Below are 56,348 nucleotides of genomic sequence, written 5' to 3' on the forward strand. Positions count from 1 at the left end.
GAAGCCCTTTCCGGGGCATCACGCGCGCGTGGTGCATTCGGGGGACTCTTCCCGTGACCTCGGTCACCGGGATAACGTGCCCTTGTTCCGGCCCCCTGCAAGGCTGTGACCAGGAAGAGTTCCCGATTTTGCGAATTTACTTGGAAATCCAAGCAAAAACGCAGGTCAGGAGGGGTTTCACAGAAATGTGGGCTACTGGGTAACGTGCCTGTTGCAGGGCGCTCGCCGGGGCACCTGTCACATCTGTGCCCGTTTTGCCGCACCCACCCTGTGCGGATGCGAAGGCACAGGTGAGCCGCACTGGCACCCGGCGAACCCGGGTAGCCGGACCGACGGAGGAGCACACGTGACCGTGGAGAGCACTGCCGCGCGCAAACCGCGACGCAGCGCCGGAACCAAGAGCACGGCCGGCAAGCGCACGACCGCAAGGAACGCGCCAGGCGCCGAGCCCCAGCTCGTACAGCTGCTGACGCCCGAGGGCGAGCGCGTCAAGAACGCCGACTACGACAAGTACGTCGCGGGCATCACCCCCGAAGAGCTCCGCGGTCTCTACCGCGACATGGTGCTAACCCGCCGCTTCGACGCCGAGGCCACCTCCCTGCAGCGCCAGGGCGAGCTGGGCCTGTGGGCGTCGCTGCTCGGCCAGGAGGCCGCCCAGATCGGCTCCGGCCGGGCGCTGCGCGACGACGACTACGTCTTCCCGACCTACCGCGAGCACGGCGTCGCCTGGTGCCGCGGGGTCGACCCGACCAACCTGCTCGGCATGTTCCGCGGGGTGAACAACGGCGGCTGGGACCCCAACGGCAACAACTTCCACCTCTACACGATCGTCATCGGCTCCCAGACGCTGCACGCGACCGGGTACGCGATGGGCATCGCCAAGGACGGCGCGGACAGCGCGGTGATCGCCTACTTCGGCGACGGCGCGAGCAGCCAGGGCGACGTCGCCGAGTCCTTCACCTTCTCCGCCGTCTACAACGCGCCGGTGGTGTTCTTCTGCCAGAACAACCAGTGGGCGATCTCCGAGCCGACCGAGAAGCAGACCCGCGTCCCGCTCTACCAGCGCGCCCAGGGCTTCGGCTTCCCCGGCGTCCGCGTCGACGGCAACGACGTGCTGGCCTGCCTCGCGGTCACCCGCTGGGCCCTGGAGCGGGCCCGCAACGGCGAGGGCCCCACCCTCGTCGAGGCGTACACGTACCGCATGGGCGCCCACACCACCTCCGACGACCCGACGAAGTACCGGGCCGACGAGGAGCGCGAGGCATGGGAGGCGAAGGACCCGATCCTGCGCCTTCGCCGCCACCTGGCGGCCGCAAACCACACGGACGAGGGATTCTTCGCGGAACTCGAGGCCGAGAGCGAGGCGTTGGGCAGGCGAGTGCGCGAAGCGGTCCGTGCCATGCCGGACCCGGACCACTTCGCCATCTTCGAGAACGTGTACGCGGACGGGCACGCGCTCGTCGACGAGGAGCGGGCCCAGTTCGCCGCCTACCAGGCGTCGTTCGCGGACGAGGGGGGTAACTGAGATGGCTGAGAAGATGGCACTGGCCAAGGCGATCAACGAGTCGCTGCGCCGCGCCCTGGAAGCGGACCCCAAGGTCCTCGTCATGGGCGAGGACGTCGGCAAGCTCGGCGGCGTCTTCCGGGTGACGGACGGCCTGCAGAAGGACTTCGGCGAGAGCCGCGTCATCGACACCCCGCTGGCCGAGTCCGGCATCGTCGGCACCGCGATCGGCCTGGCCCTGCGCGGCTACCGCCCGGTCGTGGAGATCCAGTTCGACGGCTTCGTCTTCCCGGCCTACGACCAGATCGTCACGCAGCTCGCCAAGATGCACGCCCGCTCCCTGGGCAAGGTCAAGATGCCGGTCGTCGTCCGCATCCCCTACGGCGGCGGCATCGGCGCGGTCGAGCACCACTCCGAGTCCCCGGAAGCGCTCTTCGCGCACGTCGCCGGACTGAAGGTCGTCTCCCCGTCGAACGCCTCGGATGCGTTCTGGATGATGCAGCAGGCCATCGAGTGCGACGACCCGGTGATCTTCTTCGAGCCCAAGCGGCGCTACTGGGACAAGGGCGAGGTCACGTGGTCCACCAGCGGCTCCGCCGCGGGGGAGGCCATCCCGGGCCCGCTGCACAAGGCCCAGGTGGTCCGCGAGGGCACCGACCTGACGCTCGCCGCCTACGGCCCGATGGTCAAGCTCTGCCTGGAGGCCGCCGCCGCGGCAGCCGAGGAGGGCAGGAACCTGGAGGTCCTGGACCTGCGCTCGGTCTCCCCGCTGGACTTCGACTCCATCCAGACGTCGGTCGAGAAGACCCGCCGCCTGGTCGTGGTCCACGAGGCGCCGGTGTTCTTCGGCTCCGGCGCGGAGATCGCCGCCCGGATCACGGAGCGCTGCTTCTACCACCTGGAGGCCCCGGTGCTCCGGGTCGGCGGCTACCACGCCCCGTACCCGCCGGCCCGCCTGGAGGAGGAGTACCTGCCGGGTCTGGACCGGGTGCTCGACGCCGTCGACCGTGCCCTGGCGTACTGAGGAGAGGGTCGTGACGACGATGACGGAAGCGTCCGTACGCGAGTTCAAGATGCCGGACGTCGGTGAGGGCCTCACCGAGGCCGAGATCCTCAAGTGGTACGTCCAGCCCGGCGACACGGTCACCGACGGCCAGGTGGTGTGCGAGGTCGAGACGGCCAAGGCCGCCGTCGAACTCCCCATCCCCTACGACGGTGTGGTCCGCTCACTGCACTTCCCCGAGGGCACCACGGTGGACGTGGGCACGTCGATCATCGCGGTCGACGTGACGGGCGGCGCGGCTCCGGCTCCCGCCGAGGCACCGGCTGCCGCCGCGGCGCCCGCCCCGGCTCCCGCGGTGCGGCCTGCAGAGGAGAAGAAGCCGGAGGGATCCGGCCGCCAGCCGGTGCTCGTCGGCTACGGCGTGGCCGCCTCCTCCACCAAGCGCCGCCCCCGCAAGAGCCCCGCGATCCCGGCCCAGGAGCCCGCGACCGCCGCCCCCCAGTCCGAGCTGAACGGCCACGGCAGCGCCCCGGCCGTGAAGGAGCGCCCGCTGGCCAAACCGCCGGTGCGCAAGCTCGCCAAGGACCTGGGCGTGGACCTGACGACCGTGGTCCCGACCGGCCCGGACGGCATCATCACGCGGGAGGACGTGCACGCGGCCGCGGCCCCGGCACAGGCGCCCGCACCGGTGACGCAGGCTCCGGCCCCGGTCACGACCCCCGCGGCGGCGCCCGTACCGTCGTACGACTCGGCACGCGAGACCCGTGTGCCGGTCAAGGGTGTCCGCAAGGCGACGGCGGCGGCGATGGTCGGCTCGGCGTTCACCGCGCCGCATGTCACCGAGTTCATCACGGTCGATGTCACGCGCACGCTCAAGCTGGTCGAGGAGCTGAAGCAGGACAAGGAGATGCAGGGGCTGCGGGTCAACCCGCTGCTGCTGATCGCCAAGGCCCTGCTGGTCGCGATCCGGCGCCACCCGGAGATCAACGCCTCCTGGGACGAGGCCGCACAGGAGATCGTGGTCAAGCACTACGTGAACCTGGGCATCGCGGCGGCCACCCCGCGCGGTCTGCTCGTGCCGAACATCAAGGACGCGCAGGCCAAGACGCTGCCGCAGCTGGCCGAGTCCCTGAGCGAGCTGGTCTCGACGGCGCGCGAGGGCAAGACGTCCCCCGCCGCCATGCAGGGCGGCACGGTGACCATCACCAACGTCGGCGTCTTCGGCGTCGACACCGGCACCCCGATCCTCAACCCCGGTGAGTCCGCGATCCTCGCGGTCGGCGCGATCAAGCTCCAGCCGTGGGTCCACAAGGGCAAGGTGAAGCCCCGCCAGGTGACGACCCTGGCACTCTCCTTCGACCACCGGCTGGTGGACGGGGAGCTGGGCTCGAAGGTGCTGGCGGACGTGGCGGCGATCCTGGAGCAGCCGAAGCGGCTGATCACCTGGGCGTGAACAGGGGGAGCCACGCCCTCGGGGCGTGGCTCCCCCTGTACTCCCTCTCTACCCCCTGGCTGTCGGATCCGCTGCCAGCCAGTGCCGTTCGGTCGTCCAGCCCTGCAGCCGTCGGCCGCGGCCTTCGGTCGCCGTTCCGCCCTCCGCGACCTGCCGCAGCCCGGTCAGTGCCGGTGCGAGGCGGGCGGCGACATGGCCGGGGTGGCGGGAGACCTCCTCGGACAGCCAGGTCAGCGTCCGGGCCTGCTCCCGCTCGCCGCACAGGGACAGATGGAACACCATCTGCCGCCACGCGTAGGCCGCGTCCTTGATCGTGGCCAGCGGGCGCGGATTGCCGTGGACACGGGCGGTCAGCCGGCACACCGTGACGAAGCAGCGGCGGGCCAGGTCCTCCCAGCCCGGGGCGGGCGCGATGCCGACCCGGTGGACCAGGGTGGCCAGGTTGTGCGTGGTGAGGATCTGCGCCTGCTCGATCACCTTGCCGTTCCCGGCCACCGACCAGGAGGACGGCTTCCGCGCGCTTTCCGAACTCGCCTCGGCCCGCGCCATGCACAGCTCGGCGAACCCCGGAGAGGTCCGCGGCCGGGACGGCCGGGTCCGCGCCCCGCCGGATGTCCGCGCCTCGGCGGCCTCCGCGATCGCCAGGTTGCGCACGGCCCGGTAGTCGACGGCGTAGTAGCGCTCGTAGAGCGAGCCGCCGCCGAGCAGTTCCGCCGCGACCCGCGCCGCGGCGAGGAACTTCGGGGTGAACGTGCCCATGAAGATGTCGGCGGCCAGCTCCTCGACCAGGGGCGCGCCCAGGTCGGCCTGACGGGCGAGTACGGACAGTTCGCGGACCAGCGGGTTCGGCAGGATCGTCCCGGGGAACGCCTGCACGGCCAGCTCGCCCAGCTGCCGCAGCGCGACGGCCGCCACCTCGCCCGCGGCGCCCTCGGCACGCTGTACGGCGACGGCCCGCACCCACGGCAGCTCCTCCATCCGCACCTGCTGCTGGAGGTTGAGCAGCAGCAGCGAACGCCGGCCCGCGAACGCGCGGTGGTTCGCGGCGGCCAGGGTGCGCAGGGCGCGGTCCGGGTAGGCCTGGGCGGTGGCCGCGGCGACGAGCTGCGGCACGAGCTCGGCCAGGACCTCCGCCGACGGCACGACACCGCGCTCCACCAGCGTGCCCAGGGGAGCGCTCAGCGCGGACTCGACGGGCCGGCGGACGGCGGCCGGGACCGTCGCGCCCACGGGCAGCCCGGTCTCCCGCGCCTCGGGCCCGGTCACCGGGACGAGCAGCGGCTCGGGCTCGGTCACGCCCGCCGCCTGGTCCAGTCCGGCCAGCCGGCTCAGCACCAGCTGGGCCAGGGCGTGGTGGGAGGGCAGCGCCGCCTGTGCGGCCTGCTCTCGGCGCAGGGCCGTGTGCGGTGCGGAACCGGGCAGTCCGCGCCGCCGCACCATCGCGGTGACGGCGTGCCGCAGCAGCCCGAGCCGGCGCGCGTCGGGACCCCGTCCGACGACGGTCTCCTCCAGCGCGCCCCGCAGAATCGCCAGGTTCCGCTTGGGGTTGAGGTGCTTCGTGCCGTACGTGTGCCGACGTGCGAGCTCGCGGTAGCGGCTCAGCAGCTCCGCCCCGCGCTCGTACCAGCCGGGGTGGGCATCACGCGCCGGGACATGGACGGTTCCGTCGTCGTCGGCCGTCTCCAGCCAGTGCGCGAGGAGTTCGTCGCCGAAGGGCTGCCACACGGTCAGCGCCTCCCGCTGCGTCTCCACGGCGTGGCTGGGCCGGCGCCGGGCCAGGGTCTTGCCGGCGTCGGCGACGGTCTGCCGGTGGACGGCACCGGCCTCGGGCGCGGGCCGATCGGACGGCCGCGGGGTGAAGCGCAGGCGCCCGGCGAAGGGGGCGAGTTCCCCGACGAGCGCGAGCGCCGCGTCGGTCTCCCCGGCCCGGGCCAGCCAGGCCACGGTGAGCAGGGCGGCCTCCTCGGGCACGGTCACCTCGTACCGGCCGCTGTCCAGCAGGTCGAAGAGCCGGCCCAGACCGTCCTCGGACAGGCAGTAGGCGAACAGCGCCTGCCGCTCCGCCGGCACCCCCGCGAGGCGCGCCGTCTCGGTCTCGTACTCCGTCAGAGGGCCCGAGGCGCTGGGCCGGCCGGTGGCGAAGCCGCCGCGCAGGACCTCGGGCGTCACCCATGCCGGAAGTCCCGCGACGGGTGTGCGGGAGCCGATCGCCAGACGGCCGTTCGCCAGTCCGGCGAGGACGGCCCGCCAGGAGCGGCCCCGTTCATCGGCCCGGCGGCGTGTGTCGGGGTCGTGGTGGGTGAGCGCGGTGGTGAGCGCCTTGGCCAGCTGTCCGGAGGCGTAGCCCGGGTTGGCGTGTGCGAGGTGCTGCTGGTCAGCGTCGCTGTTCATAGCCGACGTGGCGGGTGCCGCCCCCGCGCCCTCCGGGTCCGGAGCCCGGTGCTCTGCTGCTGAGCTACACGTCGATGGCACAGAAGCTAGGCGCCGAACGGATGTGCGGACAACCGGATTTCCCCGGAGGGCCTCCGCCGGTCCGGGGTCCCCGAACGTCTACGCCGGTACGTGCACCGTCTCCACCCGGCTCGCCACCAGCCGCTCCCGTTCCCGCCGGGCCGCCCGCCCGCGCAGGCGCAGGATCTGGCTCACGCCCAGTGCCTGGAGGACGAACACCACCGAGAAGGCGATCGTGTAGTCGCCGCCGGTCGCGTCCAGCAGCACACCGACCGCGAACAGGGTCGTCATCGAGGCGACGAAACCACCCATGTTCGTGATGCCGGAGGCCGTGCCCTGACGCTCCGGCGGGTTCGCGGGACGGGCGAAGTCGAAGCCGAGCATGGAGGCGGGACCACAGGAGCCCAGGACCACGCAGAGGACGACGAGCAGCCACATCGGCGCGTGGTCGGCGGGGTACGCCAGGGTCACCGCCCACATGAACGCCGTCGCGCCCACCGTGCCCAGCGCCAGCGGGAGCCGCGCGCCGTGGTGGCGGGCGACGATCTGGCCGTAGACCAGGCCCACGACCATGTTGGACAGGACCACCAGGGTCAGCAGTTCGCCCGCCGTCGCCCGGGACAGCCCCTGGGCCTCCACGAGGAACGGCAGGCCCCACAGCAGCAGGAACACCATCGCGGGGAACTGGGTCGTGAAGTGCACCCACAGGCCCAGCCGCGTCCCCGGCTCCCGCCAGGACGCGGCGATCTGACGGCGTACGTATGCGGCGCCCCGGTGCGGGAAGGGCTCGGGCTCGTGGCCCTCGGGGTGGTCCTTCAGGAAGAGGACGAGGAGGACCAGCACCACCACGCCCGCCAGCGCGCTGCCCGCGAAGGCCGCCGTCCAGCCGATGCCGTGCAGCAGGCGGGCCAGGACGAGGGTGGAGACCAGGTTGCCCGCCATGCCCGCGAGGCCGGCGAGCTGGGCCACCAGGGGGCCGCGGCGGGCCGGGAACCAGCGGGTGCCCAGGCGCAGCACGCTGATGAACGTCATCGCGTCCCCGCAGCCGAGCAGCGCGCGGGAGGCCAGCGCCGTGCCGTACGACGGGGAGAACGCGAAGCCCAGCTGGCCGGCGGTGAAGAGGACGACGCCGATCGTCAGCACCCTCTTCGTGCCGAGGCGGTCCACCAGCAGGCCGACCGGTATCTGCATGCCCGCGTAGACCAGGAGCTGGAGGATCGAGAAGGTCGACAGGGCCGAGGCGTTCACCTGGAAGCGGTCGGCCGCGTCGAGGCCGGCGACCCCCAGCGACGTACGGAAGATGACGGCGACGAAGTAGACGGAGACGCCGATCCCCCAGACGGCCACCGCGCGTCGCCCGCCCGGGGGATCACCCGGAAGGATGGAATGGGATCCGCTGCGGGTGACGCTCATCGGACCTCACCCCGCGCCAGGTGCGAGAACCAGCTGACGTGCCGGTGGACGATGCCCACGGCCGCTTCCGCGTCGCCCGCGCGCAACGCCTCCAGGATCTCCTCGTGCTCCGTCAGGGTCTTCGCGATGCGGTCGGGGTGGGAGTGCAGGACGGCGACGCCCATGCGCAGCTGGCGGTCGCGGAGCTGGTCGTAGAGCCGGGAGAGGATCTCGTTGCCCCCGCTGCGGACGATCTCCGCGTGGAAGCAGCGGTCCGTGACCGCGGCCGCCGCCAGGTCGCCCGCCGCGGCCTGCTCCTTCTGCCGTGCGAGCAGCTCCTCCAGACGGTCGATCAGCCCGGCCGGCGCGGGGACCGCCTTGCGCGCCGCGTGCTCCTCGACCAGCAGCCGGGTCTCCACCACGTCCGCGATCTCCTGCGCGGAGACCGGCAGGACCAGCGCGCCCTTCTTCGGATACAGCTTGATCAGGCCCTCCACCTCGAGGCGGAGGAGTGCCTCGCGCACCGGGGTGCGGGAGACGCCGACGGCTTCGGCCAGTTCGCCCTCGGTGAGGAGGATGCCGCCCTCGTAGCGACGGTCCAGGACGCCCTGCTTGACGTGGGCGTAGACGCGGTCGGCGGCGGGCGGTTGCTTGAGGGAGGTGGGGTTGGGGGCGGGGGTCGGCGGGGCGGAGGACGGCATGACCACAGGATAGATACAACACGTACGCATCGCGCGGCTCGTCCAGCATGCGGAACGGAACCACAGGTCATCAGAAATTCGTCCCAGCAAGCGCACAACCTTCTGTGCTACTTACGTGTCACACACATGCGGCCCCACCAACTTTCCCCATGTCAACTCGGCCGCACTCCAGGGGCATTCAACACAATCGGGGTATTTCAGTTGATAACCGCCACAAAGGGCATCCGGGCTCGAGCCGCCGCCGTCGTCGTCACGGCCAGTGCAGTGCTCGCCGGAGGAGTCCTCACCGCGGCACCCGCGCAGGCTGTCACGACGCCCACCCTCACGGCCAAGGGCGCGTACCTGATGAACAGCGCGACGGGCAAGACGCTCTACAGCAAGTCCGCCGACGTCAAGAGGCTCACCGCCTCCACCACGAAGACCATGACCGCGAAGGTCGTGCTCTCGCAGGCGAACCTGAACCTGGACGCCAAGGTCACGATCAAGAAGGCGTACAGCGACTACATCGTGGCGAACGGCGCTTCGTCCGCCCGTCTGATCGTGGGCGACAAGGTCACCGTCCGTCAGCTCCTCTACGGGATGATGCTGCAGTCCGGCTGTGACGCGGCGATGGCCCTCGCCGACAAGTTCGGCTCCGGCACGACCGTCGCGGCCCGCACCAAGAACTTCATCGCCAAGATGAACACCATGGCGAAGAGCCTGGGCATGACGAACACGAAGTTCGACTCGTTCGACGGCATCAGCAAGGGCGCCAACGCCTCGACGCCGCGCGACCTGACGCTGCTCGCCCGCAGCGTGATGAAGAACTCCACGTTCAAGACCGTCGTGAAGACCAAGTCCTACACGGCGAAGACGATCACCAAGACCGGTTCCACCCGCACCATGGGTGCCTGGACCAACACCAACACGCTGCTCGGCTGGAACGGCACGCTCGGTGTGAAGACCGGTTCCGGTACGGAGGCCAAGTACTGCCTCATCTTCGCCGCCACGCTCAACGGCGAGTCGGTCATGGGTACCGTCCTCACGGCTCCCGACGCGGCGAGCCGCACGGCGGACGTGAAGAAGCTCATCAACTACGGCTACGCGAAGATCAGCTGACCTGCGCACGCCACCCGTGAACGGGCCCGCCGTGATCCCACGGCGGGCCCGTTCCGTTGCACCCGCCCGCGGCGACTACTGGGTCACCGCGAAGTTCCGCAGGATCGCCGCCGTCAGTTCCGGCTCGCCCTCCGCCTTCACCCGGTCCGCGACCGCCTCCGGCGTCACCCGGCCGCAGGCCAGCCGGACGAACGTCTCCCAGTCGAGGGCGAAGGAGGCGGCGGGGCCGAGCGCGGGGGCGGTCTCCAGGGTGCCGCGGCCCTGGATGTCGACGCGGATGGTGCGCAGGAACTCGATCGGGCCGTGCACGTCGAAGACGACCGCGGAGCTGCGCGGGGCATCGGCCTTCTCTGCGACGACGGCCGGCAGCTCGGCGAGGAGCACGTCACGGGCGATGTGGGCGCCGGGGGAGTCGAGGTTGCCGGGGTGACCGAGGGCGGCCCGCAGGTCCTGCTCGTGCACCCACACGTTGAACGCGTGGCTGCGCATCGACCGCTCCAGTGTCAGCTCCGTGCCGAGGGGGCCGCGGACGATCGTCCCGGGCTGGCGCGACTCGTTGCGCAGCTGGCGGTTGCGACGGATGATCATCAGCTCCAGCTCGGACGTCATCTCCGGCGCGGTGTGGTGGCGGCGGACGTCCACCTGCATCTCCATGTACCGCTGGAGGTCGGTGGTGACGTGGAAAAGATCGCGCGGGAGTGAGTGGATCGGGCGCGGGTCGCCGTACATCTCGCTGTCGAGGCCGATGACATGGGAGACCACATCGCGGACCGACCAGCCCGGGCACGGGGTCCGCCGGTTCCACTCGCCCTCGACGAGCGGCTGCACCAGCTCGGATATCGCTTCGATGGAGTGGGTCCAGGCGTCGGCGTAGGGCTGGAGGGTGGGATGCAGACTCACGAACGGGACCCCTCGGCGGTCGGTACACGGGCGGATGGTGACGGCTGATGACGGCGTTGGCGGGTGTCTTGGAACGTTAAGTTACGCTGCTGTGAGGCACCCCGGCAGTGCTTTCGTGTGACGATCGTAGGCCTGTGTGGACGACTCGAATGCCAGGACGGTGGTAGTGTGCGCGCCTCTCTGATCCAGATCGCCGTAGAAGAGGGCGAATCGGTCGAATCGCGGCGGGCGCGGGTCGCTTCGTTGGTACGGGAACAAGCCGGTGCCGCGGATCTCGTGGTGCTGCCGGAGCTGTGGACGACCGGGGCGTTCGCCTACGAGGAGTTCGGCAGCGAGGCCGAGCCGCTTCAGGGGCCCACCTACGAGGCGATGGCCAAGGCCGCGAGCGACGCGGGCGTGTGGCTGCACGCGGGCTCGATCCCCGAACGAGACCCTGAGGGTCCTCTTTTCAACACGTCTCTCGTCTTCTCCCCCTCCGGTGAGCTCGCCGCCGCCTACCGCAAGATCCACCGCTTCGGCTTCGACAAGGGCGAGGCCGTGCTGATGGGCGCGGGGCGGGAACTGGTGACGGTTCGTCTCCCGGAGACGACCCTCGGGCTGGCCACCTGCTACGACCTCCGTTTCCCCGAACTCTTCCGCGGTCTCGTCGACGCCGGCGCCGAGACCCTGGTCCTCCCCGCGGGCTGGCCCGAGCGCCGCCGGGCGCACTGGACGCTGCTGGTCCAGGCGCGGGCGGTCGAGAACCAGGCGTTCGTGCTCGCGTGTGGAACGGCCGGGACGCACGCCGGAGTTCCGCAGGCGGGTCACTCGATCGTGGTGGATCCGTGGGGCGAGGTGCTGGGCGAGGCCGGTCCCGGCGAGCAGGTCCTCACCGTCGACTTCGACCCGGCGAAGGTCACCGCGACCCGCGAGCAGTTCCCGGCCCTGAAGGACCGGGTACTGGGCCTCGCCCGGCCCGAGCACCGCGACACGCACCAGGGCACCCCCTAGCCCCGGTACCGGGGCGCGGGCGGGTAGAAGTCGCCGTACGCGCCCAGCCACTTCTTGTGCAGGGCCAGGAGCGTTCCCGAGGAGCGCAGGCGGGCCAGTACGCCGTTGACGAAACGGACCAGCTCGGGCGAGTCCCGCGCCACGGCGATGCCGTGCGGCTCGTAGCTGAACCGAGGGCCGGTGATCCGGGTCGTGGGGTCCTGGGCGCGCAGCCCCGCGAGGACGTTGTCGGTGGTCGACACGGCGGCCACCTGCCCCAGCTGGAGCAGGACCAGACAGTCGGTCCAGTCGGGGACCGTCACCGGTGTCACCTTCGGACGGGCCCGGCGCAGCTCGGCCAGTGAGGTGGTGCCGTCGGCCGTGCACACCCGCTGTCCGGCGAGGTCCGCGAGCGTCTTCGCACCGGAGGCCTCGGGGACCAGGACCCGCTGGCCGGAGTCGAGGTAGTCGCTGCTGAACAGGACCCGTTCCATGCGCTCGCAGGTGATGGTCATCGAGTGGGCGACGAGGTCGACCTCGCCCTGCTCCAGCACCTCGATCCGTCGCCGCGACGGCACGGTCTTGAACTGCACCCGGTCCGGCCGCCCGAACAGGGCGGTGGAGATCTCCCGCACCAGCGCGATGTCCAGCCCGTCCAGCAGCCCTGTGGTGGGATCCCGGTAGCCGAACAGGTACGTGTTCTGGTCCACCCCGACGACGAGGCGCCCCCGCGCGACGATCCGCTCCATCGCCGAACCCTGCGGCATCGGCCCGCCCGGCTCGGGCATGCGGTCCGGTGGCTTCAGCGAGCGCAGGGGATCGCAGTCGGCCGTGTCGGCGCGCGCCGCCGACGTGGCCCGGCCGGGCGGATACGACACTGTCGACGATCCGTCCCCGGCCCGGAGGGACCCATCCGTGGCGGACGCCGTCAGCCCCGCCGTGGCCGCCAGCGCCAGGACCGCCCCGAGGGCGCGCCGACGTAACGCACCCCGCCCCGCCGCCTGCCCGCTGTCCCCCACGCGTGCCCCCCGCCGCCGTGGTACCCCGTCCGGCCCGTACGTCTGTTCCAGGGTGCGGCCCGGAGCGGCTCCGCCGCCACCCCTCGGCAAGGGTTCAGTCCTCCTCGCGCTCCTTCTCCGCCAGGTGGATCACACACACCGCCACCGCGATCAGCAGCGCCGGGTCCGCGTCCTCCCGTACGACGTCGACGCCGTACGTCTCCCGCACGTGCAGCCACCGCCGGGAGACGACGGCGAGCAGCTCACCGTCGTACTCGACCGCGAACTCCCGGTCGAGGATCTTCCCGCTGACGTCCAGCTCCGTGCTGCCGTCCGCCAGGGACACCCGGTAGTGGTTGCGCAGCAGCGACAGCCGCTTGCGCCGGACCGTGGCCAGCGGCTCGCCGTCCCGCTCGATCACCATCGTGTCCCGCAGGGCGAACATCTTCTGGCGGATGTCGATCAGGACCCGTCCCTGGGTGTCCTTCAGCTCGAACGTGTCCCGCAGCCGGATCGCCTTGCCGTCGACGAGGAACACCCTGTTGCCGTGGTCGTCCTCGATCCAGTAGTCGTCACCGAAGGCGAGCAGCCGGTCGCGCACGAGGAATCTCATACCGGTACCGCTTCCCCGACTGAGAAGATCTTTCCCGGAGAGGGCGGGAAAGGGTGAGACGGTTGACTCGACTGCGCGTGCTGATGGGCGTGTCCGCGCTGCTGGCCGGGGTGTCCGGGTGCTCCTCGCCCGGGGTGTGCGCAGGGGTCGGCGTGGTGTCCCAGGTCGGGGTGTTCTTCGTGGAGGAGGGATACGGAGATCTCGCCGGCGCCTCGTACGAGTTGTGCACGCGGGGCGAGTGCGCGAGGGGCGAGCTGACGCAGGAGGGCATCTCGAACCTGCACCTCCCGCTGCCGGACGACGTCGACCCCGACACCGCCCCGGTCCGCTTCAAGGTCACCCGCGAAGGTGCCACCACCCCCTTCATCGACGAGTCCGTCGAGGTGAGGCTCCTCCACCAGTCCGACGGCTGCGGCGGCGGGGGATACAGCCGAGGCCTCGCGTACACCAAGGAGGACGGACTGATGAAGAGCACCCCGGACGCCGTGTTCGCGGCGTGGATCAAGCAGCACGAGGAGCAGGCCACGGCGCTTCCCACAGCGCTTCCCACGGACGCGACTACGACACCGTCTGTCCGGCCCCCGGACCGAACCGCCGCCGGTACGCCGACGGGCTGAGTCCAGTCTCGCGCCGCACGCGTGCGCGCAGGTTGGCAGCCGTCCCCAGCCCGCTCCTGGCGGCGACCACGTCCAGCCGCTCCTCCCCCCGCTCGATCAGCCGGCAGGCGAGCGCCACCCGCTCCCCGGTCAGCCAGGCCAGCGGGGTCGTACCGAGCTGGGCCCGGAAGCGGCGGTGCAGGGTCGCCGGGCTGACCGCCGCCCGTGCCGCCAGGTCGGCCACCGCCAGCGGTTCCCCCAACCGCTCCTGCGCCCACGCCAGCAGCGGCGCCAGCGACTCGTCGGGCACGTCCGGAAGGGGGCGCTCCACGAACTGCCGCTGACCCCCGTCCCGGTGCGCGGCGAACACCAGCCGCCGGGACACCGCGTTCGCGATCTCGGCGCCGTGGTCGCGCCGTACGACGTACAGCCCGAGGTCGAGCGCGGCCGCGCTGCCCGCGGCGGTCAGGATGCCGCCGTCGTCGACGAAGAGGACGTCCGGCTCCAGCCGCACCTTCGGATGCAGCTCCCGGAACGTCTCGGCCCACATCCAGTGGGTGGTGGCCCGGCGGCCGTCGAGCAGGCCGGCTTCCGCGAGCGCGAAGCTACCGGTGCAGAAGCTCAGGACGCGCGCCCCACGCGCGTGCGTGCGCCGGATGGCCTCCAGTACGGCGGGGCCGCGCGGCACGACGTTGTCGGGCCGGCCCGGGACGACGAGGGTGTCCGCGCCGTCGACGGCGTCCAGGCCGCGCACGCCGGTCACCGTGAAGAAGCCGTGGTTCATCCGCACCTCGGGCGTCGGCGTGCACAGCATGACCTCGTACAGCGGCCCGGCAAGTCCGAGTTCGGGCCGCGGCAGTCCGAACAGCTCGGTGGCGACACCGACCTCGAAGGGGTTCGTGCCCTCGTCGACGATCACGGCGACCCGGTGTGGACGGTGCGAGGATCCTTGCGGCATGTGCGATTCCTAGCACTCGTACGGCTCTCGCACCACGGCCGAGGATGGTTGCCATGACCGATGAACCCGTCTCCCTCCCCGCCGCTCTGGCCTCCTTCACCCAGCGCTGGAGCCCCCGCATCGTCACCACCGTCAACGACTACGACGTCCGCGTGGCCAAGGCCGAGGGCGAGCACCTCTGGCACGTCCACGACCACACCGACGAGTTCTTCCTGGTCCTCGAGGGCGAACTGCACATCGGCCTGCGCGAGCCCGCCGGCGAACGCACCGTCGTCCTCCCCAAGGGCTCCGTCTTCACGGTCCCGCACGGCATCGAGCACAAGCCGTACGCCCCCGTCCCCACCGAGATCCTCGTCCTCGAACCGACCGGCACCTCCACCGTCGGCGACCGCCACGACGAGATCCCGTCCCACGTGGACGCGACGACGGGGCACACGCTGGCGTGACCCTTTCCCGCCCATCGCCGCCGACGGACGACCTAGTGCCGCGGCAGGCAACGTTTGCCCCGTCGCGACGCCCGGCACGCACTCTCGCCGCACCGGCCGAAAGCCCAAGTACATCCAGTACGAGGGCTTCCGGCCGGCACGACGAGAGCACGCTCCCCCACTCTCGACATCGCTCGAGCGGGGGGACCCCCACGACGCCGCTCCTTGACGGGCAAACGTTGCCTGCCGCGGCACTAGTCTGTGGCCATGACGGCGCAGCAGCCCGACGAGGTGGTCTTCGGGGGACATCGGTTCGCGGTGACCGCGGTCGACGGTGTGGGTCTCTTCGATCCCGCCGGGTACGGGCTCGAGCCACGGCCGCTCGGTACGCACTGCTATCGGGGCTACATCTGCCGGTACACCGTCACCGAGGGGCGGACGGTCTTGGAAGACCTCCGACTCGGGGCGGACGACGAACCGCCCCGTCTCGACGGTGTGCGGCCACGACGCGACGATGACCACCTGGAATGGTGCTACGAGGGGCTCGACCTTCCGGCCGCCTTCACCGGGCGTCTGCTCATCGGCCGCGGCGACCCGGACGACCGCCCGTATCTGAACATGGGATTCTGGCCCGCCTGGATGTACCAGGAGGTCCACGAACTCACTGTGCGGGACGGCGCCGTGCTCGCCGCCGTGGACTGCTCCTCGGAACTGGCCGCGGTACGGGCGAACCACGCCGAGACGGCCACCCGGCCGGCGCCGGGAGAGCCGACCAGGGACTGGATCTCCCGCACCTTCTCCCTGTCGTACTCCTACAGTCGGCCGGGCCGGTCCTGACCCCGGACTCGGCTGGCAAGCTGGACGCATGAACGACTCCTCTCCCCGCCGCGTCCGTGTCCGCGCCCCCGAGCTGATCGGCAAGGGCGGCTGGCTGAACACGGGTGGGCAGCAGTACACCCTCGCTGACCTGCGCGGACGCATTGTCGTGCTGGATTTTTGGACCTTTTGCTGCATCAACTGCCTGCACGTCCTCGACGAGTTGCGGGAGCTGGAGGAGAAGCACCGGGACACGGTCGTCGTGATCGGGGTGCACTCCCCGAAGTTCGTGCACGAGGCCGAGCACCAGGCCGTGGTGGACGCCGTGGAGCGGTACGGGGTCGAGCATCCCGTGCTGGACGACCCCGAGCTCGGTACCTGGAAGCAGTACGCGGTGCGTGCCTGGCCGACGTTGGTCGTCATCGACCCCGAGGGGTACGTCGTCGCCCAGCACGCCGGCGAGGGGCATGTGCACGCCATCGAGCGGCTGGTGGCGGAGCTGGAGGCCGAGCACGGGGCGAAGGGGACGCTGCGGCGCGGCGACGGGCCGTACGTGGCGCCGGAGCCGGAGCCGACGGCTCTGCGTTTCCCGGGGAAGGCCCTTCTCCTGCCCGACGGGAACTTCCTCGTCAGTGACACCACCCGGCATCAGTTGGTGGAGCTGGCGTCCGACGGGGAGAGCGTCGTACGGCGGATCGGGTCCGGGGTGCGGGGGTTCGAGGACGGCACCGGCCCGACTGCGGCCTTCAACGAGCCCCAGGGCCTCGCGCTCCTCGACGACTCCTCCGTCGTCGTCGCCGACACCGTCAACCACGCCCTGCGCCGGGTCGATCTCACGACGGGGGACGTGACGACCCTCGCGGGGACCGGGAAGCAGTGGTGGCAGGGGTCGGCGACCTCCGGTCCCGCCCGGGAGATCGATCTGTCCTCACCGTGGGACGTGGCCGTCTTCGGCGGGCGGGTGTGGATCGCCATGGCGGGGGTGCATCAGCTGTGGGCCTACGATCCGGCCGAACGGACGGTGGCGGTCGCCGCCGGTACCACCAACGAGGGGCTCGTCGACGGGCCGGTCGCCGAGGCCTGGTTCGCGCAGCCCTCCGGGCTCGCGGTCTCCGCCGACGGGGAGCGGCTGTGGCTCGCCGACTCCGAGACGTCCGCGCTGCGGTGGGTGGACCGGGAGGGTGTCGTGCACACCGCCGTGGGCACCGGGCTGTTCGACTTCGGGCACCGGGACGGGGCGGCGGAGCAGGCGCTGCTCCAGCATCCGCTGGGCGTCACCGTCCTGCCCGACGGGTCGGTCGCCGTCAGCGACACCTACAACCACGCCCTGCGCCGCTACGACCCGGCGACCGGAGAGGTCACCACGCTCGCCACCGATCTGAGGGAGCCCAGCGACGCCGTGCTCGTCGGTGACGACATCGTGGTCGTGGAGTCGGCCCGGCACCGGCTGACCCGGCTGCGGCTGCCGGAGGCGGCGGTGCGCGTGGAGGCCGTCGCGCATCGCACGCAGCGGGCGGCGACGGAGGTCGCGCCCGGCACGCTGCGGCTGGACGTGATCTTCCAGGCTCCGGCGGGTCAGAAGCTAGACACTCGGTACGGTCCGTCGACCCGGCTGCTGGTCTCCTCGACCCCGCCCGGGCTGCTCCTGAAGGGCGAGGGCGCGGACACCGACCTCTCCCGCACGCTGGAGCTCGACCCGGCCGTCGGCGAAGGGGTGCTGCACGTCTCGGCCATGGCGGCCTCCTGCGACGACGACCCGGCGAACAAGTACCCGTCCTGCCATGTCCACCAGCAGGACTGGGGCGTTCCGGTCCGCCTCACCGAAGGCGCGGCGGACCGGCTGCCGTTGGTCCTGGCCGGGATGGATCCCGACCAGTAGGTTTCCGGGCTCAGCGGCGGCGCGGGCGCGGGGCCAGCTTGAACAGGGCCACGCCCGCGGCGACCAGGGTGGTGGCGGTGACGACCAGCGCCATGCTGTTCATCCACAGACCGGTGGCGGCCAGGGTGGCGCCGCCGGCGCCCGTGGTTCCGGCGCCGATCACTCTTCCGTACATCGTGCTTCTCCTAGCGGGTTGGTGCGGGGTTGAGGGTGGGGGGCGGGATCAGGTGGCCACCCACTTCTCCTCGCTGCGGCGCACCATGCCCCACAGCGAGGTGAAGTAGACGGCGTGCTGGAAGAGGTCGTAGAGCATCTCCGGGACCATCAGCACCGCGACCAGGACGGCCTTCGGGCCCGCGCGGCGTACGGAGACGGTCTTCTCGACCACGAAGATCAGGCCGATCGCCGTCCAGAACGGCGAGAAGCCGGGCCAGCCGTACAGCGTGGTGTACGTGACCATGTAGGTGAGGTAGATCAGGAAGGACAGCGCGCCGAAGCCCATCAGGAACTGCTGGGCGAAGTAGCGGGCGGTGACCCGGGTCCAGCCGTAGTCGCGCAGGTTCTCCAGGGCGCCGCGCTGCCAGCGCAGCCGCTGGTGCCACAGCTTGCCCAGGGTGGGCATGACCTCGGTGGTGACCGCGCAGCCGGCTGGGGACATGGCCCGGTAGCCGAGGGTCTTGACCGCCTTGGTCATCTCGTCGTCCTCGGTGAGCGAGGCGAGGCTGTAGTAGCCGGTGCCGCCGCCGATGACTCCGGCGCGGCGGGCGGCGCGCACCTCGCGCAGGACGCGGGCGCGGAACATGGTGCCGGTGCCGGTGAGGACCTGCGCCTTGCCGCCGGTGCGTTCCAGTTCCCAGGCGTAGCGGTGGAACTCCATGCGCTGGAGCAGGCCGAGGAGGCCGCCGCCCTCCTCGCCGTAGAAGACGCCGCCGACGGCGCCGACCTTGCGGTTGAAGGTGCCGAGCGCGGTCTCGGCGAACCAGGGGTCGAGGACGGTGTCGGCGTCCTGGACCAGGAGCAGGTCGCGGTCGTCGAGGTGGGGCAGCATCCAGGCGATGGCCTGGTTGAGGGCGCCGGCCTTCTTGTGGGTGTTGCCCTGGGTGTGGAAGACCTGGGCGCCGTGCGCGGCGGCGATCTCGGCGGTGTCGTCGGTGCAGTTGTCGCAGACCACGACGACGAGGTCCGGCCGCCGGGTCTGGTCGCGCAGGCCGTCGATGGCGGCGCCGATGCGGTCGGCCTCGTTGTGGGCCGGGATCAGGACGGCGAGGCGGGGGCGCTCGTTCGGCTCCTCGGGGGCCGCGTGGGCGCGGCGGGACGCATGGCGACGCGCGCGATGCGGTCGTGGACCGCTCGGTGCCGCGAGGTCGAGCACGCCGGGACCCCCTGGTGCGAAGAGGCGGGCCCGGCACTGCTCACCCCCCGGGCCCTCAGACCCCAGAAGTCTTCACGAAATCCCTACAAGCCGACAAGTTGTCCCGAGTAACGGACTGCTCACGGTTGTCTGAATTTTTCCTGTGAGTCCCCTTCGTGATGAGGTGTCAGAAAGGGGGTTCCCTGCGCCGGTCGTCCTCGACCACGGTGGTGGGCGGCGGTACCACCACGCGCCGGCGCCGGGCGATGCTGCTGAACGTCGTCACGCCGATCAGCCCGACGATCATCAGGATGACGCCGACCAGGTCGAGGTTGACCCCCTGCATGTCCCAGTCGGTCGCGAAGGTCAGGATCGCTCCCACGGCGATGAGGATGATGCACCCGCCGAGGCCCATGAGTGTCGCCTCCCTGTACGGTCCGGTGTTTCCGGTCTCCGTTCCGCACCGGCGGGTACCCCCCGTCCCGTGAACTACCCCTCCAGGAACGCCACCAGCGCGTTGGCCAGCAGATACGGGTCGGCGTCACCGCACAACTCGCGGGCGCTGTGCATCGACAGGATCGCCACGCCGATGTCGACGGTCCGGATCCCGTGCCGGGCCGCGGTGATGGGGCCGATGGTCGTGCCGCACGGCATGGAGTTGTTGGAGACGAAGGACTGGAACGGGACGTCCGCCTTCTCGCAGGCGGCGGCGAACACCGCGCGGCCCGTACCGTCCGTGGCGTAGCGGTTGTTGACGTTGACCTTGAGGATCGGGCCGCCGTTGACGCGCGGGTGGTGCGTCGGGTCGTGCCGCTCCGCGTAGTTGGGGTGGACCGCGTGGCCCGTGTCGGAGGACAGGCACACCGTGCCCGCGAAGGCTCTCGCCCGGTCCTCGTACGATCCACCGCGCGCCAGCACCGAACGCTCCAGCACACTGCCGAGCAGCGGCCCGTCCGCGCCGGTGTCGGACTGCGAGCCGTTCTCCTCGTGGTCGAAGGCGGCGAGCACGGGGATGCAGGGGAGTCCGGCGCCGCTGGTCGCGACGGCCGTCAGGGCCGCCGTACCGGCGTGCACGGACAGCAGGTTGTCCATGCGCGGCCCGGCCACCAGCTCCTGGTCGCGGCCCAGGTAGGCGGGCGGCTCCACGGAGTGCGTCATCAGGTCCCAGCCGGTGACCTCGCCCGCGGGGATCCCCGACTCCTCCTCCAGGAAGGCGATGAGGTCGCCGTCGCGTACGTCGCTGCCGAGGCCCCAGACCGGCTGGAGGTGGCGCTGCTTGTCGAGCTTGAGGCCGTCGGTGTTGACCGCCCGGTCGAGGTGGATGGCGAGCTGGGGGACGCGCAGCAGCGGCCGGCTCACGTCGACCAGGCGCGTCGAGCCGTCCCGCAGGGTGAGTCGGCCCGCGATGCCCAGGTCGCGGTCGAGCCAGGAGTTGAGCAGCGGTCCGCCGTAGATCTCCACGGCGACCTGGCGCCAGCCGTGGGCCCCGGTGTCGGGCAGCGGCTTGACGCGCAGGTTGGGGGAGTCGGTGTGCGCGCCGACGATCCGGAAGGGGGTGTGCGGTGCGGCGCCCTCGGGGACGTACCAGGCCACGATCGCGCCCCCGCGCAGCACGTACTTGCCGCCGCTCGTCCCGTCCCAGGCGTCCGTCTCGGCGACCTGCCGGAAGCCTGCCTTCTCCAGCCGCGCGGCCGCGTTCGCGACGGCGTGGTACGGCGACGGGCTCACCGTGAGGAAGGACATGAGGTCGTCGGTGTGGCCGCGGTCGAAGCGGGAGGGTGCGCTCATGGGGTTCACCTTAACGACGTACGAAGGCCCGCTCCCGGTCGCGGGAACGGGCCCTCGTGAGGACGGTGTGGAGGGTCAGGGCCGGACAGGCGGCCCTGCCGGGTGGGGGGACCGGGGCGGCATTCCTAGCATGCCTCGCCGGTCCCGCGCACGCCGACGGCTCAGAACGTCAGAAAGCCGACTCGTCCAGCTCCATCAGGTCGAGCTCGACGCCCGCGGCGATCTTGCGGGCCAGGGTGACGCCGGGCAGGACGTTGGCCGCGAAGAACTTCGCCGCGGCGATCTTGCCGGTGTAGAAGGCCACATCCTTGGAGGACACAGCCTTGGCGGTGGCCGTCTCCAGCTTCTCGGCGGCGACCGCGGCACCCTTGAGCAGCAGGTAGCCGACGATCACGTCACCGGAGGCGAGCAGCAGACGGGTGGTGTTGAGGCCCACCTTGTAGATGTTCTTGACGTCCTGCTCGGTGGCCGCGAGGTCGGTCAGCATCAGGCCGACGATGGCCTCCAGCTCGACGGCGGCCTTGGCGAGGTGCTCGCGGGCCGAGGAGAGCTCCTCGCCGCCCGTGCCGAGGGCCAGGAACTTCTTGATGTCCTCGGCGAGCGAGTTCAGCGCGGCGCCCTGGTTGCGGACGATCTTCCGGAAGAAGTAGTCCTGGCCCTGGATCGCGGTGGTGCCCTCGTACAGGGTGTCGATCTTGGCGTCGCGGATGTACTGCTCGATCGGGTACTCCTGCAGGAAGCCGGAGCCGCCGAAGGTCTGCAGCGACTGGGCGAGCTGCTCGTAGCCCTTCTCGGAGCCGTAGCCCTTGACGATCGGCAGGAGCAGGTCGTTCAGCGCGTGCTCGGTCTTGGCGTCCTCGCCGGTGGCCTCCTTGACGGCGATCGCGTCCTGGACCGACGCCGTGTAGAGGACGAGGGCGCGCATGCCCTCCGCGTACGCCTTCTGCGTGATCAGCGAGCGGCGCACGTCGGGGTGGTGGGTGATGGTGACCTTGGGCGCGGACTTGTCCATGAAGTTCGCCAGGTCGGGGCCCTGGACGCGCTCCTTGGCGTACTCGAGGGCGTTGAGGTAGCCCGTCGACAGCGTGGAGATCGCCTTCGTGCCGACCATCATCCGCGCGAACTCGATGATCCGGAACATCTGGCGGATGCCGTCGTGCTTGTCGCCGATCAGCCAGCCCTTGGCGGGGTGCTGGTCGCCGAAGGTCATCTCGCAGGTGTTGGAGGCCTTCAGGCCCATCTTGTGCTCGACGTTGGTGGCGTAGACGCCGTTGCGCTCGCCCAGCTCGCCGGTCTCGAAGTCGAAGAGGTACTTCGGGACGAGGAAGAGGGACAGGCCCTTGGTGCCGGGGCCGGCGCCCTCGGGGCGGGCGAGGACGTAGTGGAGGATGTTCTCCTCCATGTCGTGCTCACCGGACGTGATGAAGCGCTTGACGCCCTCGATGTGCCAGGAGCCGTCCTCCTGCCGCACGGCCTTGGTGCGGCCGGCGCCGACGTCCGAGCCGGCGTCCGGCTCGGTGAGGACCATGGTGGAGCCCCAGGTGCGCTCGACGGCGATCTGGGCGATCTTCTTCTGTACGTCGTTGCCCTCGTCGTGGAGGATGCCGGCGAACGCCGGGCCGGAGGAGTACATCCACACGGCCGGGTTCGAGCCGAGGATCAGCTCCGCGTACGACCAGATCAGCGACGGCGGGGCGGTGGTGCCGCCGATCGCCTCGGGCAGGCCCAGGCGCCAGTACTCCGAGTCCATGAAGGCCTTGTAGCTCTTCTTGAAGGACGCGGGGACCGGCGCCGTGTTGGTGGTGGGGTCGAAGACCGGGGGGTTGCGGTCGGCGTCGGCGAAGGACTCCGCCAGCTCGTTCTCCGCGAGCCGGGTCAGCTCCTCCAGGATGCTCTTGGCGGTCTCGGTGTCCATCTCCTCGAACGGGCCGGTGCCGTACAGCTTGTCGCGTCCCAGTACTTCGAAGAGGTTGAACTCGATGTCGCGGAGATTCGACTTGTAGTGCCCCATGGCGACGGCTCCGTAGAGAGATCGGCGAGGCACTTGGATCCTCGCGCCAGTTCACTTACCAACTAGTAGCTCCCGATGATGCTACCCGTCGGTAATAAGCCGCAACCCCGATCCGGTCATCTGTGACGGTTCACACCGGGACCGTGAGTGTGGCGGTGTACCCCTTGTCCACGCTCCCCTCCAGCGTCGCGAGCTGCTGGTCGTACCCGTCGCTGAAGATGTTGTCCGTCTCCAGGGAGAGCTGGGACAGGTTGCTCACGCTCTTGCTGTAGCCGTCCGTCGCGTACACGGTGTCGCACACGTCCTTCGGCAGCGCGAGCTGCGAGGTGTTCGTGATGGAGGAGGCGGCGGTGGCGTCCTCCAGGCTGCCGTAGACCTCGAAGTGGATGTGCGGCCAGCGGCCGGAGTAGCAGGCCGGGAAGATGGTCTTGAAGGTGACCTGGCCCTTGTCGTCGGTCTCCTGGACGCCCCGCAGGTAGTTCTCCTCGGTGACGCCGTCCGAATAGAGGGAGTAGTTGCCGTCCCGGTCGCAGTGCCAGAGGTAGACGGCGGCGCCCTCCTTCGGCGTCCCGCAGCCCGAGGCGGCGTCCACGACCGTGAGCGTGACCGTCAGCGGGACGCCTTCGGCGGTGCCGCCCGCCGAGTCGCCGAAACTGGAGGTGATGTCGCTGCGCACGACACCGCTCTCCTTCAGGACGTTCACCCCGTTCGAGCCGTCGCCCGGGTAGGGGCCGGCGGTCTCGTTGGGGATCGTCGCGCACTCGGTCGAGGAGGAGGCCGTACCGGACGAGGAGGACGCCGCCGACGAGGAGGACGCCGTCTCCTCCTCGCCGCCCGCGCAGCCCACCAGCGGGACCAGGCCCGCCCCGGCGAGCAGGCGGATCATCCTGCGGCGGGCGAGGACGGGAAGGTCGTAGGAGAGCCCTCTGTCGTGCTCGTGGTCGTCGTGGTCGTGCGCCATGGTGGTGCCCCTTGCCTGTGAGGGTTGCCCGCGAGGGTGCGGTCGTCTGTGATGGTCCGGACTTTGCCGATCCGTGGTGCTTTCTTTGATGTGGGGACGCTATGGGCGTCCACTGTGGGATTCCAGGGTCAAACCTGTGAAGTGCCCATGTTTCGTACGGGACCCCGTACCGGACCCCGTACCGCCCCACCGGCCGGGCACTCTCGGTACGCTTGCGCCCATGTACGGCTACGACCAGAACATGGGTGCTCAGCAGCAGTACGCCCCGCCGCAGCAACAGCAGATGCCCGGCGGGTACGGGCAGCAGCCGCCCCTGTACCCCGAGCCGTCCCCGCCCTCCCTCGCGGACGCCGTCCGCGCCTTCACCACGGGGCAGATGGCCGCGGAGGACTTCCAGCAGGTCTTCGCGACCTCCAAGGTCTACTGCCCGCGCGGCGACAACCCCGGCTTCCTCGCCCTGCACAACACCCAGCAGCCGGTCATCCCGATGTTCAGCTCGCTCAAGGAGCTGCGCCGGTACGCGGGCAAGGAGTCCAAGTACTTCGTCATCACCGGCGCCGAGGTGATCGACCTGCTGCCGACCGGCTACGGCTTCGTCCTCGACATGGAGGGCGAGCACCGGATGGTGTTCGACGCGAAGGCGGTCGAGCAGATGGTCGAGTTCGCGATGCGCAGGATGTACGGCTGAGCCCTCGCCCGACGGCCTCCCCGGGGGAAATCCGCTCCCCGGTTGTCACAGGCATGCCATAGGGTGCCCTCAGGCAGCCGCGCCCCGTGCGCAACCGCTCTTCCGCGGTCGCGTCGGGTGCCGCGCGGCGCTCTCATCTACCCGGCGAACCCGGGTTTTCACTGGGGGTTCATCACTGTGCGCATGCGCAGCACTTCGGCCGCGACGGCTCTCGCGGTCCTCTTCAGCTCGGTCGCGCTGAGCGTCGCGGCGGCGGGGACCGCCTCGGCCGCCCCAGCCGTCCTCACCACGCCCGTCGGTCTCGTCGCGGACGGCCCGCTGGAGCGCGTGTTCGTCGCCGACCAGGCCAACGGCCGGATCCTGGCCACCGACTACAGCGGCACGCTGGTCGGCCTGAACGTCGGCTTCGGCGACGTCAGCGACCTGGCGCTGTCGGACGACGGTGCCACCCTGTACGCCGCCCTGCCGTCCAGCCACGCGATTGTGGCGCTGGACGCGGCCACCCTGAAGATCAACACGACGTACGACATCGGTGCCGGCGTCCAGCCGTACCAGGTCGCGTTCGCGGGCGGCAAGCTCTGGTTCTCGTACCGGACGACGGACGCGGACGGTTTCCACGGCGATCTCGGCTCGGTCGACCCGTCCGCCACCGACCCGGCTGCCGCGGTGACCCTGGCGCAGCTCCCCGAGACCGTCGCCCCGTACGACAACTCGGGCCTCCTGGACGCGGACCCGGCCACGCCCGGCCTGCTGACCTACGCCGGAACCGCCAACAGCGCGGGCGGGATCAACCTCCTCGACGTCTCGGGCGCCACCCCGCAGGTGGTCGCCAAGACCGACGGTCCGCGCTGGTCCGGCGACATCGACCTCGTGCCCGGCACCAGCCAGCTGCTGTGGAACGGCTACCGCAAGCTCTCCTACGCCGACGGCGCCTTCACGGAGGGCGCGGGTCTCAGCGAGACCGCCTGGTCGGGCGACGTCTCACCGAGCGGTTTGATCGCCACGGCCTACGACCGTCACGTCGACGTCTACAAGACGGGCGCGACCACGCCGGTGCGCCGCTTCGAGGCCGGCAGCTCGAGCATCGGCGAGGTGGCCTGGGCGCCGGACTCCTCCCGGGTGTTCGCCCTGGCCGGCAACGCGGACAACACCTACACCCTGAAGGCCTTCACCGGCCCGGCGCTGAGCGTGCCGACCCTCACGGTCAACGCCCCGTCCTCCGCGACCCGGGCCAAGAAGCTCACCGTCACCGGCAAGATCACGGCGAACGTGCCGCTGCCGACGGGCGCCAAGCTCGCGGTCACCCGCACCGACCTCGACAGCCCCAGCGGCAAGGCGCTCGCCGCCGTCACGGTCAAGGCGGACGGCACGTACTCCTTCACCGACACCCCGCCGGCCGGCGGCACGGTCACCTACAAGGTGACCTACGCGGGCGACGCCGAGCACACCGCGGTCTCCGCCTCCGACAAGGTGGCGGTGTCCCGCGCCTCGACGAGCCTGAGCCTGAACAACAACGGCAAGCTGTACAACTACGGCACCGACGTCAAGTTCACCGCGCATCTCGGCACGACGTACAAGAACCGCACGGTCGAGATCTGGGCCGACCCCTACGGCGGCGACAAGCCCAAGAAGCTGATCAAGAGGGGGACGGTCAACTCCAGCGGCAACATCGCCGCGTGGGTCGACATGACCCGGGACACGACCGTCACGGCGGTCTTCGCGGGCGACTCCCGCTACAAGCCGAAGACCGTCAAGGCCACGGCCTACGCGCGGGTCAAGATCTCCACCGCCGTCTCCAAGCACTACCGGACGGCGAAGATCGGCTCCATCTCGTACTACTGGTTCCACAAGAACACCGACCCGCTGATCACGACGACCATGACCTACTACCCGGGCCGTCAGCAGCGCTTCGACCTGCAGGTCTACTACCAGGGTTCGTGGTACCCGGCCGACCCGTACTGGTTCCCGGTCGGTTCGAACGGCAAGTCCGCGGTGTCGCTCGAGGCGCCGGGTGAGGCGGGCTGGAAGCTCCGCGTCCGCTCGGTGTACGTCAACGGCTCGTCCGGCGACAACGTGAACTCGACGACGTACGGCGCCTGGAAGTACCTGTACTTCAGCAACTGATCCCCGCTCGTGGGACGGCGTGGGCCCGGAGGGAATGTCCTCCGGGCTTTCGTCGTTGGGGGTGGCAGAAAGTTCAACGCTCAACTAAACTGGGCCGCACGTCGCCCAAGGAGGTAGGGACCATGCCTGCAGTGACCGTCGAGAACCCGCTGACGCTGCCGCGTGTCGCCGCGTCGGCCGAGGCCGTGGCGCGTCCCGTGCTGGGCGTCACGACCGCGCCGAGCGGTTTCGAGGGCGAGGGCTTCCCGGTGCGCCGGGCGTTCGCGGGGATCCACTACCGCCACCTCGACCCGTTCATCATGATGGACCAGATGGGCGAGGTGGACTACGCGCCGGGAGAGCCCAAGGGCACCCCCTGGCACCCGCACCGCGGCTTCGAGACCGTCACCTACATCATCGACGGCATCTTCGACCACCAGGACTCCAACGGCGGCGGCGGCACCATCACCAACGGCGACACCCAGTGGATGACGGCCGGCTCCGGCCTCCTCCACATCGAGGCGCCGCCGGAGCACCTGGTGATGTCCGGCGGCCTGTTCCACGGCCTCCAGCTGTGGGTCAACCTCCCGGCCGAGGACAAGATGATGGCGCCGCGCTACCAGGACATCCGCGGCGGCAACGTCCAGCTCCTGACGACCCCGGACGGCGGCGCGCTGCTCCGCGTCATCGCCGGTGAACTGGACGGCCACGCGGGCCCCGGCATCACCCACACCCCCATCACGATGATCCACGCGACGCTCGCCCCCGGCGCGGAGCTCACCCTCCCCTGGCGGGAGGACTTCAACGGCCTGGCGTACGTCCTGGCGGGCAAGGGCTCGGTCGGCGCGGAACGCCGCCCGATCCACCTCGGCCAGACCGCCGTCTTCGGCGCGGGCTCCTCGCTGACCGTCCGCGCGGACGAGAAGCAGGACTCCCACACCCCGGACATGGAGGTCGTGCTGCTGGGCGGCCGCCCGATCCGCGAACCGATGGTCCACTACGGCCCGTTCGTCATGAACACCAAGGACGAGCTGATGCAGGCCTTCGAGGACTTCCAGAAGGGCCGCCTGGGGACGATCCCGGCGGTGCACGGGATGACGGAGGCGGGGCCGGAAGAAGCGTGAGGTTCCGGTGGAGCGATCCCGCGTGAGCGGGGTCGCCCCACCGAGCGCTGTTCTCACTCCGGCCGCCGACGCGCCCGCTTCACCTCGCGGTCCACGGCCCAGGCGTCGGCGACCGGCCCGAGGTGGCCGAGCTTGTCGGGGTTGATCACCGAGCGGATGGTCTGGATCCGCCCTTCGAGCATGTCGAGGGCGATGATGTGGAGGACCCTGCCGTCCCGGTCGCGGAAGATCGCGCCGGGCCGGCCGTTGATCTCGTGCTGCTCGAACGTCACGTCGACCCGGGCCAGCAGGGGGAAGACGGAGGCGAGCAGCCGGGCCACGTTCTCGGCGCCGATGACGGACCTGGCCAGCTGCGGGGCCTTGCCGCCGCCGTCGCCGGCCATCGACACGTCGGCGGCGAGCAGCTTCCGCAGCCCGTCCACGTCGCCTTCGCGGAGGGCGTCGAAGAACCGCGTCGCCAGCTCCTGCCGCTCCTGACGGTCCGCGTCGAACCGTGGCCGCCCGGCCTGCATGTGCCGCCGCGCCCGCACCAGCAACTGCCGGCACGCCGCCTCCGTACGCCCCACCGCCACCGCGATCTCGTCGAAGCCGAAGGCGAACACCTCCCGCAGCACGAACACCGACCGCTCCAGCGGGCTCAGCCGTTCCAGGAGCAGCAGCGCCGCCATCGAGACCGAGTCGGCCAGCTCCGCCGCGCGTGCCGGGTCCTCGTACGGATCGCTCAGCAGCGGCTCGGGAAACCACGGTCCGACGTACTCCTCCCGCCGTACCCGTGCGGAGCGCAGCACGTCGATCGCGACACGGGTCACCGTGGCGGACAGAAACGCCTTGACCGACGTGGGCCGGGTCGGTGAGGCGTCGTAGCGCAGCCACGTCTCCTGCACCGCGTCCTCCGCCTCGCCCACGCTGCCCAGGATCCGGTAGGCGATCGAGAACAGCAGCGGGCGCAGGTCCTCGAACTCCTCGACCTTGCTCATGGGGTCTCCTCAGTGGAGCTGGCCGGGCTGGTAGTCGCCGGCCGGCTGCTGGGCGACGATGTTCAGCCGGTTTGCCGTGTTCATGAAGGAGACCAGTACCACGAGGGAGGTGAGTTGCTCCTCGTCGTGGTGCAGGGCCGCACGCGCCCAGACCTCGTCGCTGACCCCGCCGCCCCCGTCCGCGACCCGGGTCGCCTGCTCCGCCAGCTCCAGGGCCGACCGCTCGGCCTCCGTGAAGACCGTCGCCTCCCGCCACGCCGCCACCAGGTGCAGGCGCACCGCGGTCTCACCGGCCGCGGCGGCCTCCTTGGTGTGCATGTCGATGCAGACGGCGCATCCGTTGATCTGGCTCACGCGCAGCGCCACGAGCTCCTGCGTGGCGGCCGGCAGGGGTGACTCCTTGAGCACCTTGCCCGCCGCCATGAAGTGCTTGAGGGCCTTGCCGGCGGTCGGGCTGGCGAAGTAGTTCAGTCGCGCGTCCATCGTGTGCTCCTCGGCTGTCGTCGATGACTACATCCCCGAGACGAGACAGCGCGGCCCCCTGTGACATGGCGGGGGGTGTGACCCGCACCACGCGCACACGTGGTGCGGGTCGTGGGTCAGCGCAGGAAGACGACCGACCGCAGCGTGAGGCGGTCCGTGGCGGGGCGGCCGTGCGGGCGGAGGGTCCAGGAGTCGCCGGTGCAGTCGGGCTCGGTGAACACGATGGCGGTCTCGTCGGTGTCGTTGTGCGGGGCGAAGGCGGGCTGGGAGGAGCCCGGGTCGGCGGCTTCCGGGATCGTGACGCACTCACCGCTCGCCGGGTCGTGCAGGGCGGCCGACTGCGGCTGCCCGTCCAGCCCGACGAACTTGTAGCCGAAGTCGCCGGTCGCGGCCTGCGCGGGCGTGGACAGCAGGGCGGTGAGGGCGAGGGCACCGCAAACCGCGGTGACAGCGTGCCGAAGGCGCACGAAGATTCTCTTTCGTGAGGGGGGTCGGGTGATCGCCTGGACCCTTGCCTCCGGTCACGTTGCGTATGCGGGGAGCGGGCGCGGGAAGGTTTCTCCGTCACCCGTTCGGATGGGGGGATGACGTGAGTGCTGTGCGCCTGCGCCTGATGACCAGGAGCCTGGAGGGGCTGGTCGTGGGGGACGCCTTCGGCGACGGCTGGTTCCTGCGCTCGGAGGAGGACAGGGAGGGCCTGTGGGCGGCGCGGGAATTGCGCCCCGCTCCCTGGCTGTGGACGGACGACTCGGCGATGGCCCTCGTGCTGTGCGCGCACCTGGCGGGGCACGGGGAGGTCCTGGAGGACGACCTGGCACGGGAGTTCGCCGCCGCGTACGCGCGTGACCCGGACCGCGGATACGGCCCGTCGATGCACGGCGTGCTGCGGCGGATCGGGGAGGGCGAGTACTGGCGCGAGGTCACCACGGGCGCCTTCGGCGGGCAGGGTTCGCACGGCAACGGCGCGGCGATGCGGGTGGCTCCGCTGGGGGCGTGGTTCTACGACCGGCCGGCTTTCGCTGCCGCGCAGGCCTGGCTGACCGCGCTGACCACACACTCCCACCGTGAGGCCGTCGCCGGGGCGGTCGCGGTGGCGGTCGCCGCGTCACTGGCGGCGGGCGGTGCGGAGGAGGAGGCGCCGCCGCGCGCGGACTTCCTTCACTCCGTCATCCGGTACGTACCGAAGAGCGAGGTCCGCTCGGGGCTGGAGGTCGCTGCGGGCTTCCCCGCACGGACCTCGATCCGTCATGCGGCGTCGGTCCTCGGCTCGGGGGTCCGCCTCTCGGCCCAGGACACGGTCCCGTTCGCCCTCTGGTCGGCGGCCGGGCACCTGGACGACCTGCCCGAGGCGCTGTGGCAGACGGTCGGGGGGTGGGGCGACCGGGACACGACCTGCGCGATAGCGGGCGGCGTTGTCGCCGCCCGGACGGGGACGGGGGCCGTGCCGGTGGCTTGGCGGGAGGCCTGTGAGGAGATTCCGCCGTGGGGCGACTTCAGGGGCGCTCGGGATGGAGATGGGTGAGGAGCGCGGCGAGGGCGGTGGGGGCGAGGGAGAGTATTCGGGTGGGGTCGTCGCTCTCGCGGAGGAGGAGGTCGGTGTCGGTGGCGGCGAGTTCGAGGCACTCGTTGCCGTCGGCGCCGCCGGAGAACGAGGATTTTTGCCACTGAGTCACGCCTTACAGCTCCTTAGCTAGGCGGTGGATGAAGTCCCGGGACTTCGCGGCGGGTAGCGATGCCGACTTCACTTTACGAAAGAGCGTTCCCATCGTGTGTAGTTGCGACGGCTCATCGAGGAACGCAGTGCCGTAGGGCGTGTCCCGCTGCACTGTGTCCAGCGTTGCCACCGGGCCGCCCAGGTAGAGCAGCGCAGCGCTTGCTCCGGCGAAGCCGTCGGTGTCGAAGGGGATGACACGCACCGTGACGTTCGAGCGCTCCGACTGCCTCAGAAGTTCGCGCAGTTGCGCACGTGCGACGCTTCGGTCGGCTACGCGTGTACGCAGAACGGACTCGTGTATCACCGCCTCGTAGCCGACGGCTCTGTCCTGGGTGATGACGTTCTTGCGCCGCAGCCGATGCTCCACGCGGGGCTCCAACTCGCCCGCCATGAACTCGGGTACCCAGTACGAGAAAACCGCGCGAGCATAGTCCTCGGTCTGCAGTAGCCCCGGGACGTGTGAGGTGCCGACCACCTGAATGGAGCGAGCATGGTGCTCGAACTCCGCCAAGTCCAGGAACGTCGACGGAAGTACGCCTCGGTACTCCTCCCACCACCCAACGGTACGGTCCTTTGCCATGTCCACCAGCGCGTCGATCAACTCCGGGTCTGCACAGGCGTACTGAGCCGCCATTCCGCGCAGGCGCGCCTCACTCACCCCCGCGACACCCGACTCGATCTGGCTCATCGTCACCGAGATCGTGCCCAGCAGTTCCGCTGCCTGGCGTGCCGTCAAGCCGGCAGCCTCTCGCAGTCGGCGCAGCTCCCGCCCCAACCGCTGTTGCCTGGCTGTCGGTTGCTTCCGTGGCACCCGCGCCTCCGTTGTCATCACATTGGGTGACCAGACTACGACAAAGGGTTGCACGTACTAAATTTACTATCTACCGTCAGATGCGCCGCGCACCCTGCGAAACCGGGCCCGGCAGTGCATCGCCCCGTCATGCCATGACGGTGGTGACGGAGCCACTGGGCCGACCCCACCCCTCCTCCATCCAGGAGTCCCCCATGCCCGAATCCGAAGAAGGTCCCATCGTCTGGGAGTACGTCCTCTACATCCCCAATGACCCCCGGGCCGTCCGCATCTGCCGGCAGACCCTCCGCGCCGTCCTCGCCGCCCACGGCTTCCCCCACCTCACCGAGGCCGCCGAACTGCTGGCCACCGAGCTGATCACCAACGCGGTGCAGCACACCAAGGGCCCCGCCGCCATAAAACTCCGCGCGGAACACCGCACCCTCCGCATTGGCGTCTGGGACAACGACCCGACCCCGCCCCGCCCGTCCCGAGACACCTCCTGGGACGCGGAGACGGGTCGAGGGCTGGCGCTCGTGCAGGACTGCTCGGACCGGTGGGGCTGGGTCCAGCAGCCGGATCACAAGAATCTCGTCGGCGCCGGCAAATACATCTGGTGCGACCTGATCAGCGCCGCGGCGTGAACGTTCCTTCGTTCCTCGAAAGAGTGAACGCCTCGAATTGGCCCGACAATCGGCCCCTTGATCGACCTAGGTTGCGTACATGGTCACATCGGCTCACGAAGGAATGCACCGCATCTTCCAGGAGCGGCCCGAGATCCTGAATCCAGTGTTCAGCGTGCTCGGTATCGAATTACCTGAAAAGGCGACCGTGGACGTGATCACCACAGACGTGACGGAGACGAGGCCTCTGGAACGGCGTGTCGACACGCTTCTGCGCATCGGCCCGTCCGACGGGGAGGACTTCCTGCTCGCCATTGAGGCGCAGGAGCGAAAGGACGTGAAGAAGGAGTCCAGCTGGGCCTACTACATCGCCTATCTCCAGGCGAAGTACGGGCTGCCCGTGCTGCTGCTCGTGGTCTGCCGCAACGCGCCCACGGCCAAGTGGGCCGTCGGCCCCTTCAACTGCGGAGCCCGTGGCTGGACCGTCCAGCAGACACGCCCCATGGTCGCCGGACCGCACAACCTTCCCGTGATCACCGACGCCCGCACCGTGTCGGAGAAGCCCGCACTGGCGGCGCTGTGCGCCCTGGCACACGCCAACGGCCCGCACATGGACGCCATACTGAATGCGATGGGCCGTGCGCTCGAGCCGATGGACGGGAAAGCATCCAGCTACGTCTACCAGTTCCTGGAGATCACTCTGGGGAACAGCCCTGCTGGGCGAAAGTGGAGGAAGATCATGAGTTTCGTCAACTACTTCCCAGGCCAGGGCACGCTTCTGGAAAAGGCGCTTCTCGAAGGAGAGGCCAGGGGCGAGGCCAGGGGCATCCTTCGTGTCCTGGAGGTGCGTGGTCTCGAGATCTCCGACGAGGTCCGCGAACACATCACCGCCTGCGCCGACCTCGACAACCTCAACGACTGGCTGGAGCGGGCCGGCACCGTTTCGCGTGCGGAGGACCTGTTCGTCGAAGCAGAGGAAGAAGCCTGATGCCCTTCTTCATCAGCAGTCACTTTCCGGGCAGTCGCACCGTCGTGGAAACACGGTATCTCGAGGGCTGGGTGGACGGCTGGGAAGAGGCCACACCGCCCCATGTCACGACACAGACTGCCGTGGCCCAGTGGCGGGCCGAAGGAGTCCTGCAGGTGCTGGAGAAGCGCCTGATTCGCGTGACCGACAGCGACTCCCTGCGCATCGCGCAGTGTGCTGACCCCGATACGCAGGTGCACTGGCTCAAGTCCGCAATCCTGTGCGACACCGTGGACGACTTGTTCCGCCCTATCGAGAGGTAGCCGCGAAGGCAGGAGTCGGGGCAGGGGGCGAGTCGGTGCCCAGGCCCGCGCGAGCCACCCGAAGGTGGTCCAGGCCCTCCCTCGCCAGCCGGGTCACCTCCGCATAGTCCGCCGCCGTACGCGCCTCGGACAGTCGCGTCCGCGCCTCGCGCTGACATTCCGCCGCTCGCGTCAGGGCGCGGCCCGTCTCGGCGTTCGCCGTCGACCAGGCGCGCGCGTTCGGGGGAACCAGGCCGCCCGTCAGGCGTACGAGGGCGTGGTTGGCCTCCGCCTCCGCGTCGAGGTCGGACGGGGAGCGGGTCCGCTGGGCCCGGCGTTGGGCGATCACTCCCACCACCGCGCCGGTGATCAGCAGTATCGAGAGCGTGATCGCGAATGCCATGGCCCGTTCCTCCCTTGTCCGCCGACCCTCGTCGGCTCCCTCCTCCTCTATGAGAAGACAGGCCGCTGTGATCACCCCCCGGGATTCCTGTGTGGTGCCGGTGAGGTTTCCAAGGGGGTGGACAAGAGGGGCGGATGGAAAGGAAGAGCAGGACAGGGCAGGCCCGGCCACTGCCGGCCGGCGTCTGCGGCAGTGACCGGGAGGGTGAGGGGGCGTCAGGTCGCCGAGGGGGAGGCGGAGGCGCTCGGCTGGGGTGGGGCGCCCTGGCCGTCATTGGTCGCGGCAGGGTCGACGCCCACCGTCAGCGTCGCGCGTACGCCCTTCGTGATGTCCCGCTTGTCGTAGCGGAGCTTGAGGAGGCCGCCCGCGGCGCCGCTCTGGTCGTAGATCGTGTCCTCGGTGAGGAGGGTGCGTTCGGCGGTGTTGGAGGCGTACGGCTCCACCGACTCGGTGGCCACCACCGACTCCTCGTCGAAGAAGAACTGGCCGGTGTGGCAGGTGTGCCCGCCCTCGTAGCCGGCGTCGGTCCACTCGCCGTCCACGTGGACCTTGGTGTGGATGTGAACGCAGCGGCCGCGGTACCAGCCGGGGAAGACCGTCCTGAAGGTGACGTGGCCGTGGCGGTCCGTCTTCCAGGTGCCGCGGAGGTAGCGGGTGTCGTCGGTCGGTTCCTGGTGGCCGCCCGGGTTGCCGGACGGGGGTGCGCCCGTCGGGGCGTCGGTGGGGGGCTCACCCGTCGGGGCGGGGCCGCCTCCGCCTCCGCCGTTGCCCATGTCCTCGTAGCCGGAGTAGACGCCCACCGCGTCGCAGTGCCAGATGTCGACGGCCGCGTTCCGGATGGGCCGGCAGGTCTCGGTGTCGATCACCTTGAGGCTGAGGAGGAGGGGGATGCCCTCGCGGTCCTCCGTGACGTCCCGGCGGATCTTGTCGGCGTCGATGTAGTAGGGGCCCTCGACCGTCTCCGAGGTGAGGAGGTAGCAGTCCTCGGGGAGCTTGCCCTTCGGGGTCGGGGTTCTCTCTCCCGCCGCCGCGTCGACGGCGAGCGCACCGCCGCCGAGTCCCGCGACGGCGAGTGCGCCGGCGCCGACAGCGACGACCCGACGGCGCGTCAGATCCGTCTGGGATTGGGTCAGTTGGGGTTCCTGTGGGTCCTGTGGTTCCTGTGTCTGTCCCGTCATGGACATGAAAAGTAGGTAGGAAGCCTGTCAGCAAGCTGAGAAAAGGCCCCCTTTCGCACTCCCGCGCGAAAGGGGGCCGGAAATCGACCTACGGAGGATCGATGGTCAGCTGGTGCCTTCGTTGGTCTCGTCGGGGGCGACGCCCATCGTGAGGGAGGCGATGACGCCCTTGGCGATGTTCTTCTTGTTGTACTTCAGCTTCAGCAGGCCACCCGTCGTACCGCTCTGGTCGTAGATGGTGTCCTCGGTCAGCGTCGTCCGCGTGGTGGTGCTCGTCGAGTACGGGTCGACCTCCTCGGTGAGGAGTACGGCCTCCTCCGCGAAGAAGAACTGGCCGGTGTGGCAGGTGTGCCCGCCCTCGTAGCCGGCGTCGGTCCACTCGCCGTCCACGTGCACCTTGGTGTGGATGTGGACGCAGCGGCCCTGGTACCAGCCGGGGAAGATGGTGGTGAAGGTGACCTGGCCGTGCTTGTCGGTCTTCCAGGTGCCGCGCAGATAGCGGGTGTCGCTGGTGGGCTCCTCGTGGCCGCCACCGCCGCCCGTGCCTCCGGACGGGGGCTCACCGGTCGGCGTGCCGGTGGGGACGTCCGTGGGGGTGCCGGAGGGCGCGTCCGTGGGGGCCGTGCCGCCGCCCTGGGAGAAGGACTCGTAGCCCGAGTAGAGGCCGAGCGCGTCGCAGTGCCAGACGTCGACGGCCGCGTTGCGGATGGGCTTGCAGGTCTCGGCGTCGATCACCTTGAGCTTGAGGGTGAGGGGGATGCCCTCCTTGTCCTCGGTGATGTCCTGACGCAGCTTGTCGGCGTCGATGTAGTACGGCCCCTCGGTGGTCTCCGAGGTGAGCTTGTAACAGGTCTCCGCCGTGCTCGACGCGGAGGCGCTGCTCGTCGCCTCGCTCGCCTCGTCGGCGGAGGCGGTCATGGCCAGCGCGCCGGCCGCGCTGACGCCGACCACGGCCGCGCCGCCCGCGACGACGACCTTACGGCGCGTCATGTTCCGCTTGTGGGCCGGTCCTTGGGTGTTCTGCGTGCTCTGTTCTTCGGTGTTTCCCGTCATGCCCCGGACGTTAGGTAAGAAGGCTGTTCCTACCCTCGGTGGTGACTGTGGGTTCCTGAGAAACCTGAAGCCTTCGGCCACCGATCGGCCCCCGAAACGGGAAAAGGGGCGGGAAACCGACCTCGGTTCCCGCCCCTTTTCAGCCGGGCTACTTCGGCTGCGGCTTGCGCACCGACAGGTGCAGCTCCCTCAGCCGAGCCTCCTCCAGCTCCGTCGGCGCGCCCATCATCAGGTCCTGGGCGTTGCCGTTGAGCGGGAACGCGATCGTCTCGCGGATGTTCGGCTCGTCCGCGAGGAGCATGACGATGCGGTCGACGCCGGGCGCGATGCCACCGTGCGGCGGGGCGCCGAAGCGGAACGCGCGCAGCATGCCCGCGAACTTCTCCTCGACGGTCTCCCGGTCGTAGCCCGCGATCTCGAACGCCTTGAGCATGATCTCCGGCTCGTGGTTCCGGATCGCGCCGGAGGACAGCTCGACGCCGTTGCAGACGATGTCGTACTGCCAGCCCAGGATGTCCAGCGGGTCCTGGGTCTGGAGGGCCTCCAGGCCGCCCTGCGGCATGGAGAACGGGTTGTGCGAGAAGTCGATCGCGCCGGTGTCCTCGTCCTTCTCGTACATCGGGAAGTCGACGATCCAGCAGAAGCGGAAGACGCCGTCCTCGAACTGGCCGGCCCGCTTGGCGGCCTCGACGCGCACCGCGCCCATGATCTTCGAGACCTCGTCGAACTCGCCCGCGCCGAAGAACACGGCGTGACCGGCGGCCAGCGACAGACGCTTGGTCAGCTCGGCGACGTTCTCCTCGGTGAGGAACTTGGCGATCGGGCCGGTCAGTGAACCGTCCTCGGCGACCCGGACCCAGGCCAGACCCTTGGCGCCCAGCGAGATCGCGTACTCGCCGAGCTGGTCGAAGAACTTGCGGGGCTGGTCCTGGACGGCCGGCACGGGCAGCGCACGCACGTGCTTGCCGGCGAAGGCCTTGAACTCCGAGCCCTCGAAGACGTCGGTGATGTCGACGAGCTCCAGCTGGGCCCGCAGGTCCGGCTTGTCGGAGCCGTACTTCAGCATCGCCTCGCGGAACGGGATGCGGGGGAAGGGAGAGGTGACGTGGCGGCCGCCGCCGAACTCCTCGAACAGCTCGGTCATCAGCTGCTCGATCGGACGGAAGACATCCTCCTGCTCGACGAAGCTCATCTCGACGTCGAGCTGGTAGAACTCGCCCGGCGAACGGTCCGCGCGCGCGTCCTCGTCACGGAAACAGGGCGCGATCTGGAAGTAGCGGTCGAAGCCCGAGATCATCAGCAGCTGCTTGAACTGCTGCGGCGCCTGCGGGAGGGCGTAGAACTTGCCCGGGTTCAGACGGGAGGGGACCACGAAGTCGCGCGCGCCCTCGGGGGAGGTCGCGGACAGGATCGGGGTCGCCATCTCGTTGAAGCCCAGCGCCGTCATCTTGTGACGGATCGCCGAGATGACCGCCGTACGCAGCATGATGTTGCGGTGCATGCGCTCGCGGCGCAGGTCCAGGAAGCGGTACTCCAGGCGCCGCTCCTCGTTGACCCCGTCCTCGGTGTTGATCGTGAAGGGCAGCGGCTGGGCGGCGCCGAGCAGCTCGACCTCGCCCACCTCGACCTCGACCTCACCGGTCGGCAGGTCCGCGTTGACGTTCTCCGCGCCACGCGAGACGACCTTGCCGTCGACCCGGACCGTCGACTCCTTGGTCAGCTTGTCCAGCGCCTCGTACGCGGGCGTGCCGGGACGGGCGACGAGCTGCGTGATGCCGTAGTGGTCGCGCAGATCGATGAAGAGGATGCCGCCCAGGTCGCGCCGATTGTGCAGCCAGCCACTCAGCCGGACGTCGGTGCCGACGTCAGAGGAGCGGAGCTCGCCGCAGGTGTGGGACCTGTACCGATGCATCGTCGTTCATCCAGCCTTCGCGGATAGGGAGCACGTTTCACGTGAAACAACCCCCAGCGTACCGGGCGGCCCAAGATCGCCTCCCCTCATTACCCGGGCGGTGATCAGTGGCACTTCTCGTTCCCGTCTTCCTAAGGTGGGGCAATGCGCGCTGGCGAACCGTTGCCCGCCGTGGGGGAGGTCCTCGCCTCCCTCGCGACCGGCCTGTGGCACTGGAGCACCGCCGCCGGGCTGGTCACGGTCGACGCCGAGGCTGCCCGGCTGCTCGGGCTGCCCGCCGAGCAGACGGTGCTCACCGAGGCCCAGACCCGGGCCCGGCTGCACCCCGTCGACTGGAACGAGATCACCGGAGTCGTCCAGCTCGCCGTCGCCGAGGGCACCCTCGCCGAGGTGCGCATCCGGATCATGGACGAGCAGGGGCATGTCGTCCGGGTGGTCCGCAGCCGTTCCAAGCCCTCCTACGACCCCGAGAAGGGGGCGTACGAGCTGATCGGCACCCTCCAGGAGGTCACCGAGCCCCGGCCGGGCACCCCCGCCGGACGCACCGCCGTCACCGGTGACTGGCGGCGCTCGCGCGAGGCGTTCCTGCTGGACGCGGGCCGGGCGCTGGCGGAGGCGCGGTCCACGGAGGAGGTGCTGCGGGTGGCGGCGGGCCTGGCGATGCCGGGGTTCTCGCCGGACGGGCTCGCCGTCTTCGGGGTCGACGGCGACCGGCTGACGATCATCGGCCACCACGGGCAGCAGCCCGGCGACGAGGGCCCCTTCACCCATATGCCCGTGGCGACGGACTACCCGGCCGCCGAGGTCGTGCGCACCGGCCGGGCCGTCTATGTTTCCTCGCCCCAGCAGTACAAGGAGCGCTACCCGCTCACCTGGCCGCTGGCCGCGCACTTCGGCCGGGAGTCATGGGCGTTCCTGCCGCTGACGGTGGCCGGGCGGACGATGGGCGCCTGGATGGCCGCCTTCACGCACCCGGTGGCCTTCACCCCGGACGAGCGGTCCGTGCTCACCACGGTCGCCCGGATGCTCGCCCAGGCCCTCACCCGCGCGGGCGCCGCCGAGACACAGCGTGAGCTGACCGACGGCCTCCAGCGCTCCATGCTGCCCACGCTCGGCCCCGAGATACCGGGCATGACCCTGGCCGCCCGCTACATACCGACCGGCGGCGGCCTCCAGGTCGGCGGCGACTGGTACGACATGATCCCCCTGCCCCGCGGCCGGTTCGCGCTGGTCATCGGGGACGTCCAGGGGCACGACGTCCGTGCGGCCGGGCTCATGGGCCAGCTCCGTATCGCCCTGCGCGCCTACGCCGCCGAGGGCCACCGGCCCGACGCCGTGCTCTCCCGCGCCTCCGGCTTCCTCCACGGCATCAACCAGGCCTGCAACGACACGGACCTGCGCTTCGCGACCTGCCTCTACATCGAGGTCGATCCGGTGACCGGCGTGCTGGAGACAGCGCGGGCCGGGCATCTCGACCCGGCCGTCCGGATGGCCGACGGCACGGTCCTGGTCCGGGCCACGGCCGGCGGCCTGCCGCTGGGCATCGACCCGGACGCCGACTACCCCACCACCCGGCTCGCCCTGGAGCCCGGCGAGACGCTGATGCTGTGCACCGACGGTCTGCTGGAGACCGGCGGCCATGACCTCGACACCGGCTGGCGGCGGATCCGCGAGACCCTCGAGGGTGAGGACGGGGGGCTGGAGGAGCTGGCCGACGCGCTCGTCCAGGCCGTGCACGGCCCGCCCTCCCACCACACCCCCGGCCCGCTCGCCGACCGCCGCGGGGACGACATCGCCCTTCTGCTGCTGTGCCGCCACGGCGGGGCGGGCTGCGGCCCGGCCGCCGCCGCACCCGCCCGGACGCCCGTCCGGCGCACCATGCTCACGGTCGCGCAGGCCGAGCCCGAGCGGATCGCCGTGGGCCGGCAGCAGCTGCGCGAACTGCTCCACGACTGGCCGAGCGAGGACCAGGTCGACTCGGCGGTCCTGCTCGTCTCCGAGACCCTCACCAACGTCCTCGTCCACACCGACGCCGACGCACTGCTGGTCGCCGAGGTCACCGGCGCCCCCGGCGAACGCCGCATCCGCATCGAGGTCACCGACACCAGCGACGACCTCCCCCACAAACGCCGGCCCGGCGAACTGGCCTCCTCCGGCCGCGGCCTCGTCCTCATCGAACTGCTCGCGGACACCTGGGGGGTGGCGCCGCGGGGCGAGGGCAAGAGCATCTGGTTCGAGCTCTACGAGGCCGACGGCTCGGGTGGCCCGGGCAGCCTGGGTCGCGCCGATGGCCCTGGTGGCCCGGGCGGCGTAGATGGCTCGGGTGGCTCCGACGGTCAGGGCGGCTGGGGCGGTGCTGGCGGTCCGGGTGGCTCGGGTGGCGTAGATGGCTCGGGTGGCTCCGATGGTCAGGGTGGCTGGGGCGGTGCTGGCGGTCCGGGTGGCTCGGGTGGCGTAGATGGCTCGGGTGGCTCCGATGGTCAGGGTGGCTGGGGCGGTGCTGGCGGTCCGGGTGGCTCGGGCGGCGCCGATGGCCCGGGCGGCTCCGATGGTCCGGGCGGCTCCGACGGTCAGGGTGGCTCCGATGGTCAGGGTGGCTGGGGCGGTGCTGGCGGTCCGGGTGGCCCGGGCGGCGCCGATGGCTCGGGTGGCTCCGACGGTCCGGGCGGTTCGGGAGTGGCGTAGCGCGTTCGCAGCTCGTGCAGGACCCCGAAGCCCGCCGCCGTCAGGGGGACGGCGAGGAGCATGCCGAGGATGCCGGCCACGGAGGCGCCGGCGGTGATGGCCAGCATGACGACGGCCGGGTGCATCTGGACGGTCCGGCTCTGGATCACCGGCTGGAGGACATGGCCCTCCAGGACCTGTACGGCGAGCACCACGCCCAGGGCCCACAGGGCGATGACGAAGCCGCGGTCGGCGAGGGCGACGAGCACCGCGACGGCGCCGGAGATGAAGGCGCCCAGGTAGGGGATGTAGGCGCCGACGAAGACGAGGGCGCCGAGGCCCACGGCCCCCGGTACGTCGAGGACGAGCAGCCCGACGGTGATGCACACGGCGTCGATGAAGGCGATGAAGGTGGTCCCCCGCATGAACCCCTCCACCGCCGCGAAGGCCCGCCGTCCCATCGCCTCCATGGTGTCCCCGGCCCCGCCGGGGGCGACGGAGCGCAGGGCGTCGGCCGCCCGGTGCGAGTCCCGCAGGAAGAAGAAGACGAGCAGCAGGGCGAGCACCGCCATGGCGATGGTCTCGCCGACCACGCTGACGCCGCTGATCACGTTGGAGGCGGCCGTCCCGCCGAACCGCGTCAGCAGGTCCCTGGAGTTGGAGGCCAGGTCGTCCAGCGAGGTGCCGGCCGCCCCGAAGTGCTCGGCGACGCCCCGCGCCGCGTTCTTCAGCGAGGCGACGATCTGGTCCCCGGTGTCGATCAGCGCGGCGACCACGATGTACACCGCCCCGCCGACGACCGCGACGACGGCGACACAGGTCAGCGCCGCCGCCATCGACCGCGGCACCCGTGCCTTCACCAGCCGCCGGTACAGCGGCCTGAGCAGGGCCGTCCCGAGCAGCGCGAGCAGCACCGGCGTGACGGCCGTACGGAAGGTCGCGCACAGCCGGATCCCGACGTACACCACGCCCGCGACGAGCAGGATCACCGCACACCAGGCGGCGAACCGGCGGACGGGGACGGGGAGCAGCTGCACACGTCCAGCGGAGCACGCCCCGGCCGGGTTGTCCTGCGCGGACGACCCGGCCGGGTGACGTGCCGTCACTCCGCGAACGCCTCGCTGGAGCCGATCGCGCCGATGACCAGGCCGAGACACAGCAGGAGCCATGTCCGTCGCCGACTCAGTCGTCCCATCGCCTCTCCCACCTGGTCCGCAGGGCCGTCAGGAGCATCCTTCGAGGGCCGGTGCGGCTCCGCGAGCGAGGATCGGCCGAACGGGCCATCGGGATGAGCCGGACCCGGGGGCTTTGTCAGGGCTTTTACCGTGCTTTGTTGGCCGGTTCCCCGTTGTTTCCCCGCACTTCTCAAAGTCGCTTAACGGAGTACAAAGGCGGTTCACAGGTGGTGCCCCGATCGTCGTGACATGAGCACCCAACCGCTCCTCGTCGTCACGGACCTGGTCGCCATCTCCGTCCTGGCCTTCGCCGTCTACTTCCCGCGCCATCACCGCAGGGACCTGGTCACCGCGTTCCTCGGGATCAACGTCGGGGTGCTCGCCGTCGCGATGACGCTGAGTCAGGCGGCCGTGGGGATCGGGCTCGGGATGGGCCTGTTCGGGGTGCTGTCGATCATCCGGCTGCGGTCGTACGAGATCGCGCAGCACGAGATCGCCTACTACTTCGCGGCCCTGGCGATCGGCCTGCTCAACGGCATCCCCGAGGAGACGTCCGTCCTGCCCGTCGCGCTGACGGCCCTGCTCGTCGGCACGCTCTACGTCGCCGACCACCCCCGCCTCTTCGCCCGGCACCGCACCCGCAGCCTCCGTCTGGACTCCGCGCACACCGACGAGGCCGCCCTGCGCGCCCATCTCGAAGTGCTGCTCGGCGGGCGGGTGGTGAACCTGTCGGTCAAGGGCATCGACCTCGTCAACGACACCACCCAGGTCGAGGTCCGGTACGTCGTCCGGGACGGCGGGGTGCCGGCCCCGGCACCGGAGGCCGTGCGGCGGCCGGGGGTACGGGCGTGACCGCGCTCGACTCCCTCGGCACGGCCGTCGGCGCCCTGCGTCCCGTAGGTCTCGACGAACTCGTGGACCGCGCCGCGCTGTTGACCCGCCTGGACCGCAAGTACGTCCTGCCGCTCGCCGACCTGCCGTTCCTGCTCGGCGGCCTCGGCATGGACGTACGGGTCCTGGAGATCGACGGCGAACGGGACTTCGGCTACCGGTCGCTGTACCACGACACCCCCCGGCTCGACGCCTACCTGGGCGCCGCCCGCGGCCGCCGGCGCCGCTTCAAGCTGCGGATCCGCAGCTATCTCGACGCGCAGGTCGATTTCCTGGAGGTCAAGACGCGAGGCCCGCGCGGGACGACCGTCAAGCAGCGGACCCCGTACGAGGGTGACGACCGTCTGCTCGACCCGGCCGGCCGTGCCTTCGTCGACACCGTCCTCGCCTCGGCCCGCATCGACTCCCGCGGCTTCCGCTTCCGGCCCGCGCTGACGACGACGTACCGCCGTACGACCCTGCTGCTGCCCGGCGACGGCAGCCGCGTGACGGTCGACACCGGGCTGGTGTGGGCCCTGCCCGACGGGTCCCGGGTGCTGGGCGTCCCCGACCGGGCCGTCGTCGAGACGAAGGCCGGGCGGGCCGGGTCAGGGGCCGACCGGCTGCTGTGGTCGCTGGGCCACCGGCCCTGCACGGTCTCCAAGTACGGCACCGGCCTCGCCGCCCTGCGCCCCGAACTCCCCGCCCACCGCTGGCTGCCGGTCCTGCGGCGCCACTTCCCCACCGCACTCGACGGGAGCCCCGCATGAGCATCGGAAGCACGGTACGGCGGAAGCTGGCGGCCGCCCTCGCCTCCGTCGCCCTGGCCTCGGCGGCGCTGGCCGGATGCTCCTCGGACAGCTCCGAGGAGGCGGCCGGCAGCACGGAATCCGCCACTTCCGGTTCCGCCGTGGAGGGCGCCCAGAGCGCCGCCACGGTTCTCGCCGCCGACAAGAAGGCCCACGACGCCGACCTCACCGAGGACGCCTCCGACGCCGTGGAGATCGAACTCGGCGGGGACTCCGCCGCCGTGAAGGGGGAAGGGGCCAAGGTCAGCGGCTCGACCGTGACCATCACCGCCGGCGGCACCTACCGGATCAGCGGCACGCTCACCGACGGACAGATCGTCGTCGACGCGGCGGACGCCACGGTGAAGCTGGTCCTCGACGGGGCCAGGATCTCCAGTTCCACCGGTGCGGCCGTCGCGGCCACCGCCGTGGACCAGCTCGTCGTCGTCCTCGCCGACGGCAGCGCGAACACCCTCTCCGACGCCGGTTCCTACGCCGACGACGCCGACGCGAACGCGGCCCTGTTCAGCGCCGGCGACCTGACCGTCGGGGGCGGCGGCACGCTCACCGTGAAGGGCAACGGCAACGACGGCATCGCGAGCAAGGACGGGCTGGTCATCGCCTCCGGCACGGTGAACGTCACCGCCGCCGACGACGGCATCCGGGGCAAGGACTACCTGGTCGTCGAGGACGGCGCGGTCACCGTCGACGCGGGCGGCGACGGGCTCAAGGCCGACAACGAGGACGACGCGGACTCCGGGTACGTGTCCGTGGCGGGCGGCGCGGTCGAGGTCACCGCCGAGGGCGACGGCATCGACGCGGCGACCGACCTCGTGGTCACGGGCGGCCGGCTGACCGTCGCGAGCGGGGGTGGGAGCGGCACCGAGCCCTCCGACGAGACCTCCGCCAAGGGGCTGAAGGCCGGGGTCATCGGTGTGCTGGAGGGCGGCACGGTCGCCGTCGACGCCTCCGACGACGCCGTGCACAGCGACGGCGCCGTCCACTTCGCCGGGGCCACGGTCACCGCTGCGAGCGGGGACGACGGGGTGCACGCGGAGGGCGACCTCGTCATCGACGACGGCACGGTGAAGATCACCAAGGCGGAGGAGGGCCTGGAGGGCTTCGACATCGTCGTGGGCGGCGGCTCGGTGTCGATCGTCTCGAGCGACGACGGCATCAACGCCTCGGGCAGCAGCGGGAGTGCGGAGCAGGGCCCGGGCGGTGGCCCCGGCGGCGGGGGCGGCGGGGAGAGCGTCGGCGACTACAAGCTGACCGTCACCGGCGGCACCCTGGTCGTGGACTCCGAGGGAGACGGTCTCGACTCCAACGGCACGGCCGAGATCACCGGCGGCACGATCGTCGTCAACGGCCCCCAGCAGGGCGGCAACGGCGCCCTCGACGTCAACGGGAGTTTCACCGTCAGCGGCGGCACGCTGCTCGCCGCGGGCAGCGCGGGCATGGCCGTCGCCCCCGACGAGGAGTCCGAGCAGGGCTGGCTGTCGGCGACCCTGGACTCCTCCGTCCCGGCGGGCACGACCCTGCACGTCGTCGACGCCGACGGCAAGGTCGTCGCCACGTACGTCACGTCCAAGCAGATCCAGAACGTCGTCTACTCGTCGTCCGCGATCACGTCCGGTGAGTCCTACCGGATCTACTCGGGCGGCTCGACCTCCGCCACGGACGGCTCGGGCGGCCTCTACACCCGGTCCGGCACGCTCGGCTCGGCGGAGGAGATCGCGACGGTCACGGCCGGGGACGCGCCGGAGGGCGGCGGGTTCGGCGGCGGTGGACCGGGTGGCGGCGGGGGCCGTCAACAGTGAACGGCCCCCGCCCTCACCTCAGAACAGCCCCTTGAGGCGGTCGAAGCCACCGCCGATCTTGACACGGCTGCCGTACGAGCCCCTTCCGTTGCCGGACTGGCGGTAGAGGTTGCCCGCGGTGTCGCGCGCGATCAGGTCTGTCTTCCCATCGCGGTCGATGTCGCCGACGCCGACGACCGCGTTGTACGAGGAGCCCCAGTTGGAGAAGATCTTCGCCCGCGCGGAGAAGGTGCCGTTGCCCTTGCCGTAGTAGCGGTACAGGTTGTTCGCCTTGTCCTGGGCGATGAGGTCGCCGATGCCGTCGCCGTTGAGGTCCCCGGCGCCGACGACCTTCTTGTACGTCTTCCAGTTGTCGTACAGCTTCACCCGCGCCGAGAGGGTGGCGGTGCTGGTGCCCTTGTAGAGGTAGACGGCGCCGGTGGTGGCGTTGCGGGCGATGAGGTCGGGGCGGCCGTCCTTGGTGACGTCACCGGGGTAGGTCAGGACGTCGTACTGCTTCCAGCCGGTCTTCGAGATCGACTTGTACGTCGTCGACGGCTTGGGCGCGGTCCCGCAGGCCGGCCGGTACGCGCGCAGGGCGTCGCCCACGCGGACGAGGACGTCGTTGCAGCGCTCGCCGTTCAGATCGCCGAACGGCACCGCCTTGACGCTCGTCGGCCAGCCCGTGGCCGACGCACCCGTCTCGAGCTGTCCGGTCCCGTCGCCGAGGGCCCACTGGAGCCTTCCCGAGGAATCGAGGTGGAGCAGGTCGCCGAGGCCGTCCGTGGTGACGTCGTGGCCGCCGAAGTCACGGAAGGCCGGGCTGCCGCCGGTCACCGTGACGGTGCCGGTCCCGAGGGTCGACGGAGTGCCGGAGCCCCACTGGACCGCCTTCAGCGTCCAGGTCAGCCTGCCGTTGAGGGCGATCGCGCCGGTGGTGGTGCGGCCGTTCCAGACCGGGGCGACGGTCGTGGAGCCGGTCGCGGGGTCGGCGGCACCGGTGAGGGTGCGTACCGCCTTGCCGGCGGCGTCCGTGAGGGTGAGCGTCCAGGAGGCGACCGCCGAGTTCGTCGTCCAGGTCGGCTTCCAGGCGGCGCTGGAGGAGGTGGTGCCCTTCAGGGGCACGGTGGCCGGGACGGTCTTGTCGGTCACCGTCAGCGTGGGCCAGACGGTGCGGGAGGCGTACACGTACGCGTAGGCCGAGAGGCTGGACGACCGCCCCCAGACGGCGGTGGCGTTGCCGGCTGAGTTCGCCGCGATCTCGCCGCGCACCGCCGGGCTGCCGCCGCCCACCCGGCGGGCCGACGTCCACTCACCGTCGACGAGGGTGGCCTCGTAGAGGCTGGTCGCCGTCGTCTGGCCGGCGTCGAGTTCCGGCCACAGCACATGGACCGAGCCGTCGGGGGCGATGGCCGCGTCCGAGGAGTACTCGGCGTCGGCGGAGTTCAGGGTTTTCGACGCCGACCAGGTGCCGGCGGCACTGTCGAAGGTGGTGGTCCGTACGTCGTTCGCGCCCGTGGCCCGGTCGTGCCAGACAAGGGTGACCTCGCCGTCCGGTCCGACCAGCGGATCCGGGGTCTCGGCGGGGTCGCCGACGGCGGTCGCGGCGGTCTGCGGCGCGCTCCACGCCGAGGCCGCGTCGGCCCGCCGTACGGTCTGGAAGGTGCCGTTCAGGTCCTGCCACACCAGCTGGACCGAGCCGTCCGCGCCGGAGGCCAGCGTGGGCAGCCGCCGGGTCGAGTCGACCAGCTGAGGGGTCGGCCAGCTGTAGGTGTCGAACGGCTTGGCGTTGCTCATCACCCGGTAGATCTCGCCGTACTTCATCCAGTACGACACGACGAGCCCGCCCTGTGCGTCGTACGCGATCTGCGGCCCCGCGACCATCCCGTACCCGGTCGGGCCCGCGTAGGTGGCGGCGTTGCTGACCTGCGCCGGAGTGGACCAGGTGTTCTCCTCGACGAGGGTGGCGGCGTACGCCTCGCTCCTGCCGGAACTCGACACCCGCTGGGCCCACACGGCGGCGACCGTCCCGCCCGGCCCCACCGCGAGGTCGGGGTACTCGAAGTCCTTGCTCGGGTCCGTGGCGATCACCGTGGGCTGCGACCAGGACGTCTGCCCGGCGCGCAGGGTGGCGGACGCGATGTGCGTGTGGGTGGTCCACAGCGCGACCACCGATCCGTCCGGCCGGGCCGCGAGGCGCGCCCCGTCGTGGACGATGTCGCCGAGCTGGACCCTGCTGCCCCAGGTGTCGCTGTTCGCGGGGCGCACCGCCGCGTAGAGGTCGCTGGAGGTGCCCTCCTGCCAGAGCACCACGGCGGTGCCGTCCCCGGTGACGACGACCTCCTGGACGTCCGCCTTCACCCAGGCGAGGTACGCCGGACTGCTCCACGGCGGCAGCACGGGCGCGGCGGCGGCCGGAGCGGCCGGGAGCGCGGCGCCCGCGAGGACGAGCGAGACGGTGACGAGCGCGGTGGCCGCGGCACGACGGCGCGACGGCAGGACTGATCTGCCCATCTGTATGGATTCCCCTCCCCGTAAGGGGCGTTCACCCCCGTTGGCACCTTAAGCCGCTCGTGAGGGAATCGTGAAGGCGTTCGATCGTGTGGCGGAGGGGGCGGCGGAAAAAATTCTCGGGACGCGGCAACTCTTCACGACCCGGCGGCCACTGACAGGTCGTAAACCCGCTCCTCCCCGTAAGGAACCCCCGTGGCAGCTGCTTCCCACCGCCGGTCCCTCCGCGCCCGCCGCACCCTCGTCGTGTCCGCCGCCGTCGTGGCGGTCGGCGTCGGCGCCGGTGTCGTCGTGATGAACGCGAACGCCGGAACCGTGGACCTGTACCACCAGACGCTCGCCGCGAAGGACGGCTGGGCCTCCTCCGGCACGGGCACGACCGGTGGCACCAAGGCCGACGCCGCGCACACCTTCACCGTCTCCACCCGCGCCGAGCTCGTGAAGGCGCTGGGTTCGGCGTCCGACACCACGCCCCGGATCATCAAGGTCAAGGGCACCATCGACGCCAACACCAATGACTCCGGCAAGAAGCTGACCTGCGCCGACTACGCGTCGGGCACGGGCTACTCGCTCTCGGCGTATCTGAAGGCCTACGACCCGTCCACCTATGGTCGGTCGAAGCTCCCCTCGGGCACCCAGGAGAAGGCCCGCGCCGCCGCCCAGACCAAGCAGGCGAAGAACATCGTCTTCAAGGTGCCCGCCAACACGACCGTCGTCGGCGTCCCCGGCACCAACGCCGGGATCAGCGGCGGCATGCTGCAGATCCAGAACGTGGACAACGTCATCGTCCGCAACCTGAACTTCTCGGCCACCGAGGACTGCTTCCCGCAGTGGGACCCGACCGACGGCGACGACGGCAACTGGAACTCCAACTACGACTCGGTGACCCTGCGCGGCGCCACCCACGTCTGGGCCGACCACAACACCTTCACCGACGCGCCCCACCTGGACAGCGCCAACCCCAAGTACTACGGCCGCGAGTACCAGATCCACGACGGCGCCCTCGACATCACCAAGAGCTCCGACCTGGTGACCGTCTCGCGCAACCAGTTCACCAACCACGACAAGACCATGCTGATCGGCAGCAGCGACAGCGAGCCCAGCGGCAAGCTGCGCGTCTCGATCCACCACAACATCTGGAAGGGCATCGTCCAGCGCGCGCCGCTGGTCCGGGTCGGCCAGGTGCACATCTACAACAACTACTACGACGTCACGACCCTCAACGGCTACGCGGTGCAGTACAGCATCAACTCCCGCGCCAAGGCCCAGGTCGTCGCCGAGAACAACTACTGGAAGGTCCCGTCGTCCGTGAAGGTCGCCAAGCTGCTCAGCGGCGACGGCACCGGCGCGGTCAAGGGCTCCGGCAACCTCGTCAACGGCACGGCGACCGACCTCGTCGCCGCGTACAACGCGGCCTCCTCCAAGGACCTGAAGACGACGGTCAACTGGACGCCGGCCCTGACGGCCGACCTGGAGTCCTCGGCGAAGAACCTGCCCACGTCGCTGTCGACGACGGCCGGCGCGGGCGTGCTCAAGTAGCACCCGAGACGCGCGAGGGCCGGGAGACCACGAGCCCCCGGCCCTCGCGTTCCCTTAACTGGCGACGAACTGCGTGAGGATCGCCTGCACCTCGTAGATGTCCACACCCTTGGTGAACGTCTTCTGGATCGGCATCGACGTGCCCGACACCCAGATCTTCAGCTCGGCGTCGAGGTCGAACGTGCCGGCGGTCTCGACCGCGAAGTGTGTGATGCTGCGGTACGGCACCGAGTGGTACTCCACCTTCTTCCCGGTGATGCCCTGCTTGTCGATCAGCAGCAGCCGCCGGTCGGTGAACAGGATCGTGTCCCGGATCAGCAGGTACGCGGCATGCACCCGCTCCCCCTGGCCCAGCAGCCGCGCGTAGTCCTGCTGGGCCGTCCCCGCGTCGATCGTGTGCGCGTTCCCGAACAGCGCCATGTGAGCCCCCCATGCGATGGATTCTGTAGCCAGGGACGCGGGACGGGGCCGGGGAGTTGCTCGGCCGGTCAGGTGTCGTACGTTCCGTCCCAGGGTGCGCCGAAGCCGAGACGGTCCGGGTAGAGCTCGGCCCAGGGCTCGTCCTCGTCCTCCTGGACCACCAGGCCGAACAGGACGCCTTCGAAGGTGATCCGGAACGGGCGGATCGCGATGTCCGTGTAGGAGCGGCCGGGGAGGCTGCGCAGGAGGTGGGCCAGGCGGATGCGGGCCTGGGTGAGGACCGAGTCCTCGCCGTGCGGGTTGCGCAGTTGCTGGGCCCAGGTGCCGGCGCACCAGATGTCCGAGTCGCGGTAGTGGCCTTCGGCGTCGAAGGTGTGCAGGACCGTGTAGAGGCGTTTGTTCTCTTCCCAGCCCTCGTCGAGCGCGAAGCCCTCGGGGAACGCGTAGGTGACCGACGCGAGGAACTGGCCGCCCGAGTACCGGCCGATGGACTCGGTGCGGTGCTTCGGCTCGTAGCCGATCGGAATGACCTCGGGGACTGGCATGGCGGAAACCATAAGGGGTGGCGGGAAATAGGCGAAGAGGGGCCCGGGATGCGGAATCCCGGGCCCCTCTTCGCGAGTGGGCGCCTTATGCGGCCGGTTCGCCGCCGAAGCGCTCCTTGTAGGCCGCCAGGTCGTCGTCCGTGAGCTTGGCGAAGAGGACCGGCGGGACGGTGAAGGGGGTGCCGGCGGGGACGGAGGCGAGGGCCTTCGCCTCGTCCGCCGTGACCCAGGCCGCCGTGTCGTTCTCCAGCGAGAACGCCTCGCGCATGGTCTTCGCCGTCGACGGGATGAAGGGTTCCGAGACCACCGCGTAGAGGTGGATCAGGTTCATCGCCGTGCGGAGGGTGAGGGCCGCGCCGTCCTTGTCGGTCTTGATCTCCAGCCAGGGGGCCTTCTCCTCCAGGTAGGAGTTGCCCGCGGACCACAGGGCACGCAGGGCGGCGGCCGCCTTGCGGAACTGGAGGGTCTCCATGTGGCCCTCGTACTCGGCGAGCAGTTCGGCGATCTGCTCCCCGAGCCTCGCCTCCGCCTCACCGGCGGCGCTGCCCGCCGGGACCTCCTCGCCGAAGCGCTTCTTGGAGAAGGACAGCACGCGGTTGACGAAGTTGCCCAGGGTGTCGGCGAGGTCCTTGTTCACCGTGGCCGTGAAGTGCTCCCAGGTGAAGGACGAGTCGTCCGACTCGGGGGCGTTGGCGATGAGGAAGTAGCGCCAGTAGTCGGCCGGGAGGATGTCCAGGGCCTGGTCGGTGAAGACGCCGCGCTTCTGGGAGGTGGAGAACTTCCCGCCGTAGTACGTCAGCCAGTTGAAGGCCTTGACGTAGTCGACCTTCTTCCAGGGCTCGCGCACGCCCAGCTCGGTGGCCGGGAACATCACCGTGTGGAAGGGGACGTTGTCCTTGGCCATGAACTCGGTGTAGCGGACGGTGTCGTCCGCCTCGTACCACCAGGACTTCCAGTCGCGGTTCTCCGGGTCGAGGTCCGACCACTCCTTCGTCGCACCGATGTACTCGATCGGCGCGTCGAACCAGACGTAGAAGACCTTGCCCTCGGCCGCCAGCTCCGGCCAGGTGTCGGCCGGGACCGGGACGCCCCAGTCCAGGTCACGGGTGATGGCGCGGTCGTGCAGGCCCTCGTTCAGCCACTTGCGGGCGATGGAGGAGGCCAGCTGCGGCCAGTCGTCCTCGTGGCGCGAGACCCACTCCTCGACCTCGTGCTGGAGCTTGGACTGGAGGAGGAAGAGGTGCTTGGTCTCGCGGACCTCGAGGTCCGTGGAGCCGGAGATGGCGCTGCGCGGGTTGATCAGGTCGGTCGGGTCGAGCACCCGGGTGCAGTTCTCGCACTGGTCGCCGCGGGCCTTGTCGTAGCCGCAGTGGGGGCAGGTGCCCTCGACGTAGCGGTCCGGGAGGAAGCGGCCGTCGGCGGGGGAGTACACCTGGCGGATCGCCCGCTCCTCGATGAAGCCGTTCTCGTTGAGGCGGCGGGCGAAGTGCTGGGTGATCTCGACGTTCTGGGGGCTGGAGCTCCGGCCGAAGTAGTCGAAGGCCAGCGCGAAGCCGTCGTAGACCGCCTTCTGCGCGTCGTGCGCCTGGGCGCAGAAGTCCGCGACGGGGACGCCCTGCTCCTTCGCGGCCAGCTCGGCGGGGGTGCCGTGCTCGTCCGTGGCGCAGATGTAGAGGACGTCGTGGCCGCGCTGGCGGAGGTACCGGGAGTACACGTCCGCCGGGAGCATGGACCCCACCATGTTGCCCAGGTGCTTGATTCCGTTGATGTACGGAAGGGCGCTGGTGATGAGGTGTCGAGCCATCGGGGGCTGCTCCCAGTCGGTCGTTTTATGGGCCTTGAAATTGAAATCGTAGCCGACATGGGTGGGCCGCCCGCTTCCCGTTTTAAGGGGTGGGAAGCGGGCGGCCCGATTACTGAGGGTTATGGGCGTTACGGGCGCCAGGCGGCCAGGACGCCCTCGTAGAGCTCCTGGTCGGTGAGCTCGCGGGGGGTGGGGCCCGCGTGGAAGAAGGCCGTGTTGGCGGTCTTCAGCTTGCGGAGGTAGTCGAAGGCCTTGTTGTCGTGCTCACCGAAGGCGACGAAGGAGAAGAACACGGTGGGGTGGTTCTTCTCGGCGTCGGTGAGGGACTGGGTGGCGGGGGTCTTGGCGTCCGGGGCGCCGTCGGTCTGGAACACGACGAGGGCCGGGGCCTGCGGGTCCGCCGACTTCTCGTGGTGGCTCACGACGGCCTCGACGGCGGCGTGGTAGCTGGTACGGCCCATGCGGCCGAGGCCGGCGTGCAGGTCGTCGATCCGGTCCTCGGGGTCGGTGAGGGCGAGGTCGGCGGTGCCGTCGAGCTCCGTCGAGAAGAAGACGACGTGGACCTTGGCCTCGGGGTCCAGGTGGGCCGCGAGGGCGAGGGTCTGGTCGGCCAGGGACTGGGCGGAGCCGTCCTTGTAGTACGCCCGCATCGACGCGGAGCGGTCGAGGACCAGGTACACGGAGGCTCGCGCGGCGGCGAGGCCGAGCTTGTCGAGGGCGGCGCCGGCGGTGCGGTACGCGGTGACGAGGTGGGGGGCGTCGGTCCGGACGCGGTCCTCGGCTTCGCCGTCGACCGCCGTGTTCCCACCCGCACCACCCGTGCGGCTTTCGTCGTCGACTGCGGGTGAGGCCAGTGGGGCGTCCCCGCCGTCGGCGTCCGCGGGCTGACTCGTCTCCGCCTCAGCCGCTGCCGCTGCCACGAGCTCCGGCTCCACCTCGGCCGGCTGAGCAGGGGTTTCGGGGGCTGCTTCGGTCTGAGCCTGCGGCTCCTCCTCGGCAGCCGGCTCGCCCTCGGTCTCGGCGTCCGCCTCTGCCGGGGTCTCCGCGGCAGGCTCGGCCTCGGGCTCAGCCTCGGCGGGGGTCTCCGCGGCAGGCTCGGCCTCGGGCTCGTCCGTCGCCTCGGCGTCCGCCGCGACGGGCTCAGCTTCGGCGTCCGCCGACGCGGGGGCTTCCGCGGCCGGTTCCGCCTCGGCAGCGGCCGGCGCGTCGTCGGTCTCGGCGTCCGCCTCGGCAGGGGTCTCCGCGGCAGGCTCGGCCTCGGGCTCGTCCGTCGCCTCGGCGTCCGCCGCGACGGGCTCAGCTTCGGCGTCGGCCTCCGCCAGGGCTTCCGTGGCCGGCTTGGCCGCGGCAGCGTCGGCGGCAGCCGACTCGCGCTCGGTCTCGGCGTCCGCCTCTGCCGGGGTCTCCGCCGCAGGCTCAACCTCCGGCTCGTCCGAGGACACCTCGGCGGCCGCAGCGGCCTCGGTCTCGGCGTCCGCCTCTGCCGGGGTCTCCGCGGCAGGCTCGGCCTCGGGCTCGTCGGTCGCCTCGGCGTCCGCGACGGGCTCAGCCTCGGCGTCGGCCTCCGCGGGGGCTTCCGTGGCCGGCTCGGCCTCGACAGCGTCGGCAGCGGCCGGCTCGGCGTCCGCCTCGGCAGGGGGCTCCGCCGCAGGCTCAACCTCCGGTTCGTCCGAGGACAGCTCGGCGGCCGCAGCGGGCTCGGCCTCGGCGGGGGTCTCCGCCTCGGGCTCGGCTTCCGCCGGGGCTTCGGCGCTCGGTTCGGCCTCGGCGGTCTCCGGCTCGGTGGGGGTCTCGGCAGCCGTCGGCTTCGCCTCCGCCTCGACAGCGGGCTCCTCGTCCGCAGTCTCGGCCTCCGCGCCCGGCGCCGTCTCCGCGTCCGCCGCCTCGGCCTCGGGCTTGCTCTCCGAGGCGGGTTCCTCCGCGACAGCATCCTCCGCTTCCGGAGTCGCCGGTGCGGCCTCCGCCACCGGAGCCGGTTCCGCCGCCGGCGTGGCTTCCGCCTCCGCGCTCGGCTCAGCCGTCGGTGCGGCCTCCGCCTCCGTCTCCGTGGAGCGGGTCGGCTTGGGGACCGTCACGTTGTCGAAGGCGGCCGAGACGAGTTCGTGTTCCTCGTCGGTCGCCGGGCGGGGCTCGGGGATCTGGGCTGTGGGCGCCGGGTCCGGGGCGGAGGCGGGGGCGGGCTGCGGTTCGGGCGACCGTGCCTCCTCCCGCGAGGGAGTCTGCTCCCGCGAGGGAGCCGGTTCCTGCGAAGGAACCTGTTCCGCACCCTCCGCCTCGGCGGTGCGCTCCTTGCGTGAGCGGCCGAATGCGTTCCGAAGGCGAGTGAGAATGCCCATGCGCGCAACCCTTCGCGTGAGTCGAAGCCCGTCAATCCCTGGCCAGGACGGACACGTAAGGTTAGCGGCCCGAAGTGGCGATCTTGGGCAGGGGTGAGTAAGGGGAAGCGAGGTGTGTCAACACCGCCTCCCAGCCATCCGGCGGACGCGTCCACACCGTACCCGCCGTCGCCCCCAACACCCTTGTGGCTGCCGGGGATTCACCCCGGGTTCACCCTGCCGCCGCGCCTGCGCACATACGTGCCCCTACCGTCACGCTCACACCAAGGGCATGCAAGGGGAGATTAAAGGTGCGCAAGCTGCTGCCGCTGATCGGAACACCGTCCCAGTCCCACCCCGGCGGACGTTCCGCCCTGACCTGTCGTTTCCGGTGTGGTGACGCCTGCTTCCACGAGGTGCCCAACACCAGCGCCAACGCATACGTCGGTGATGTCATCGCCGGCGCGCTCAGCCGCCGCAAGGTGATGCGTGCCGCCGCCGTCGTGACCGTCGCGGCCACGGCCGGAGCGGCGGGTGTGGCCGGTGCGCTTCCGGCCGCCGCCGCGGCCCCGGAGGCGGCCGGGAGAACGAAACCTTCCGGCGGTGCTCGGGGCCTGCGCTTCACGCCCGTCCCGCCGAACACCACCGACGCCGTCACCGTCCCCGACGGCTACCGGCAGAACGTCGTGATCCGCTGGGGCGAGCCCATCCTGCGCGGCGCCCCCGCCTTCGACCCGGAGAACCAGACCGCCGCCGCCCAGGCCGGTCAGTTCGGGTACAACAACGACTTCCTGGCGCTGCTGCCGCTGCCGGGCGAGCACCGCCGGCAGGTGCTCGTGGCCAACCACGAGTACACCGACGAAGTGCTGATGTTCCGCGGCTACGACGCCGCCAACCCGACCCGTCAGCAGGTCGAGGTCGCCTGGGCCGCGCATGGGCTCGGTGTCGTGGTCGTCGAGGAGGACCGGCGGACCGGCGCCCTGACCGCCGTACCGCGGCATCCGCTCAACCGGCGCGTCACCGCCACCACCGAGTTCCGGCTCACCGGGCCCGCCGCCGGCAGCGACCTGCTGAAGACCTCCGCCGACCCGACCGGGCGGAAGGTCCTCGGCACGCTCAACAACTGCTCGGGCGGTACGACCCCCTGGGGCACCACCCTCCACGGCGAGGAGAACTTCAACCAGTACTTCGCCAACGCCACCCGCACCACGGACAAGCGGTACGGGCTCGGCACCGGGGCCACCGAGCGGAAGTGGGAGAGGTTCGACAAGCGGTTCGACGTCGCCCAGGAGCCCAACGAGTCCCACCGGTTCGGGTACGTCGTGGAGCTGGACCCGTACGACCCGACCTCCACGCCGCACAAGCGCACCGCGCTCGGCCGGTTCAAGCACGAGGGCGCCACCGTCCGGCTCACGGACGACGGGCGGCCCGTCGTCTACTCCGGTGACGACGAGCGGTTCGACTACTTCTACAAGTTCGTCGGCAGCAAGAAGATGAAGAAGGGGACGAGCAGGGCCGCTCGTGAGCACAACCTCACCCTGCTCGACGAGGGGACGCTGTACGTCGCCAGGCTCACCGGCGACTCCCCCGCCATCGAGATCGACGGCACCGGCAAGCTGCCCGCCGACGGCGAGTTCGACGGGAGCGGGGAGTGGATCCCGCTCGCCACCGCCACCGCGCACGGCGCCGTCTCGCACGTCGAGGGCATGACCGCCGAGGAGGTCTACGTCTTCA

49 protein-coding genes, 1 tRNA gene and 1 pseudogene (1 of these 51 cut by a window edge) are annotated in these 56,348 nt (G+C 70.7%); 22 read left to right on the plus strand and 29 right to left on the minus strand.

From position 1 onward, the window contains the following. The first annotated feature begins 346 nt into the window (after positions 1-346). The 3 genes from pdhA to ACIRF9_RS36245 are packed head-to-tail and all read left to right on the plus strand — an operon-like array spanning position 347 to position 3,960. Positions 347-1,525, plus strand: a complete 1,179-nt coding sequence (pdhA, locus tag ACIRF9_RS36235; RefSeq protein ID WP_403831138.1) for a pyruvate dehydrogenase (acetyl-transferring) E1 component subunit alpha — start codon at positions 347-349, stop codon at positions 1,523-1,525. A gap of 1 nt (position 1,526) precedes the next feature. Further along, entirely contained in the window at positions 1,527-2,528 is a 1,002-nt protein-coding gene (locus ACIRF9_RS36240; protein ID WP_403831140.1) for an alpha-ketoacid dehydrogenase subunit beta, read from the plus strand. Between the two features lie 10 nt (positions 2,529-2,538). Further along, on the plus strand, positions 2,539-3,960 hold the full coding sequence (locus tag ACIRF9_RS36245; RefSeq protein WP_403831143.1) for a dihydrolipoamide acetyltransferase family protein: 1,422 nt from the start codon (positions 2,539-2,541) through the stop codon (positions 3,958-3,960). Positions 3,961-4,008: 48 nt separating this feature from the next. Here ACIRF9_RS36245 and ACIRF9_RS36250 read toward each other — a convergent pair whose 3' ends face one another. The 4 genes from ACIRF9_RS36250 to ACIRF9_RS36265 form a co-directional block, all read right to left on the minus strand. Further along, positions 4,009-6,351: a hypothetical protein gene (locus ACIRF9_RS36250; protein WP_403831147.1), complete on the minus strand. Its 2,343-nt coding sequence runs from the start codon at positions 6,349-6,351 to the stop codon at positions 4,009-4,011. Positions 6,352-6,353: 2 nt separating this feature from the next. After that, a tRNA-Arg gene (locus tag ACIRF9_RS36255) sits at positions 6,354-6,425 on the minus strand. 85 nt (positions 6,426-6,510) lie between these two features. Continuing rightward, positions 6,511-7,824, minus strand: coding sequence for a nitrate/nitrite transporter (locus tag ACIRF9_RS36260; protein ID WP_403831149.1), 1,314 nt, complete (start codon positions 7,822-7,824; stop codon positions 6,511-6,513). Further along, the gene (locus tag ACIRF9_RS36265) at positions 7,821-8,504 is read right to left on the minus strand and encodes a GntR family transcriptional regulator (protein WP_403831151.1); all 684 of its coding nucleotides are present in this window, start codon (positions 8,502-8,504) and stop codon (positions 7,821-7,823) included. Before ACIRF9_RS36265 ends, ACIRF9_RS36260 begins: the two co-directional genes overlap by 4 nt. A 201-nt stretch (positions 8,505-8,705) precedes the next feature. Here ACIRF9_RS36265 and ACIRF9_RS36270 point away from each other — a divergent pair, with 201 nt between their 5' ends. After that, complete coding sequence (locus ACIRF9_RS36270) at positions 8,706-9,602, plus strand: D-alanyl-D-alanine carboxypeptidase family protein (RefSeq protein ID WP_403831153.1); 897 nt, start codon at positions 8,706-8,708, stop codon at positions 9,600-9,602. A 75-nt stretch (positions 9,603-9,677) separates the two neighbouring features. Here the strand turns inward: ACIRF9_RS36270 and ACIRF9_RS36275 are convergent, their stop codons facing one another. Next, on the minus strand, positions 9,678-10,502 hold the full coding sequence (locus ACIRF9_RS36275; RefSeq protein ID WP_403831155.1) for a maleylpyruvate isomerase family mycothiol-dependent enzyme: 825 nt from the start codon (positions 10,500-10,502) through the stop codon (positions 9,678-9,680). A gap of 168 nt (positions 10,503-10,670) precedes the next feature. Between ACIRF9_RS36275 and ACIRF9_RS36280 the strand changes: the two genes are divergently transcribed. Then, on the plus strand, positions 10,671-11,492 hold the full coding sequence (locus ACIRF9_RS36280; protein ID WP_403831158.1) for a carbon-nitrogen family hydrolase: 822 nt from the start codon (positions 10,671-10,673) through the stop codon (positions 11,490-11,492). On the opposite strand, the gene ACIRF9_RS36285 is transcribed toward ACIRF9_RS36280, so the two are convergent. Together ACIRF9_RS36285 and ACIRF9_RS36290 are read right to left on the minus strand one after the other, a co-directional pair. Then, a complete protein-coding gene (locus tag ACIRF9_RS36285; RefSeq protein ID WP_403831160.1) occupies positions 11,489-12,349 on the minus strand; it encodes a glutamate ABC transporter substrate-binding protein in 861 nt (286 codons plus the stop codon). The two genes, ACIRF9_RS36280 and ACIRF9_RS36285, sit on opposite strands and share 4 nt — an antisense overlap. 235 nt (positions 12,350-12,584) lie before the next feature. Continuing rightward, entirely contained in the window at positions 12,585-13,082 is a 498-nt protein-coding gene (locus ACIRF9_RS36290; RefSeq protein ID WP_403831163.1) for an LURP-one-related/scramblase family protein, read from the minus strand. Positions 13,083-13,135: 53 nt separating this feature from the next. Between ACIRF9_RS36290 and ACIRF9_RS36295 the strand changes: the two genes are divergently transcribed. Then, positions 13,136-13,699, plus strand: a complete 564-nt coding sequence (locus ACIRF9_RS36295; protein ID WP_403831165.1) for a hypothetical protein — start codon at positions 13,136-13,138, stop codon at positions 13,697-13,699. On the opposite strand, the gene ACIRF9_RS36300 is transcribed toward ACIRF9_RS36295, so the two are convergent. Further along, a complete protein-coding gene (locus tag ACIRF9_RS36300) occupies positions 13,641-14,636 on the minus strand; it encodes a GlxA family transcriptional regulator (protein ID WP_403831168.1) in 996 nt (331 codons plus the stop codon). The genes ACIRF9_RS36295 and ACIRF9_RS36300 overlap by 59 nt on opposite strands. 53 nt (positions 14,637-14,689) lie before the next feature. Between ACIRF9_RS36300 and ACIRF9_RS36305 the strand changes: the two genes are divergently transcribed. The 3 genes from ACIRF9_RS36305 (at position 14,690) to ACIRF9_RS36315 (ending at position 17,756) form a co-directional block, all read left to right on the plus strand. Further along, on the plus strand, positions 14,690-15,082 hold the full coding sequence (locus tag ACIRF9_RS36305; RefSeq protein WP_403831171.1) for a cupin domain-containing protein: 393 nt from the start codon (positions 14,690-14,692) through the stop codon (positions 15,080-15,082). Positions 15,083-15,328: 246 nt separating this feature from the next. Further along, positions 15,329-15,898, plus strand: a complete 570-nt coding sequence (locus ACIRF9_RS36310) for a hypothetical protein (protein ID WP_403831173.1) — start codon at positions 15,329-15,331, stop codon at positions 15,896-15,898. Between the two features lie 28 nt (positions 15,899-15,926). Next, positions 15,927-17,756 carry an NHL domain-containing thioredoxin family protein gene (locus ACIRF9_RS36315; protein WP_403831176.1) on the plus strand — a complete coding sequence of 610 codons (1,830 nt, stop codon included), beginning with the start codon at positions 15,927-15,929 and terminating at the stop codon, positions 17,754-17,756. A 10-nt stretch (positions 17,757-17,766) separates the two neighbouring features. On the opposite strand, the gene ACIRF9_RS36320 is transcribed toward ACIRF9_RS36315, so the two are convergent. From ACIRF9_RS36320 to ACIRF9_RS36345, 6 genes are all read right to left on the minus strand, one after another. After that, positions 17,767-17,931: a hypothetical protein gene (locus ACIRF9_RS36320; RefSeq protein ID WP_403831179.1), complete on the minus strand. Its 165-nt coding sequence runs from the start codon at positions 17,929-17,931 to the stop codon at positions 17,767-17,769. A 48-nt stretch (positions 17,932-17,979) separates the two neighbouring features. Next, positions 17,980-19,128, minus strand: a complete 1,149-nt coding sequence (locus ACIRF9_RS36325; RefSeq protein WP_403831182.1) for a glycosyltransferase — start codon at positions 19,126-19,128, stop codon at positions 17,980-17,982. A 166-nt stretch (positions 19,129-19,294) separates the two neighbouring features. After that, a complete protein-coding gene (locus ACIRF9_RS36330) occupies positions 19,295-19,522 on the minus strand; it encodes a DUF6458 family protein (protein ID WP_067255294.1) in 228 nt (75 codons plus the stop codon). 74 nt (positions 19,523-19,596) lie between these two features. Next, entirely contained in the window at positions 19,597-20,895 is a 1,299-nt protein-coding gene (locus tag ACIRF9_RS36335) for a M18 family aminopeptidase (protein ID WP_403831186.1), read from the minus strand. 169 nt (positions 20,896-21,064) lie between these two features. Next, the gene (locus ACIRF9_RS36340; protein WP_403831188.1) at positions 21,065-22,906 is read right to left on the minus strand and encodes an acyl-CoA dehydrogenase; all 1,842 of its coding nucleotides are present in this window, start codon (positions 22,904-22,906) and stop codon (positions 21,065-21,067) included. Between the two features lie 130 nt (positions 22,907-23,036). Then, positions 23,037-23,867, minus strand: coding sequence for an intradiol ring-cleavage dioxygenase (locus ACIRF9_RS36345; RefSeq protein ID WP_403831191.1), 831 nt, complete (start codon positions 23,865-23,867; stop codon positions 23,037-23,039). Between the two features lie 220 nt (positions 23,868-24,087). Here ACIRF9_RS36345 and ACIRF9_RS36350 point away from each other — a divergent pair, with 220 nt between their 5' ends. From ACIRF9_RS36350 to ACIRF9_RS36360, 3 genes are all read left to right on the plus strand, one after another. Then, positions 24,088-24,555 (plus strand): SseB family protein, encoded by a 468-nt coding sequence (locus ACIRF9_RS36350; RefSeq protein ID WP_403831194.1) that lies wholly within the window; start codon positions 24,088-24,090, stop codon positions 24,553-24,555. A gap of 183 nt (positions 24,556-24,738) precedes the next feature. After that, positions 24,739-26,679, plus strand: a complete 1,941-nt coding sequence (locus ACIRF9_RS36355) for an Ig-like domain repeat protein (protein ID WP_403831197.1) — start codon at positions 24,739-24,741, stop codon at positions 26,677-26,679. A 122-nt stretch (positions 26,680-26,801) separates the two neighbouring features. Further along, entirely contained in the window at positions 26,802-27,782 is a 981-nt protein-coding gene (locus tag ACIRF9_RS36360) for a pirin family protein (protein ID WP_403831199.1), read from the plus strand. 53 nt (positions 27,783-27,835) lie between these two features. Here the strand turns inward: ACIRF9_RS36360 and ACIRF9_RS36365 are convergent, their stop codons facing one another. The 3 genes from ACIRF9_RS36365 to ACIRF9_RS36375 form a co-directional block, all read right to left on the minus strand. Next, positions 27,836-28,759, minus strand: coding sequence for an RNA polymerase sigma-70 factor (locus tag ACIRF9_RS36365; protein ID WP_403831202.1), 924 nt, complete (start codon positions 28,757-28,759; stop codon positions 27,836-27,838). Positions 28,760-28,768: 9 nt separating this feature from the next. After that, positions 28,769-29,242 carry a carboxymuconolactone decarboxylase family protein gene (locus ACIRF9_RS36370; protein WP_403831204.1) on the minus strand — a complete coding sequence of 158 codons (474 nt, stop codon included), beginning with the start codon at positions 29,240-29,242 and terminating at the stop codon, positions 28,769-28,771. 116 nt (positions 29,243-29,358) lie between these two features. Beyond that, positions 29,359-29,709, minus strand: a complete 351-nt coding sequence (locus ACIRF9_RS36375) for a hypothetical protein (protein ID WP_403831207.1) — start codon at positions 29,707-29,709, stop codon at positions 29,359-29,361. Between the two features lie 146 nt (positions 29,710-29,855). Between ACIRF9_RS36375 and ACIRF9_RS36380 the strand changes: the two genes are divergently transcribed. Then, complete coding sequence (locus tag ACIRF9_RS36380) at positions 29,856-30,764, plus strand: ADP-ribosylglycohydrolase family protein (RefSeq protein ID WP_403831293.1); 909 nt, start codon at positions 29,856-29,858, stop codon at positions 30,762-30,764. Here ACIRF9_RS36380 and ACIRF9_RS36385 read toward each other — a convergent pair. Further along, complete coding sequence (locus ACIRF9_RS36385) at positions 30,736-30,915, minus strand: DUF397 domain-containing protein (protein ID WP_403831210.1); 180 nt, start codon at positions 30,913-30,915, stop codon at positions 30,736-30,738. The genes ACIRF9_RS36380 and ACIRF9_RS36385 overlap by 29 nt on opposite strands. Positions 30,916-30,918: 3 nt before the next feature. Further along, positions 30,919-31,785, minus strand: a complete 867-nt coding sequence (locus ACIRF9_RS36390; protein WP_403831295.1) for a helix-turn-helix transcriptional regulator — start codon at positions 31,783-31,785, stop codon at positions 30,919-30,921. Positions 31,786-31,961: 176 nt separating this feature from the next. Here ACIRF9_RS36390 and ACIRF9_RS36395 point away from each other — a divergent pair, with 176 nt between their 5' ends. The 3 genes from ACIRF9_RS36395 to ACIRF9_RS36405 all read left to right on the plus strand — a co-directional run bounded on the left by ACIRF9_RS36395 (position 31,962) and on the right by ACIRF9_RS36405 (position 33,659). Then, positions 31,962-32,390 carry an ATP-binding protein gene (locus ACIRF9_RS36395; protein WP_403831212.1) on the plus strand — a complete coding sequence of 143 codons (429 nt, stop codon included), beginning with the start codon at positions 31,962-31,964 and terminating at the stop codon, positions 32,388-32,390. Positions 32,391-32,493: 103 nt separating this feature from the next. Then, positions 32,494-33,357, plus strand: a complete 864-nt coding sequence (locus tag ACIRF9_RS36400; RefSeq protein WP_403831214.1) for a hypothetical protein — start codon at positions 32,494-32,496, stop codon at positions 33,355-33,357. Further along, complete coding sequence (locus tag ACIRF9_RS36405; protein ID WP_403831216.1) at positions 33,357-33,659, plus strand: hypothetical protein; 303 nt, start codon at positions 33,357-33,359, stop codon at positions 33,657-33,659. Before ACIRF9_RS36400 ends, ACIRF9_RS36405 begins: the two co-directional genes overlap by 1 nt. On the opposite strand, the gene ACIRF9_RS36410 is transcribed toward ACIRF9_RS36405, so the two are convergent. From ACIRF9_RS36410 to aspS, 4 genes are all read right to left on the minus strand, one after another. Continuing rightward, positions 33,646-34,041, minus strand: coding sequence for a hypothetical protein (locus tag ACIRF9_RS36410; protein WP_403831218.1), 396 nt, complete (start codon positions 34,039-34,041; stop codon positions 33,646-33,648). The genes ACIRF9_RS36405 and ACIRF9_RS36410 overlap by 14 nt on opposite strands. A 215-nt stretch (positions 34,042-34,256) precedes the next feature. After that, the gene (locus ACIRF9_RS36415) at positions 34,257-35,219 is read right to left on the minus strand and encodes an intradiol ring-cleavage dioxygenase (protein WP_403831220.1); all 963 of its coding nucleotides are present in this window, start codon (positions 35,217-35,219) and stop codon (positions 34,257-34,259) included. A gap of 105 nt (positions 35,220-35,324) precedes the next feature. Then, positions 35,325-36,272, minus strand: coding sequence for an intradiol ring-cleavage dioxygenase (locus ACIRF9_RS36420; protein ID WP_403831222.1), 948 nt, complete (start codon positions 36,270-36,272; stop codon positions 35,325-35,327). Positions 36,273-36,420: 148 nt separating this feature from the next. Continuing rightward, positions 36,421-38,184, minus strand: a complete 1,764-nt coding sequence (gene aspS / locus ACIRF9_RS36425) for an aspartate--tRNA ligase (protein ID WP_403831225.1) — start codon at positions 38,182-38,184, stop codon at positions 36,421-36,423. A gap of 144 nt (positions 38,185-38,328) precedes the next feature. Between aspS and ACIRF9_RS36430 the strand changes: the two are divergent. Next, positions 38,329-40,473, plus strand: a pseudogene (locus tag ACIRF9_RS36430) (SpoIIE family protein phosphatase); the annotation flags it as partial. 299 nt (positions 40,474-40,772) lie between these two features. Here ACIRF9_RS36430 and ACIRF9_RS36435 read toward each other — a convergent pair. Continuing rightward, positions 40,773-41,885, minus strand: coding sequence for an AI-2E family transporter (locus ACIRF9_RS36435; protein ID WP_403831227.1), 1,113 nt, complete (start codon positions 41,883-41,885; stop codon positions 40,773-40,775). A 387-nt stretch (positions 41,886-42,272) separates the two neighbouring features. Here ACIRF9_RS36435 and ACIRF9_RS36440 point away from each other — a divergent pair, with 387 nt between their 5' ends. Genes ACIRF9_RS36440 through ACIRF9_RS36450 form a run of 3 tightly spaced genes read left to right on the plus strand, consistent with a single transcriptional unit; the run spans position 42,273 to position 45,501 of the window. Next, positions 42,273-42,875, plus strand: coding sequence for a DUF4956 domain-containing protein (locus ACIRF9_RS36440; protein ID WP_403831229.1), 603 nt, complete (start codon positions 42,273-42,275; stop codon positions 42,873-42,875). Continuing rightward, complete coding sequence (locus ACIRF9_RS36445) at positions 42,872-43,663, plus strand: VTC domain-containing protein (protein WP_403831232.1); 792 nt, start codon at positions 42,872-42,874, stop codon at positions 43,661-43,663. Before ACIRF9_RS36440 ends, ACIRF9_RS36445 begins: the two co-directional genes overlap by 4 nt. Next, positions 43,660-45,501, plus strand: coding sequence for a carbohydrate-binding domain-containing protein (locus tag ACIRF9_RS36450; RefSeq protein WP_403831235.1), 1,842 nt, complete (start codon positions 43,660-43,662; stop codon positions 45,499-45,501). Before ACIRF9_RS36445 ends, ACIRF9_RS36450 begins: the two co-directional genes overlap by 4 nt. 18 nt (positions 45,502-45,519) lie before the next feature. Here ACIRF9_RS36450 and ACIRF9_RS36455 read toward each other — a convergent pair whose 3' ends face one another. Continuing rightward, the gene (locus tag ACIRF9_RS36455) at positions 45,520-47,994 is read right to left on the minus strand and encodes an FG-GAP-like repeat-containing protein (protein ID WP_403831238.1); all 2,475 of its coding nucleotides are present in this window, start codon (positions 47,992-47,994) and stop codon (positions 45,520-45,522) included. Positions 47,995-48,186: 192 nt separating this feature from the next. Here ACIRF9_RS36455 and ACIRF9_RS36460 point away from each other — a divergent pair, with 192 nt between their 5' ends. Beyond that, positions 48,187-49,530 carry a polysaccharide lyase family 1 protein gene (locus ACIRF9_RS36460; protein WP_403831240.1) on the plus strand — a complete coding sequence of 448 codons (1,344 nt, stop codon included), beginning with the start codon at positions 48,187-48,189 and terminating at the stop codon, positions 49,528-49,530. 54 nt (positions 49,531-49,584) lie between these two features. On the opposite strand, the gene ACIRF9_RS36465 is transcribed toward ACIRF9_RS36460, so the two are convergent. The 4 genes from ACIRF9_RS36465 to ACIRF9_RS36480 all read right to left on the minus strand — a co-directional run bounded on the left by ACIRF9_RS36465 (position 49,585) and on the right by ACIRF9_RS36480 (position 54,635). Beyond that, positions 49,585-49,950, minus strand: coding sequence for a PH domain-containing protein (locus tag ACIRF9_RS36465; RefSeq protein WP_403831242.1), 366 nt, complete (start codon positions 49,948-49,950; stop codon positions 49,585-49,587). Between the two features lie 68 nt (positions 49,951-50,018). Further along, on the minus strand, positions 50,019-50,495 hold the full coding sequence (locus tag ACIRF9_RS36470) for a hypothetical protein (RefSeq protein ID WP_403831245.1): 477 nt from the start codon (positions 50,493-50,495) through the stop codon (positions 50,019-50,021). Positions 50,496-50,580: 85 nt separating this feature from the next. Further along, positions 50,581-52,299 carry a methionine--tRNA ligase gene (gene metG / locus ACIRF9_RS36475; RefSeq protein ID WP_403831247.1) on the minus strand — a complete coding sequence of 573 codons (1,719 nt, stop codon included), beginning with the start codon at positions 52,297-52,299 and terminating at the stop codon, positions 50,581-50,583. Positions 52,300-52,427: 128 nt separating this feature from the next. Continuing rightward, positions 52,428-54,635: a VWA domain-containing protein gene (locus ACIRF9_RS36480; protein WP_403831250.1), complete on the minus strand. Its 2,208-nt coding sequence runs from the start codon at positions 54,633-54,635 to the stop codon at positions 52,428-52,430. Positions 54,636-54,925: 290 nt separating this feature from the next. On the opposite strand from ACIRF9_RS36480, the gene ACIRF9_RS36485 reads away from it, so the two are divergent. Beyond that, a protein-coding gene (locus ACIRF9_RS36485; protein ID WP_403831252.1) for a PhoX family protein crosses the window boundary here: on the plus strand, positions 54,926-56,348 show its 5' portion. The gene runs 647 nt beyond the window's last position; 1,423 of the gene's 2,070 nt are visible here — the first part of the coding sequence; its start codon is at positions 54,926-54,928; the stop codon falls past the right edge of the window.

Origin of the sequence: Streptomyces sp. NPDC096132 (genome assembly GCF_044763345.1) — a bacterium.
Classification (GTDB): domain Bacteria; phylum Actinomycetota; class Actinomycetes; order Streptomycetales; family Streptomycetaceae; genus Streptomyces.

Bases quoted from the DNA above. Each gene is read 5' to 3' on its own strand.
- ACIRF9_RS36380 (WP_403831293.1), top strand. From the start codon at position 29,856: ATGACCAGGAGCCTGGAGGGGCTGGTCGTGGGGGACGCCTTCGGCGAC.
- aspS (WP_403831225.1), bottom strand. From the start codon at position 38,184: ATGCATCGGTACAGGTCCCACACCTGCGGCGAGCTCCGCTCCTCTGAC.
- ACIRF9_RS36450 (WP_403831235.1), top strand. From the start codon at position 43,660: ATGAGCATCGGAAGCACGGTACGGCGGAAGCTGGCGGCCGCCCTCGCC.
- ACIRF9_RS36265 (WP_403831151.1), bottom strand. From the start codon at position 8,504: ATGCCGTCCTCCGCCCCGCCGACCCCCGCCCCCAACCCCACCTCCCTC.
- ACIRF9_RS36345 (WP_403831191.1), bottom strand. From the start codon at position 23,867: ATGGCGCACGACCACGACGACCACGAGCACGACAGAGGGCTCTCCTAC.
- ACIRF9_RS36415 (WP_403831220.1), bottom strand. From the start codon at position 35,219: ATGACGGGACAGACACAGGAACCACAGGACCCACAGGAACCCCAACTG.
- ACIRF9_RS36365 (WP_403831202.1), bottom strand. From the start codon at position 28,759: ATGAGCAAGGTCGAGGAGTTCGAGGACCTGCGCCCGCTGCTGTTCTCG.
- ACIRF9_RS36305 (WP_403831171.1), top strand. From the start codon at position 14,690: ATGACCGATGAACCCGTCTCCCTCCCCGCCGCTCTGGCCTCCTTCACC.
- ACIRF9_RS36330 (WP_067255294.1), bottom strand. From the start codon at position 19,522: ATGGGCCTCGGCGGGTGCATCATCCTCATCGCCGTGGGAGCGATCCTG.
- ACIRF9_RS36395 (WP_403831212.1), top strand. From the start codon at position 31,962: ATGCCCGAATCCGAAGAAGGTCCCATCGTCTGGGAGTACGTCCTCTAC.
- ACIRF9_RS36440 (WP_403831229.1), top strand. From the start codon at position 42,273: ATGAGCACCCAACCGCTCCTCGTCGTCACGGACCTGGTCGCCATCTCC.
- ACIRF9_RS36400 (WP_403831214.1), top strand. From the start codon at position 32,494: ATGCACCGCATCTTCCAGGAGCGGCCCGAGATCCTGAATCCAGTGTTC.
- ACIRF9_RS36340 (WP_403831188.1), bottom strand. From the start codon at position 22,906: ATGGGGCACTACAAGTCGAATCTCCGCGACATCGAGTTCAACCTCTTC.
- ACIRF9_RS36290 (WP_403831163.1), bottom strand. From the start codon at position 13,082: ATGAGATTCCTCGTGCGCGACCGGCTGCTCGCCTTCGGTGACGACTAC.
- ACIRF9_RS36320 (WP_403831179.1), bottom strand. From the start codon at position 17,931: ATGTACGGAAGAGTGATCGGCGCCGGAACCACGGGCGCCGGCGGCGCC.
- ACIRF9_RS36335 (WP_403831186.1), bottom strand. From the start codon at position 20,895: ATGAGCGCACCCTCCCGCTTCGACCGCGGCCACACCGACGACCTCATG.
- ACIRF9_RS36350 (WP_403831194.1), top strand. From the start codon at position 24,088: ATGTACGGCTACGACCAGAACATGGGTGCTCAGCAGCAGTACGCCCCG.
- ACIRF9_RS36300 (WP_403831168.1), bottom strand. From the start codon at position 14,636: ATGCCGCAAGGATCCTCGCACCGTCCACACCGGGTCGCCGTGATCGTC.
- ACIRF9_RS36480 (WP_403831250.1), bottom strand. From the start codon at position 54,635: ATGGGCATTCTCACTCGCCTTCGGAACGCATTCGGCCGCTCACGCAAG.
- ACIRF9_RS36315 (WP_403831176.1), top strand. From the start codon at position 15,927: ATGAACGACTCCTCTCCCCGCCGCGTCCGTGTCCGCGCCCCCGAGCTG.
- ACIRF9_RS36260 (WP_403831149.1), bottom strand. From the start codon at position 7,824: ATGAGCGTCACCCGCAGCGGATCCCATTCCATCCTTCCGGGTGATCCC.
- ACIRF9_RS36240 (WP_403831140.1), top strand. From the start codon at position 1,527: ATGGCTGAGAAGATGGCACTGGCCAAGGCGATCAACGAGTCGCTGCGC.
- ACIRF9_RS36370 (WP_403831204.1), bottom strand. From the start codon at position 29,242: ATGGACGCGCGACTGAACTACTTCGCCAGCCCGACCGCCGGCAAGGCC.
- metG (WP_403831247.1), bottom strand. From the start codon at position 52,299: ATGGCTCGACACCTCATCACCAGCGCCCTTCCGTACATCAACGGAATC.
- ACIRF9_RS36465 (WP_403831242.1), bottom strand. From the start codon at position 49,950: ATGGCGCTGTTCGGGAACGCGCACACGATCGACGCGGGGACGGCCCAG.
- ACIRF9_RS36360 (WP_403831199.1), top strand. From the start codon at position 26,802: ATGCCTGCAGTGACCGTCGAGAACCCGCTGACGCTGCCGCGTGTCGCC.
- ACIRF9_RS36405 (WP_403831216.1), top strand. From the start codon at position 33,357: ATGCCCTTCTTCATCAGCAGTCACTTTCCGGGCAGTCGCACCGTCGTG.
- ACIRF9_RS36455 (WP_403831238.1), bottom strand. From the start codon at position 47,994: ATGGGCAGATCAGTCCTGCCGTCGCGCCGTCGTGCCGCGGCCACCGCG.
- ACIRF9_RS36250 (WP_403831147.1), bottom strand. From the start codon at position 6,351: ATGAACAGCGACGCTGACCAGCAGCACCTCGCACACGCCAACCCGGGC.
- ACIRF9_RS36470 (WP_403831245.1), bottom strand. From the start codon at position 50,495: ATGCCAGTCCCCGAGGTCATTCCGATCGGCTACGAGCCGAAGCACCGC.
- ACIRF9_RS36355 (WP_403831197.1), top strand. From the start codon at position 24,739: ATGCGCAGCACTTCGGCCGCGACGGCTCTCGCGGTCCTCTTCAGCTCG.
- ACIRF9_RS36420 (WP_403831222.1), bottom strand. From the start codon at position 36,272: ATGACGGGAAACACCGAAGAACAGAGCACGCAGAACACCCAAGGACCG.
- ACIRF9_RS36410 (WP_403831218.1), bottom strand. From the start codon at position 34,041: ATGGCATTCGCGATCACGCTCTCGATACTGCTGATCACCGGCGCGGTG.
- ACIRF9_RS36310 (WP_403831173.1), top strand. From the start codon at position 15,329: ATGACGGCGCAGCAGCCCGACGAGGTGGTCTTCGGGGGACATCGGTTC.
- ACIRF9_RS36390 (WP_403831295.1), bottom strand. From the start codon at position 31,785: ATGACAACGGAGGCGCGGGTGCCACGGAAGCAACCGACAGCCAGGCAA.